This is a genomic window from Marinilabilia salmonicolor, assembly GCF_003003035.1.
Taxonomy (GTDB): domain Bacteria; phylum Bacteroidota; class Bacteroidia; order Bacteroidales; family Marinilabiliaceae; genus Marinilabilia; species Marinilabilia salmonicolor_A.
Map to the genome: position 1 here is coordinate 57,672 of NZ_PVTS01000004.1, position 57,671 is coordinate 115,342.

The 57,671-nt window shown below is 43.0% G+C and carries 48 protein-coding genes (2 of these 48 cut by a window edge); 26 read left to right on the forward strand and 22 right to left on the reverse strand.

Going from position 1 to position 57,671, the window contains the following annotated elements; genetic code table 11:
* Positions 1-253 carry the 3' portion of an IS200/IS605 family transposase gene (gene tnpA / locus BY457_RS05100; protein ID WP_106152249.1) on the forward strand. Its footprint begins 203 nt before the window's first position, so only the last 253 of its 456 coding nucleotides appear in the window; the start codon falls outside the window, past its left edge; the stop codon is at positions 251-253.
* Positions 254-804: 551 nt separating this feature from the next.
* Here tnpA and BY457_RS05110 read toward each other — a convergent pair.
* The gene (locus BY457_RS05110) at positions 805-2,037 is read right to left on the reverse strand and encodes a pyridoxal phosphate-dependent decarboxylase family protein (protein ID WP_106152251.1); all 1,233 of its coding nucleotides are present in this window, start codon (positions 2,035-2,037) and stop codon (positions 805-807) included.
* A 276-nt stretch (positions 2,038-2,313) separates the two neighbouring features.
* Between BY457_RS05110 and BY457_RS05115 the strand changes: the two genes are divergently transcribed.
* Positions 2,314-3,798 carry a Gfo/Idh/MocA family protein gene (locus BY457_RS05115; RefSeq protein WP_106152252.1) on the forward strand — a complete coding sequence of 495 codons (1,485 nt, stop codon included), beginning with the start codon at positions 2,314-2,316 and terminating at the stop codon, positions 3,796-3,798.
* Between the two features lie 363 nt (positions 3,799-4,161).
* Entirely contained in the window at positions 4,162-4,974 is an 813-nt protein-coding gene (locus tag BY457_RS05120) for a 3-keto-disaccharide hydrolase (RefSeq protein WP_106152253.1), read from the forward strand.
* Positions 4,975-5,417: 443 nt separating this feature from the next.
* Here the strand turns inward: BY457_RS05120 and BY457_RS05125 are convergent, their stop codons facing one another.
* The 3 genes from BY457_RS05125 to BY457_RS05135 all read right to left on the reverse strand — a co-directional run bounded on the left by BY457_RS05125 (position 5,418) and on the right by BY457_RS05135 (position 9,555).
* Positions 5,418-6,905 (reverse strand): UxaA family hydrolase, encoded by a 1,488-nt coding sequence (locus tag BY457_RS05125; protein ID WP_106152254.1) that lies wholly within the window; start codon positions 6,903-6,905, stop codon positions 5,418-5,420.
* Positions 6,898-8,364 (reverse strand): tagaturonate reductase, encoded by a 1,467-nt coding sequence (locus BY457_RS05130; protein ID WP_106152255.1) that lies wholly within the window; start codon positions 8,362-8,364, stop codon positions 6,898-6,900. Before BY457_RS05130 ends, BY457_RS05125 begins: the two co-directional genes overlap by 8 nt.
* A gap of 165 nt (positions 8,365-8,529) precedes the next feature.
* Positions 8,530-9,555, reverse strand: a complete 1,026-nt coding sequence (locus tag BY457_RS05135; RefSeq protein ID WP_106152256.1) for a LacI family DNA-binding transcriptional regulator — start codon at positions 9,553-9,555, stop codon at positions 8,530-8,532.
* A 461-nt stretch (positions 9,556-10,016) separates the two neighbouring features.
* Here BY457_RS05135 and BY457_RS05140 point away from each other — a divergent pair, with 461 nt between their 5' ends.
* Together BY457_RS05140 and BY457_RS05145 are read left to right on the forward strand one after the other, a co-directional pair.
* Positions 10,017-10,913 carry an oligosaccharide flippase family protein gene (locus BY457_RS05140; RefSeq protein WP_258176636.1) on the forward strand — a complete coding sequence of 299 codons (897 nt, stop codon included), beginning with the start codon at positions 10,017-10,019 and terminating at the stop codon, positions 10,911-10,913.
* Positions 10,906-11,517, forward strand: coding sequence for an acyltransferase (locus tag BY457_RS05145; RefSeq protein ID WP_258176622.1), 612 nt, complete (start codon positions 10,906-10,908; stop codon positions 11,515-11,517). The genes BY457_RS05140 and BY457_RS05145 overlap by 8 nt, the downstream gene beginning before the upstream one ends.
* Before the next feature lie 60 nt (positions 11,518-11,577).
* Here BY457_RS05145 and BY457_RS05150 read toward each other — a convergent pair whose 3' ends face one another.
* Entirely contained in the window at positions 11,578-12,981 is a 1,404-nt protein-coding gene (locus tag BY457_RS05150) for a hypothetical protein (protein ID WP_106152258.1), read from the reverse strand.
* A gap of 167 nt (positions 12,982-13,148) precedes the next feature.
* Between BY457_RS05150 and BY457_RS05155 the strand changes: the two genes are divergently transcribed.
* Positions 13,149-14,345 (forward strand): C1 family peptidase, encoded by a 1,197-nt coding sequence (locus BY457_RS05155; protein WP_106152259.1) that lies wholly within the window; start codon positions 13,149-13,151, stop codon positions 14,343-14,345.
* Between the two features lie 559 nt (positions 14,346-14,904).
* On the opposite strand, the gene pheT is transcribed toward BY457_RS05155, so the two are convergent.
* Positions 14,905-17,358 carry a phenylalanine--tRNA ligase subunit beta gene (gene pheT, locus BY457_RS05165; protein WP_106152261.1) on the reverse strand — a complete coding sequence of 818 codons (2,454 nt, stop codon included), beginning with the start codon at positions 17,356-17,358 and terminating at the stop codon, positions 14,905-14,907.
* Between the two features lie 654 nt (positions 17,359-18,012).
* Between pheT and surE the strand changes: the two genes are divergently transcribed.
* From surE to dnaN, 6 genes are all read left to right on the forward strand, one after another.
* The gene (gene surE, locus BY457_RS05170) at positions 18,013-18,816 is read left to right on the forward strand and encodes a 5'/3'-nucleotidase SurE (RefSeq protein ID WP_106152262.1); all 804 of its coding nucleotides are present in this window, start codon (positions 18,013-18,015) and stop codon (positions 18,814-18,816) included.
* Between the two features lie 148 nt (positions 18,817-18,964).
* Positions 18,965-19,132: a hypothetical protein gene (locus BY457_RS19220; RefSeq protein WP_258176623.1), complete on the forward strand. Its 168-nt coding sequence runs from the start codon at positions 18,965-18,967 to the stop codon at positions 19,130-19,132.
* Positions 19,133-19,225: 93 nt separating this feature from the next.
* Positions 19,226-20,359 carry a lipid-A-disaccharide synthase gene (gene lpxB / locus BY457_RS05180; protein WP_106152264.1) on the forward strand — a complete coding sequence of 378 codons (1,134 nt, stop codon included), beginning with the start codon at positions 19,226-19,228 and terminating at the stop codon, positions 20,357-20,359.
* Positions 20,360-20,419: 60 nt separating this feature from the next.
* A complete protein-coding gene (gene gldF, locus BY457_RS05185) occupies positions 20,420-21,151 on the forward strand; it encodes a gliding motility-associated ABC transporter permease subunit GldF (protein ID WP_106152265.1) in 732 nt (243 codons plus the stop codon).
* Positions 21,152-21,835: 684 nt separating this feature from the next.
* Positions 21,836-23,539: a gliding motility-associated ABC transporter substrate-binding protein GldG gene (gene gldG / locus BY457_RS05190; RefSeq protein ID WP_106152266.1), complete on the forward strand. Its 1,704-nt coding sequence runs from the start codon at positions 21,836-21,838 to the stop codon at positions 23,537-23,539.
* 225 nt (positions 23,540-23,764) lie between these two features.
* Positions 23,765-24,892 carry a DNA polymerase III subunit beta gene (dnaN, locus tag BY457_RS05195; protein WP_106152267.1) on the forward strand — a complete coding sequence of 376 codons (1,128 nt, stop codon included), beginning with the start codon at positions 23,765-23,767 and terminating at the stop codon, positions 24,890-24,892.
* 298 nt (positions 24,893-25,190) lie between these two features.
* Here the strand turns inward: dnaN and BY457_RS05200 are convergent, their stop codons facing one another.
* The 3 genes from BY457_RS05200 to BY457_RS05210 form a co-directional block, all read right to left on the reverse strand.
* Positions 25,191-26,426, reverse strand: coding sequence for an ammonium transporter (locus BY457_RS05200; RefSeq protein WP_106152268.1), 1,236 nt, complete (start codon positions 26,424-26,426; stop codon positions 25,191-25,193).
* 41 nt (positions 26,427-26,467) lie between these two features.
* The gene (locus BY457_RS05205; protein WP_010663411.1) at positions 26,468-26,824 is read right to left on the reverse strand and encodes a P-II family nitrogen regulator; all 357 of its coding nucleotides are present in this window, start codon (positions 26,822-26,824) and stop codon (positions 26,468-26,470) included.
* 76 nt (positions 26,825-26,900) lie between these two features.
* The gene (locus BY457_RS05210; RefSeq protein WP_106152269.1) at positions 26,901-27,560 is read right to left on the reverse strand and encodes a TorF family putative porin; all 660 of its coding nucleotides are present in this window, start codon (positions 27,558-27,560) and stop codon (positions 26,901-26,903) included.
* A 631-nt stretch (positions 27,561-28,191) separates the two neighbouring features.
* Between BY457_RS05210 and BY457_RS05215 the strand changes: the two genes are divergently transcribed.
* Positions 28,192-28,674: a hypothetical protein gene (locus tag BY457_RS05215; RefSeq protein WP_106152270.1), complete on the forward strand. Its 483-nt coding sequence runs from the start codon at positions 28,192-28,194 to the stop codon at positions 28,672-28,674.
* Between the two features lie 78 nt (positions 28,675-28,752).
* Positions 28,753-28,986 (forward strand): hypothetical protein, encoded by a 234-nt coding sequence (locus tag BY457_RS05220; protein WP_106152271.1) that lies wholly within the window; start codon positions 28,753-28,755, stop codon positions 28,984-28,986.
* A gap of 311 nt (positions 28,987-29,297) precedes the next feature.
* On the opposite strand, the gene BY457_RS05225 is transcribed toward BY457_RS05220, so the two are convergent.
* The 8 genes from BY457_RS05225 to BY457_RS05260 form a co-directional block, all read right to left on the reverse strand.
* Positions 29,298-30,611, reverse strand: a complete 1,314-nt coding sequence (locus tag BY457_RS05225; protein ID WP_106152272.1) for a carboxypeptidase-like regulatory domain-containing protein — start codon at positions 30,609-30,611, stop codon at positions 29,298-29,300.
* Positions 30,612-30,769: 158 nt separating this feature from the next.
* Positions 30,770-31,006 (reverse strand): DUF3820 family protein, encoded by a 237-nt coding sequence (locus tag BY457_RS05230; protein ID WP_106152273.1) that lies wholly within the window; start codon positions 31,004-31,006, stop codon positions 30,770-30,772.
* A gap of 77 nt (positions 31,007-31,083) precedes the next feature.
* On the reverse strand, positions 31,084-31,908 hold the full coding sequence (locus tag BY457_RS05235) for an aldo/keto reductase (protein WP_106152274.1): 825 nt from the start codon (positions 31,906-31,908) through the stop codon (positions 31,084-31,086).
* 102 nt (positions 31,909-32,010) lie between these two features.
* Entirely contained in the window at positions 32,011-32,907 is an 897-nt protein-coding gene (locus tag BY457_RS05240; RefSeq protein WP_106152275.1) for a glycine betaine ABC transporter substrate-binding protein, read from the reverse strand.
* 90 nt (positions 32,908-32,997) lie between these two features.
* Positions 32,998-33,915 carry a universal stress protein gene (locus tag BY457_RS05245; protein ID WP_181256385.1) on the reverse strand — a complete coding sequence of 306 codons (918 nt, stop codon included), beginning with the start codon at positions 33,913-33,915 and terminating at the stop codon, positions 32,998-33,000.
* 25 nt (positions 33,916-33,940) lie between these two features.
* Entirely contained in the window at positions 33,941-35,629 is a 1,689-nt protein-coding gene (locus BY457_RS05250; protein WP_181256388.1) for a BCCT family transporter, read from the reverse strand.
* Positions 35,630-35,846: 217 nt separating this feature from the next.
* Complete coding sequence (locus BY457_RS05255; protein WP_106152277.1) at positions 35,847-37,343, reverse strand: glutamine synthetase family protein; 1,497 nt, start codon at positions 37,341-37,343, stop codon at positions 35,847-35,849.
* 122 nt (positions 37,344-37,465) lie between these two features.
* Positions 37,466-38,074, reverse strand: a complete 609-nt coding sequence (locus BY457_RS05260) for an HAD family hydrolase (RefSeq protein ID WP_106152278.1) — start codon at positions 38,072-38,074, stop codon at positions 37,466-37,468.
* 697 nt (positions 38,075-38,771) lie between these two features.
* Between BY457_RS05260 and BY457_RS05265 the strand changes: the two genes are divergently transcribed.
* Both BY457_RS05265 and BY457_RS05270 read left to right on the forward strand, forming a co-directional pair.
* Entirely contained in the window at positions 38,772-39,335 is a 564-nt protein-coding gene (locus tag BY457_RS05265) for a helix-turn-helix domain-containing protein (protein ID WP_106152279.1), read from the forward strand.
* Positions 39,336-39,373: 38 nt separating this feature from the next.
* A complete protein-coding gene (locus BY457_RS05270) occupies positions 39,374-41,011 on the forward strand; it encodes an AMP-binding protein (protein WP_106152280.1) in 1,638 nt (545 codons plus the stop codon).
* A 62-nt stretch (positions 41,012-41,073) separates the two neighbouring features.
* Here BY457_RS05270 and nspC read toward each other — a convergent pair whose 3' ends face one another.
* The 3 genes from nspC to BY457_RS05290 all read right to left on the reverse strand — a co-directional run bounded on the left by nspC (position 41,074) and on the right by BY457_RS05290 (position 45,174).
* Positions 41,074-42,216, reverse strand: coding sequence for a carboxynorspermidine decarboxylase (gene nspC / locus BY457_RS05275; protein WP_106152281.1), 1,143 nt, complete (start codon positions 42,214-42,216; stop codon positions 41,074-41,076).
* 1,003 nt (positions 42,217-43,219) lie between these two features.
* Positions 43,220-43,984, reverse strand: a complete 765-nt coding sequence (locus tag BY457_RS05285; protein WP_106152283.1) for a LytR/AlgR family response regulator transcription factor — start codon at positions 43,982-43,984, stop codon at positions 43,220-43,222.
* A gap of 164 nt (positions 43,985-44,148) precedes the next feature.
* On the reverse strand, positions 44,149-45,174 hold the full coding sequence (locus BY457_RS05290; protein ID WP_106152284.1) for a sensor histidine kinase: 1,026 nt from the start codon (positions 45,172-45,174) through the stop codon (positions 44,149-44,151).
* Positions 45,175-45,490: 316 nt separating this feature from the next.
* On the opposite strand from BY457_RS05290, the gene BY457_RS05300 reads away from it, so the two are divergent.
* The 10 genes from BY457_RS05300 to BY457_RS05340 all read left to right on the forward strand — a co-directional run bounded on the left by BY457_RS05300 (position 45,491) and on the right by BY457_RS05340 (position 54,840).
* Positions 45,491-46,780, forward strand: a complete 1,290-nt coding sequence (locus BY457_RS05300; RefSeq protein ID WP_258176624.1) for a TolC family protein — start codon at positions 45,491-45,493, stop codon at positions 46,778-46,780.
* 70 nt (positions 46,781-46,850) lie between these two features.
* Complete coding sequence (locus BY457_RS05305; RefSeq protein ID WP_258176625.1) at positions 46,851-47,876, forward strand: efflux RND transporter periplasmic adaptor subunit; 1,026 nt, start codon at positions 46,851-46,853, stop codon at positions 47,874-47,876.
* 87 nt (positions 47,877-47,963) lie between these two features.
* Positions 47,964-51,131: an efflux RND transporter permease subunit gene (locus BY457_RS05310; RefSeq protein WP_106152287.1), complete on the forward strand. Its 3,168-nt coding sequence runs from the start codon at positions 47,964-47,966 to the stop codon at positions 51,129-51,131.
* Positions 51,132-51,300: 169 nt separating this feature from the next.
* Positions 51,301-51,594, forward strand: coding sequence for a PG0541 family transporter-associated protein (locus BY457_RS05315; RefSeq protein WP_106152288.1), 294 nt, complete (start codon positions 51,301-51,303; stop codon positions 51,592-51,594).
* 10 nt (positions 51,595-51,604) lie between these two features.
* Positions 51,605-52,213, forward strand: a complete 609-nt coding sequence (locus tag BY457_RS05320) for a TetR/AcrR family transcriptional regulator (RefSeq protein ID WP_106152468.1) — start codon at positions 51,605-51,607, stop codon at positions 52,211-52,213.
* Positions 52,214-52,363: 150 nt separating this feature from the next.
* Positions 52,364-52,516: an NAD(P)H-dependent oxidoreductase gene (locus BY457_RS19335; RefSeq protein ID WP_374956693.1), complete on the forward strand. Its 153-nt coding sequence runs from the start codon at positions 52,364-52,366 to the stop codon at positions 52,514-52,516.
* Positions 52,517-52,537: 21 nt separating this feature from the next.
* Positions 52,538-52,942, forward strand: coding sequence for an NAD(P)H-dependent oxidoreductase (locus tag BY457_RS05325; protein ID WP_374956694.1), 405 nt, complete (start codon positions 52,538-52,540; stop codon positions 52,940-52,942).
* Positions 52,943-53,107: 165 nt separating this feature from the next.
* Complete coding sequence (locus BY457_RS05330; protein WP_106152289.1) at positions 53,108-53,548, forward strand: hypothetical protein; 441 nt, start codon at positions 53,108-53,110, stop codon at positions 53,546-53,548.
* 196 nt (positions 53,549-53,744) lie between these two features.
* Entirely contained in the window at positions 53,745-54,266 is a 522-nt protein-coding gene (locus BY457_RS05335; protein ID WP_106152290.1) for an RNA polymerase sigma factor, read from the forward strand.
* Entirely contained in the window at positions 54,253-54,840 is a 588-nt protein-coding gene (locus tag BY457_RS05340; protein WP_106152291.1) for a hypothetical protein, read from the forward strand. The genes BY457_RS05335 and BY457_RS05340 overlap by 14 nt, the downstream gene beginning before the upstream one ends.
* A gap of 235 nt (positions 54,841-55,075) precedes the next feature.
* Here the strand turns inward: BY457_RS05340 and BY457_RS05345 are convergent, their stop codons facing one another.
* Positions 55,076-56,230, reverse strand: a complete 1,155-nt coding sequence (locus BY457_RS05345) for a hypothetical protein (protein ID WP_106152292.1) — start codon at positions 56,228-56,230, stop codon at positions 55,076-55,078.
* Between the two features lie 28 nt (positions 56,231-56,258).
* Positions 56,259-57,671 carry the 3' portion of a glycoside hydrolase family 3 protein gene (locus BY457_RS05350; RefSeq protein WP_106152293.1) on the reverse strand. It continues 639 nt past the right edge of the window, so 1,413 of the gene's 2,052 nt are visible here — the last part of the coding sequence; its start codon lies off the right edge, out of view; it ends in the stop codon at positions 56,259-56,261.

Sequence of the window (57,671 nt, forward strand, 5' to 3'; positions counted from 1 at the left end):
AGCGAGACTGGTTGAGGAGATAAAACGTCATAGTAGCAGATGGATAAAAGGGAAAGATAATTATTATTCAAAATTTGCATGGCAAGGTGGATACGGAGGTTTTTCGGTTAGTCCGTCGCTTTATGAAAAAACAAAGAGATATATCCAAAACCAGGAGAATCATCATCGTAAAACGAGTTTTAAAGAAGAGTATTTATTGTTTCTAAAGGAGTATAGAGTTGATTTTGATGGTAATTATCTGTGGACTGATTAAAGGCAACTTAGTTGGGCTTTCAGCCCGTCTCTGATTGCATTGTGGTGATGCCCCAGGGCGTTGCCATTGGGTTAAAATCAATTGGGCTTTCAGCCCGTATTTTCTTATGTTCATGTTTTTTCCGGGGCGTTGTCAACATATTCCGGGCGTTTCCATTATACCCCAGGGCGTTGCCGATATACCCCAGGGTGTTGCCGCTGGGCTAAAATTAGTTGGGCTTTCAGCCCGATTCTGATTGCATTGTGGTGATGCCCCAGGGCGCTGCCATTGGGTTAAAATCAATTGGGCTTTCAGCCCGTATTTTCTTATGTTCATGTTTTTTCCGGGGCGTTGGCAACATATTCTGGGCGTTTCCATTATACCCCAGGGCGTTGCCGCTGGGCTAAAATTAGTTGGGCTTTCAGCCCGTTTCTGATTGCATTGTGTTCAGACCGATGGTGTGCAGGGTCCCCAGAAATCCGCCCTGAAAGGGCAAGTTACAATAGCCCGGGGTAATCACCCCGGGTAACTGGAACAGATGCAAAGGATCGCCCTGAAAGGGCAACTAAAAATTACAATTTTTCCCTCAATTCCTCCACAAAGGGCATCAGGTGATCCACATGCACGTGCTCCATCAGCACAATTTTATACCATTGGGGATGGTGGTTGTGAGAGTCGGGTACCAACCCGTATTTGTGGGCCAGCTCTTTGGAGATGTGACGGGCCCGGATGGCCACAATATTTGAGCTGGGATGTCGGTAGAAATCAACTTTTAGCTCCTTCAGTTGGTTGCACAGCCAGTTGGTTCGATAGTTCAATATGTGGATTTTTTCGAACCAGTCGTGTGGCCCGTAGGTTTGCAGAATCATCCAAACAGCAATGGCATTGGCCCCGGAGCGGCTGCCAATAAGAGTGGCATCCAATCCGCTGACATATTGAGCTTCATTGGTAAAAACATTGTCAATAAGGCCTTTTCGGGCAATAAAAATCCCTGTGCCAAAGGGGGCTTGCACCATTTTGTGGGCATCGAGGGTAACGGAACTGACATGTGGATTACGAAAGGTCATCTCCTCATTGTCTGTGCTGAAAGGATAAACAAAACCACCGTAGGCGCCATCCACATGAATCCGAAATTCCACACCGGCATCGGTAAGGGCACGCGTGTAGGTTTCTATGCAATCGACCGATCCAAACATGGTTGTCATCATATTGGCGACCACAATGAAGTATTTTTTTCCCTTCCTTTTTGCCGAATGAATGGCTTCTGCTACATTTTCAGGTGTTATCTCTCTGGCGTCATCGGTCACCGTGACATATTCCAAATCCAGATTGAGGAGGTTTCCGGCTTTGGGCATGGAGTAGTGAGAGTCTTCCGAGCATAGCAGGCAGATTTCGTCATAACGGGCATGGAACTTCTTTTTGAAAATATTTCTGTAAATCCAGATGGCCTGTATATTGGCCTCGGTACCTCCTGATGCAACGTAACCGTCGTATTGCTCCGGTTCACACAATAAAATATCTTCAGCTACGATGCCAATGAGTTCTTTCTCCAGCTTTTGGGTTCCCGCAAAAAAAGGCTCCGATTCACCCATGGTATGACAACCGATGTGATTGGGATTGTCCACCATGGTTTTCAGAAAGGGGGCATTGTTCAAATAGGCGGGATCCATATTGAATACATTTTCATCCAGATGGGAGGCCGGGATGCCCAGGATACTGCGCTCGTGATAATCCACGTTTTGTGCCAGAGCCTTGTTTACTTTCTCTTTTATTTCGCTGTTGGTGAGTTTTTTCCAGTATTGCATAACGGTGTTTTTTACAAATTTACATTTTTTGTGAGGGATAAACATTGACAAATCATAGGATGGTCAATTCTTAATTGGCAGTTTTTTCAAGAACGATATTAGCGGGATTAACCCTAGTCATTTTTTGCCCGAAAGAAGGTGTTCGAAAACAAATATTTTGTATTCTTACGTTAATTTTTTTAATTTTCAGAAGAATTTCGTTAAGCAATGGCGGGTTCTGACGCGTCATTCATTATCTGAAATATTCTTAATCACACAATTAATAAACTAAAAAACATGGAAAACAGTAACAATTCAGGCGGTTTGAGCAGACGTCGGTTTATCCGTAATTCGGCAGCCCTTGCAGCAGGGATGACAATCATCCCCAATGTAGCGATGGGGGGTGCTCTGGGACGAAAAGCTCCGAGTGACAAATTGAATATTGCCGGAGTCGGTGTGGGCGGCCGCGGTTTTGCAGTTCTCAAAGCTATGGAGAGTGAGAATATTGTCGCGCTCTGTGATGTGGACTGGAAATACTCGCAAAAAGCCTTTGATCATTTCCCAAAAGCAAAAAAATACTGGGACTGGCGTAAAATGTTTGACGAGTTGGGTGACTCCATCGATGCGGTGGTTGTGGCTACTGCCGATCATACGCATGCCATTATTGCTGCAACAGCTATTACCATGGGCAAACATGTCTATGTGGAGAAGCCTTTGACACATACGGTTTACGAATCACGCTTACTCACCAAACTGGCCGAGAAATATAAAGTAGCCACTCAAATGGGTAACCAGGGGGCTTCGGGAGAAGGCGTTGCACTTACTACCGAATGGCTCATGAATAATGAGATTGGTGAAGTGACCAAAGTGGAAGCCTTTACCGACCGTCCTATCTGGCCCCAGGGATTAAATGTTCCAAAACAGGGACAATGGGTGCCCGATACCCTTAACTGGGATCTTTTTATAGGTCCTGCAGAGATGCGTCCTTACAACGAGATTTACACCCCCTGGAATTTCCGTGGATGGTGGGATTTTGGTACGGGAGCGCTGGGAGATATGGCTTGTCACATCCTACATCCTGCCTTTAAAGGACTTGACCTGGGGTATCCCACCAAAGCACAGGGTAGTTCCACATTGTTGCTGACTGAGTCGGCTCCTACAGCGCAGCGGGTTCGTATGACATTCCCCGAAAGGGGTAAAAAAGGTAAACTGAATCTCCCCGAAGTGGATGTTCACTGGTATGATGGTGGCTTACAACCAATGAAGCCCGACGGTTGGCCAGCCGGGAAAAATATGAATGACGCCGGTGGAGGTTTGCTGTTTCATGGTACAAAAGATATGCTGGTAACCGGATGCTACGGAAAGGATCCCTGGTTGCTGTCAGGTCGCGTGCCTAACGTCCCAAAAACGGAGCGCAGAGTGGAGTTGAGCCACGAAATGGATTGGGTGCGTGCCTGTAAAGAGAGTGCTGCTAATCGTCAGGAGACCAATTCCCCCTTCAGTGAGGCGGGACCGTTCAACGAAATGGTGGTAATGGGCGTACTGGCTGTAAGATTGCAGGCCCTGAATAAAGAATTGGAATGGAATGGTGAGAAGATGGAATTCACCAACATCAATGATGATGAAACCATTCGTACCGTAATTGAGGATGGTTTTGAAATCCATGACGGTCATCCCACTTTTAATCAGACATGGACAGACCCGGTGAATGCCAAAGCGTTTGCTCAGGAGCTGATTAAGCATAATTACCGGAATGGATGGAGCTTGCCCCCCATGCCTTAATCGCAGGTAGTGGGCTCCTGAATGGAGTGTGAAATGAGTCCCGATAATTCGGGACGAGTTTCATCAGACCAATAACTTAGAATAATTTTATACTGATGAAACGAGCATGATATTTTTTAAACATAAATATCACAAGAGAATATGTTTAAAAGAATATTATGCGAGAGCGAAGCGGTTCCATTCGTTTTCAAATTTTTAATTAGTTTTTTATCACATAATTACAAAATTTTAAACGGATGAAACGAGTATGGCAATGATTGCCTCAAAAGAATATGTATAAGTTCTTGCATGTGAGTTCCATCCGACCTTGAGAAATAAATTTTATAGGATGAATGATAAATTTAAAACTTAAAAAATTATTATATGAAGACAAAGCAAATTGGTATGGCCATCATCGCAGGTGCCTTTATTTTCAGTGCCTGCGGAATGGGCGGACAAAAGAAATCGGAAGAACAAAGTGAAGAAACCAAATCGGCGAAAGTGGAAGAAGCAGCTCCTTTGAACGGATTGACAGAAGAAGAAAAAGCAGACGGTTGGATGCTGCTTTTTAACGGAGAGAATTTTGATGGCTGGCGAGGTTACAATAAGGAAACCGTTCCCGGGGCATGGACCATTGATGACAATGCTATTAAAATTAATGGTTCGGGTGAAGGAGAAGCCGGAGCTGAAGACGGCGGAGACATTATTTACGATCAGAAATTCAAAAATTTTGAGCTCAAATTTGATTGGAAAGTCTCTAAAGGCGGAAACAGCGGCGTTTTCTATATGGCTCGGGAATTCGAAGAGCTTCCCATATACCGTTCGGCACCCGAATACCAGATCCTGGATAATGAGAATCATCTGGATGCCCGTTTGGGTGTGGATGGCAACCGTCAGTCTGCTTCATTGTATGACCTGATTCCTGCTAAACCCCAAAACAGCAAAGGTTTTGGCGAATGGAATACAGGGACCATCATTGTTTACAAAGGAACAGTTATTCACATGCAGAATGGTGAAGTAGTACTCGAATATCACCTGTGGACGCCCGAATGGGAAGAGATGATCGAGAACAGCAAGTTTAAAGGCTGGACAGAAATGATCAATGCCGGCGGTGAGGAACGTATGGGCTATATCGGACTTCAGGATCACGGAGATGATGTGTGGTTCCGTAATGTTAAACTGAAAGTAATGGAATAGTGATTCTAAGCTAACCTCCTTATACATAAGACAGGTAGCATGAAAACAGGCTGAAAGCCTGAGAGCAATAGCCCAGGGCATAGCCCTGGGTTTGGAGATATCCTCCGCTCCCCCTTCTCATTATTGGTCGCGTCGCGACCAATAATGAGAGGGGGGAGTTGTTACAATTTCCCTGGGGTGTTGCCCCAGGCTGTTGCTTAAAGACCTTCGGCCTTTTAAAAATTTAACAACATAATGTAATGTGCCGTATCGGTAGCCTCCAGCCTGAAGACAGGAACAAATCTTATCTCTCTTTTAAACGCCATTTCCACTAAACTGTCCCTCGCTGAGGTGGGTTCACCCTCAAAATCATATTACCAATTTTAAAAACCTCTTCTTTTTGTTCTAACAGCCAAGAGCTAACAGCCCTCTCATCACTCCTTACCCTCACTCCTCAACTCTGTTTACAGCGTTACCCCCGTCTTAAAGATAGCAATTTCACGAAAGCCATATTTCTCATTATTGACCTGATTGCCGCTTGCTACGTCTATCAGATACGGAATGAATTCTTCCAGCACATCCTCAATTTGCTTGCCGTCGGCAATGGGGCCGGCATTGAAATCGATCCAGTGAGGCTTCTTCTCAAAGAGCGGTGTGTTGGTGGAGATTTTCATGGTAGGTACAAAACTTCCAAAAGGGGTTCCTCTGCCGGTTGTAAATAAAACCAGGTGACATCCTGCAGCTCCCAAAGCGGTGGCCGCCACCAGGTCGTTGCCCGGTGAACTCAAAAGGTTGAGCCCTTTGGTGGTGAGGCGCTCACCGTATTTCAGGACATCTCTGACTTTGTCGGTACCACATTTTTGTGTGCATCCCAGTGATTTTTCTTCCAGGGTGGATATTCCGCCCGCTTTATTTCCGGGGGAAGGATTCTCGTAAATGGGCTGCTTGTTTTCAATAAAGTAGTTTTTGAAATCGTTGATCAGGTGCACAGTTTTTTCAAAAACGTCGCGGTTTTCTGCGCGGTTCATCAGCAGGGTTTCAGCACCAAACATTTCCGGAACTTCTGTGAGTACAGTTGTTCCACCCTGAGCCACCAGAAAGTCGGAGAATGCCCCCAGCAGCGGGTTGGCACTGATGCCGGAGAATCCGTCAGACCCTCCGCATTTGAGTCCTACCTTTAATTCTGAAAGAGGTATTTCTTCCCGCACATCTTCAGCCATTTTTTCATACAGCTCTTTCAGGATTTTGAGTCCCTCTTCATGTTCGTTTTTCACATCCTGAGTGACCAGGAATTTGATCCGTTCTTCATCAAAATCGCCCAGAAACTCCCTGAAAACATCCGGTTGGTTGTTTTCACATCCAAGCCCCAAAACCAATACGCCACCGGCATTGGGATGTAGAACAATATCGCGCAGAATTTTTTTTGTGTTTTCATGATCGTCTCCCAGCTGAGAGCATCCGTAATTGTGTTTGAAAATTTCAATTCCGTCGATTCGGGAGATGTCCACTTCCCGTTTCAGCGCGTTCAGCATTTGTTCTCCAATTCCGTTGACGCAGCCTACTGTGGGCACGATCCATAGTTCGTTGCGGATGCCTACATCTCCGTTTTTTCGACGAAAACCTTTAAACGTAAGATCACGGTTTCGGTATTGGTTAGGGGTGAATTCAGGAGAATAATTGTATTCCAGTACGCCCTCCAGATTTGTTTTGATATTGGTCTCATCCACCTTTTCCCCTTTGGGGATGGGAGAGGTAGCATGGCCGATGGGTTGTCCGTATTTGATGATGTTTTCCCCTTTCGCAATATCGCTGAGTGCAACTTTTTGCGCCTGGGAAACATCTGTAAGGATTGTAACAGACAAATCTTCCTGGTCGATGGCGAAACCCGCGGACAAGTTGTCCAGTGCTACGGCAACATTGTCGCGAGCGTCTATTTTAAGTAATTTACGCATGACTTTCTTCCTTTACAATTTCTGACACTACATTGATCATTCCGTTCGAGAGGATTCCCTCCAGTAGTTCAGCCGTTTTCTCTGTCAGTTCCTGCACTTTGTTGAGGTTTTGCCCCCACAAGTCACAATTCGCCAGTGCATCGCCCGTTAGATCCAGTGTCGTATATTCTTCAGCTTCGTACTTCTCCCACAATTTTTCGAAAAAGCTGATGTTTGCTTCGTCGTCTTTCAGAGGAATTGTTTTGTTTTGGTACTTGCCCCGGTAAAAGGCAATCAGGGCTGCCAATGACAGGACCAACCCGTTGGGGAGTTTCCCCGTTTTTCTCTGATAATCGAAGATGGTGGGCAACACTCTTGCGCGGAACTTGGAGATACTGTTGAGACTGATGCTCACCAAAGCATGTTGCACAAATGGATTCAGGAAGCGATCCAGGATTCTGTCCATGTAGCGTTCCATCTCCTCCCGGTCAAGATCTATCGTTGGAAGGATCTCATTTTTCATAACGCTGCGCACAAATTCTCCCAGCACGGGATGTTCCAGTGTTTCCCGCACATACTCTTCTCCGGACAAAAAGGCAATGGGAGTCATCACGGTGTGGGGGCCGTTAAGCAGTCGTACTTTACGGGTGCGGTAGGGTTGAACATCATCCACGATTCGTACATTCAGCCCGGCTTTGGAGAAGGGGAGTTCCTCTTCCAGTTCTTTGGGCCCTTTGATAACCCACAGGTGATATTGTTCGCCTTCGACCACCAGATTGTCTTCATAACCTTTGGTCTCTTTCAGTTCCGCAATGTTGTCAGGGTTGAAACCGGGAACGATACGATCCACCAGTGTATTACAGAAGAGGTTGGCTTCGTTGACCCAACTGATGAACTCGGTTCCCATCTGCCATTTTTCGGCATATTTCAACACATATTTTTTCAGTTTGTCTCCGTTTAGTTCAATCAATTCGCAGGGAAGAAACACAAATCCTTTGTCTGTAGCTCCATTGAAAGTTTTAAAGCGGTGATGGAGCAATAATGTGACTTTTGCGGGAAAAGAAACCGGAGGTTGCATATCCGGAGTATCGTTTTCATTAAATGTAATTCCTGCCTCAGTGGTGTTGGAAACCACAAAACGGGTATCTTCGTTTTCGGCCAGTTTCAGGTAATCAGCAAAATCAGTGTACGGATTGATGCCTTTAGAAATGCTGTCGATTAGCGTCACATCTTTTACTCCTTTTTTGTCTTTGATGCCTTTAAGAACCAATGTGTAAAGTCCGTCCTGTTCATTTAGTTTGTCCACCATTCCAAATTCGATGGGCTGTACCACTGCAACATTCCCGTTAAACCCTGCTTTGTCGTTCATTTCCTGTACCATCCAGTCCACAAATGCACGTAAAAAGTTTCCTTCTCCAAACTGGATAATTTTCACCGGTCTTTCTGCCGGTTTCTTCATGTTGCTTCTGTTTAATTTCATTTTTTCTGATTTGATGTAATGCTATTTGATTTCATTAGTGTCCGGAAAAACAAACTCAATTTTTTAACCGGACACCAATTTATTTGATTCGTTAAATACTTTCTCGTATAAGCAGGGACTATCAATTCATTCATCTTTATTCTAAACCTTAGCCTCAACCTCTTCCTAAAGCTCTGATTTCACAGATGATGACCGGATAACAATTTTTGACTTCATTACGACCTGTCTGGGGACCTTGTAAATTCCGTTTTCAATTTGCTCAATGAGCATTTTTGCGGCTTCCCTGCCCATCTCTTCTGTAGGCTGAGCTACCGAGGTCAGGGGTGGTTCCACTACGGTGGCATGCATTTCATTGGTAAAGCCGGAGAGTGCGATGTCGTTAGGAATGGATAGTCCCGCATTGCGAATGGCACGCATAGCTCCAAAAGCTACTGTGTCATTGATGCAAAGCAAGGCATCGGGAGGTTCGGGCAGTTGCAGCAACTGGGTGGTCGCTTTTTCTGAGGAATCGGCATCCAGTCTGGTGTTGGCCATATAGGCATTATTGACTGTAAGTCCGCAATCAAGAAGGGCTGAAAGATAACCCGCGGTTCTTTCACGTGATATGCTGAGGTTTTTAGGACCGGCAAGGCAGGCTATTCTTCGGGCACCGTTTTCGTAAAAATGGCAGGTCAGCTCCCGGGCGATGTTGGTGTTGTCGATTCCCACTGAAGATATTTTGTCGGTTTCAGCTATCCGGTCAAAAAAGACCAATGGGATATTTTGTGTGGTCAACCGGCTGAAGTGACTGAATTTTTTTGTTTCTTGTGCTATAGAAGCGATTACTCCGCATGCACCAATTCCCAGTAGGTGATTGACGCATTTTTCTTCCTGGTCGGCCCGATCGTGTGAGTTGGTGATTACAACAAAGTATCCTTTCTCTTTGGCATAGTTTTCAATTCCACTGATGACGGCTGAAAAGAAATAGGTGACCATATCCGGAACGATGATTCCGATGGCTTTTGCGGAATTTGTTTTGTTTTTTGCGGGAATCTTCTTTTGGTTGTAACCCCGTTCAAAAGCCATCTCCTGAATCTGTTTTTTGAGGGCAGGGCTAATATCCGGATGGTCCTTTAGAGCTCTGGATACAGTAGATACGGATGTGTTTAGTGCTTCTGCAATATCTTTGAGAGATGTTCGTTTTTTAGTCATGGCAGATGGCCTTATGAATTAATTTACGACACAAATTTACCGCAAAAAATAATAATAGCATAGTTTTTTGCGGTAAATTTGCGAAAAATATCATTGTGAAAAGAGAAAAAGAAAATATATTAAGAACTTCTTTGCCGTTGTTTTCTGCATCTCTTGTGGGACAGGGGATTAATTTCTTTTTGGTTTTTTTACTGCCGATATTGTTTGATAAAGAGGAAATTGGGAGGTTTTTTGTGTTTTCCGCTATTGGTCTTCTTTTAGGTTCTTTGGTTTCCTGGAGTAGTTTTAATACGATTCTTTTAAGTTCTTCTCAGAAGTCAGCAAAAATGAATTTGGGTATTTCACTTTTGTTGGGTGGAGGAACTTCCTTTTTTCTTTATGTCTTCTTGTACACCTTATCGGTTTTAAATTTTGACGGTTTCTTTTTTGAAGGTATTTTTCTGTTACCATTTTTTGTATTCATGGAGAATGCATCAATATCTTTTGAATATTATTTAAACTTTCAGAAGGAGTACGCAAAAATTGGTCGGGTTAAGTTGGTGAAAGCGGTTTCTGTTTTTTTGTTGACAATTCTTTTCGGTTTTCTTTGGGACACTTATTATTCTCTTGTTCTTGCTTTTATGGGCGGACAGGTTATTGTTTTAGTTTATCAATATGTTGTTGCCGGTACTCCTCACCAGCTTTTTCGAATTCAGAGAAAGGAAATCGTATTTTTCTTTGTGCGGCATCGTGATATTTTGGTTTTTAATTCTTCATTGGCAATAGTTTCTAAGTCATTGATTCATTTACCAACTGTTTTGATTTCCTTGTTTTATGGGGAGGGGATTGTTGCATTGTTTGGCATGGCGCAGAGGCTTATTTCCACTCCGATGGGTTTGTTGGGAGGTAGTGTGTCGGTTGTTTTTGGGAAAGTTTGTGTTGAGAAGTTTATTGACAGAGAAAGGATTTTTAGTTATTTGATTGATTCCCTGCGAAAGATTTTATGGCTTTTTGTGCCTTTCGGTTTGTTGGTATTCTTTTTTGTGCCTTTGTTTTTTGTTCCTGTATTTGGTCAGGAGTGGGAGGCTGCTGGTACCATCGTTAGAGTTTTAATACCATTGAGTGTTATTCAAAATTCAATTATGCCATTTACCATACTGAATACAATTTTAAATTTTCAAAAAAGAATTTTTATCTTTTACAGTTTTAGTTTAGTTGTAAGAATGGGACTGTTGTTTATTATACCTTATAAGGTTTTTCAATTAGATTATATTAGTCTTTTAATGCTTCTTTCCTTTTCCGGTGTGTTGCACTATTTGTATTACTTTAAAGAGCTATTCAAACAAGTTAAAATTTATGATCATAGTATAGATGACTAAAGAAGAAAAGACAAAAAATGGGCTTTTTAGTTTCCTTAACTGGGTGGATTCGACTTTTTTTCGGTGGATAGTGAAAATTGTTTATCCTCAATACAAGCGACCCCGGGCAGGATATATGAAGCACTACAAGGTGTTGTACGATTACATCTTCATGCAAAAAATAATGGGTTTTAACCGAATGGTCCCATGGCCGGTCGATTTTCGCAGCAAAGTGCGGGGGTGGCGTTGTATTCAAAAAGGAATCATGTGTGATCCGGGCGACAGTCCCGGTGTTTATATCAATGCATTTGGCGGATTAAAGCTGGGGGATAATGTGGCGATTGCTCCGAATGTGACCATCGTAACAACCAATCACAACAAGTATGACCAGAGAAAAACCTCTCCGATAAAAGGTGTTGAAATAGGTAACAATGTGTGGATTGGGGCCAACAGTGTCATTCTTCCGGGTTCTAAAATAGGAGATGAGGTCACCATTGGTGCAGGATGTGTCATCTCCGGTGAAATACCTTCAAAGTCAACCGTTACACGAGGTGATGGAGTCATTAAAATCATTCCCAAGACGAAAAATTACGAGTGGGATATTTATCAGGAGAAGCTCACCTGATTTAAGGGCAGGGAAGATTTGGCGTCAACCCGTGTCTATGAATTTTAGCACTCTGAATAACTATCTCTCCGGGTTGTAACTAACGAGGTGATGTGCAATCTGACCCGATATCTCCGCCAGTCCTCTTTCTCTGAGTTCCCGTGAACTGGTGATTTTCTGGTGATTTTCAAAAAGTGAATGGAGCTCATTGACCGAATTCCGGTCGTCATAGATTTTATCCCTGTCGCTGTCGCGTGTTGCAGAATACCAGGTTCCCGGAATAAGGTTTTCGTAATTCCCGTCAAATTCTGCGAACAAAACCCGGTCTTCCAGATTTTTATGGATGACATCCGACAGGATTACCGTGTTGTTTGTCATACTTCGCAATGAATACGAAATACTCATTTTGAATACACTGGTGCGTAAATACTCATAGTAATATACCTTGTGGTATTCAGTAACCTTTTCTTTGGTGCCATCTTCTTTGGTAATGGTGGTGGTTTCCCGTAACCAGGCTTTTCTTCTTGTCTTTTGAAGGGGAGTGGTAAGGGAGGCGTATTCGTTAATCTTTCCGGAGAGAATGGCATCGATGTCGGAGGGAAGTTCAAGGATTTTATCCTGATTTTTCGTCAGGACACCCCGAATGATGGCTTCGGTAATATCGGTCTGGCTAAGAATCGGAGATTCCACTATTTCAAAGAAAGGAGAATTTTGCCTGCTGATATCAGAAGTCAGATAAGTACGAAGTTCCTGAGCAATTTCTCTTTTCGAAAGATCTAATCCGTTAAAAGGCAGGATGCCGATTTTCATTAATGCTTTTTCGCGTGCCTCATTGCGTAGAGAAGAGGCATTTCTGTAGGTTCCCTGACTCCGGAGAATTTCATCAAAGGCATAGTAGGCTGTTCGGTTTTTTCCTGATCTAAGAAGGTTTATTCCATCGCGATACACCGGTTCGTATCTGGCAGTTACCCAATGTTGGGAGGCATCACGGAAGTTTGGATCTATTTTCAGGACTTCATCCAACAGAGAAAAAGCATTGGTGAAATTTTCCGCATTAAGTGCATCAATCCCTTTATTGTATTGTTTGTCCAGATAGATCTCTTTTGCTTCGTTGTATCGGGAAAAAGTACTTTGTGGCACTCCCAGATTTATTCCATAGCGGCTGGCTTGTGAGCGGAAATTGTTGATGTCGAGAAAAGTATAAACAGCCTCTTTGTATTGATTGCTTCTGTAAAAGGACTGAAATTCGTCACTCTTTCTGTCTATTACCATCTGCCCTGTTCTTTTCAGCCCAAGTTTGGAGTCGATGTTGTCATCATTGGCCTGAAGCGAGCGGAGATATAAATCGGCAGCCTCAGTAACCAAACCTGCATTTTCCAGTTCCAATGCTTTGTTCATGAAACGTTTGGATGCACAGCCGGAAATAAGGAGTGCGAAAATTATCGAGAGGATCAGGGGGGATTTGATAGAATATTTGCCAGTCATTGAATTTTGTTTAAAACTGTGATACGTAAAAAAGTGAATTTGGTTTGTGCTTCTTTTTTGTTTCTTCCTTGAAAAAAATCATGGTTTAGCTGGCGGATTTTTTGCTTATTTGGAAATTAGGATGATATGTGCGTATGGGATAGCTAATAACACAGAAATTTAATTATATGAGAAAAGAAACATTGTTATTTTTATTGGTTTTTTCCTTCGGAATGTTTAATCATGCTGTAGCTCAGGATGATAAAAAGGAAGGTTACAAGTTTGAAACGATTGTGGATTTGGAAACCACTGCAGTGAAGGATCAAAACCGCTCAGGCACCTGCTGGAGCTTTTCAGGAGTTTCGTTTCTGGAGTCTGAAATGATGCGGATGGGTAAAGATCCTGTTGATTTTTCGGAAATGTTCATAGTTCGTCATTGTTATGCCGATAAGGCTGATAAATATGTCCGGCTTCACGGTCATTTGAATTTTGGGCCGGGAGGAGCATTTCATGATGTATTGTATGTGCTCAAGAATTATGGCGCTGTGCCCGAGGAGGTTTACAACGGACTTGAGTATGGCGAGGACAATCATGTACATGGTGAGATGGATGAGGTCCTGAAAAATTATGTGGATGGCGTTATTGAAAACCGCAATAAGCGTGTTAGTAATGCCTGGGATGAGGGCCTTGATGGAATTTTGGATGCCTATCTCGGTGATCTGCCGGAGGAGTTTGATTACAATGGTAAAAAATATACGCCTCGTGGATTTGCTGATGAAGTAATTGGACTGGATGCAGATGATTACATTCAGGTGAGCTCTTTTACGCATCACCCGTTTTATGAACCATTTATTATCGAAGTTCCGGATAATTGGCTGTGGGGCGAAGTTTACAATGTTAAGCTGGATGAGATGATAGATATTATAAATAACTCTTTGGAGCAGGGTTATACGGTTGGCTGGGCTACCGATGTGAGCGAAAAGGGGTTTTCTCATAGAAACGGGGTAGCTGTGGTGCCTGAGGAAGATATGAAAGAGTTGGATGACACCGAGCGTTCGCGTTGGGAGAAGTTAACTCCTGAGGAGCGTCAAAAGCAACTTTATTCTTTTGATGAGCCGGTGAAAGAAAAGAATATTACCCAGGAAGTTCGTCAGGATGGGTTCGATAATTACCAGACCACCGATGATCACGGAATGCACATTGTGGGTATGGTGAAAGATCAAAATGGAACGGTTTATTACAAAGTGAAAAACTCATGGAATACCGACAATAAATATGACGGTTATCTCTATGCCTCTGAGAACTTTGTAAAATTGAAAACCATCTCTATAATGATTAACAAAGAGGTGGTTGCGAAAGAATTAAGCAAAAAGATGGGATTGTAATAAGTCTTTACAAAACTAAATGCGTGCCAAAAAAAGTTAAAATGACTTTTTTTTCAACGAAACACTGAAACCTTTACACCAACGGCCCGTTATAAAGGGTGAAGTTTTCTTCATAAGTAAGGGTTTAGGTTAGGTAAATTGTAAAGAAAGAGATAAAAGTTTCTCTTCAGGGAGTTTTCAAAAAAATAAAAAATTTTTATCTCTTTCTTTAAACCATCAAAGGAATTACTTGTTTAAGAATATAGATTTTCATAATTTTGGGTTAGGGTTAAGGTTAGAAACGGGAGTTGCCAAACGAGGTAACGCCCGTTTCTGTTTTATAATATACTACAATAACCTGCCAACACTGCTATGCCTTTTAAGAAGGAGGCATCGCTACTGCGAGGAACGAAGTGGGAATCATTTTTTTTTTTCAAAAGAATAGTGCCCACCACACCAATGACTGACAATAGTAAAGACAAAAAAACCGGTTTCAGACGAAAACCGGTTCTTCTTTATGCTGAAAACAATAATTTTCTATCATCTACTGCCTATTCTCTACAAACTATTCTCTAATCCCCTATCTGAGTTTTGCCCCCAGTTCCTGCTCAAACACTCTGGTGAGGTTGCTCATGGTCTTATCAATCTGCTTGTCTTTGAGTGTTTTTGTGGTGTCCTGCAGAGTGAACGAAACAGCATAAGATTTCTTTCCGGCACCCAGTTTTTCTCCTTCGTACACATCAAAAAGTGAGACCTCTTTCAGGAGCTTTTTCTCTGTTTTCAGGGCCAGCTCTTTGATCTGACTGAACATCACATCTTTATTGATCAAAAGAGCCAGGTCGCGTTTCACTTCCGGAAATTTGGAGATCTCCTTAAACATTACCGATTTTTTGGCCGAGGCTTTTACCAGTGTTTGCCAGTTCAGTTCGGCAAAATATACCGGTTCATCAATGTCAAAGTCTTTAAGCAGTGTGGGATGGGCCATTCCCATGTAGAACAACTCCTTGCCGTCGGCGGCAGTAACTTTGAGCCCTTCTGAAATAAGGTCATTTTCGTTGGGTTGTTCTTTGCAACTCTGTGTGTCAATTCCGAGACGTTCCAGGATATTGTAACACCAGGTTTTCAGATCGAAGAATGAGATTTTGCGATCTTCACTGTTCCAAATGCCCGAAATCTTATTTCCTGTAACTACCAGAGCCAGTTTTTCTTCTTCCCTGTAGCCTTTTACTTCACTTGCCGGTTTTGCCGGATTGAGGCTGTAACAGTTGCCGAATTCAAACAGGCGTAAGTCTGCGTTTTGACGGTTCCGATTGTGACGAACGGCCTCCAATGCATTAAATATTAACGTCTGGCGCATACCATTCAGATCGGAACTCAACGGGTTGGCCAGTTTTACCACCTGTTTTTCGGGGAAAGTTTCCGATTTTTCGTAGTAGGCCGCTTTGGTCAGTGAGTTGCTCATGATTTCGTCAAACCCCGCACCAACAAGTTGAGAAGCTATGGTATTGCGAAGTTTTCCGATGTTTGGTTTATCGGCATATACAATGGTGGAGTTCAATTTGTGGGGAGCTTCCACATTATTGTATCCGTAAACCCTGAGAATTTCCTCTATTACATCGGCCTCACGTTGCACATCTACCCGGTAGGGAGGGACGGCAACACGCCATAGCTCTTCTGTCTCGGCCACGATGTCAATATCCAGCGCCTTTAATATTTTACGGATTTGCGATGACTCAATTTTTTTACCGATGAGTCGATCCACATGAGCCAGAGAAAGTTCCACATCGTGATGTTTCACGGGCTCGGGATAAATGTCCACTATTTCGGAAGAGATATTTCCTCCTGCCACTTCTTTGATCAGTAAGGCAGCTCTTTTAAGTGCATAAAGGGTGATGTTGGGATCGGTACCTCTCTCAAACCTGAAGGAAGCATCGGTATTGAGGGTGTGACGACGCGCCGTTTTTCTGACAAAAACAGGATTGAAGCATGCACTTTCCAAAAATATTTTGGTGGTTTTTTCTGTAACACCGCTGTCAATGCCACCAAAAACTCCGGCAATGCACATTCCCTCATCGGCATTGCAAATCATCAGGTCCTGATCGTCCAGCTCCCGCTCTTTCTCATCGAGGGTGGTAAATTTGGTTCCTTTGCTGAGTGTTTTAACCAGTACTTTATCTCCGGTAATTTTATCACCATCGAAAGCATGAAGGGGTTGTCCCATTTCATGCAGTATAAAATTGGTGATGTCCACCACATTGTTGATGGGGGTCATTCCAATGGCGAGCAGTTTGTTCTTCAACCAGTCGGGCGATTCTTTTACATTGATACCGCTGATGGTGAGTCCACTGTACCGGGTGCAGGCTTCAGGGTTTTCAACTTTTACCTGTACGGGCCAGTCGTGGTTGTCTATTTTGAAATCATCCACCGGGGGCCATTTCACTTCAATGGAACCATCCTTTTGTTTTAAATATGCTGCGAGGTCTCTGGCAACACCTATATGGGAAGCACCGTCAATACGGTTGGGCGTGAGGTCAACTTCAATGCGGATGTCCGATTCAATATTAAAATACTCAGCGGCAGGGGTTCCCGGCTTGGTGTCAGGCTCCAGCACCATTATACCATCGTGGGCAGTTCCAAGTCCTATCTCATCTTCGGCGCAAATCATACCTTCCGATTTCTCCCCTCTGATTTTTGCCTTTTTTATTTGGAAACCCTCTTCGTCGGGGTATAGTGTTGCCCCTACGGTTGCCACCACTACTTTTTGGCCTGCTGCCACATTTGGTGCGCCGCAAACAATAGGAAGGAGTTCTCCGGATCCCACATCTACGGTGGTCACACTGAGTTTATCGGCATTTGGGTGCTTTTCGCAGGTAAGCACTTCTCCAATTACCAAGCCCCGCAAGCCGCCTTTTACGGTGTCGATGGTTTCTACGGAACCAACTTCCAGTCCCAGGTCGGTAAGAATTTTGGCAATTTCAGTTGCCGGTAAATCGGTGTTGATGTAATCTTTCAGCCACTTGTATGAGATGTCCATGAGTATGTTGTATTTTTTAGTTTTTGAATCGAAAGGTCCGTTAGCAATTAGAAACTGAAACGAAACGACCAGCAAAAATAAGAAATATGTTTCAACGCGCTAAAAAATAGGCGATATCTTTTTGTTAGTTTCGAATGTTGGGTATAGAGTTTCGGGTTTTGTGCTGAGTTTTGAGTTCTGAGTTTCGCGTTGTGGGTTGAGGCGGTTTCCCTTTCAGGCGGTTAGGGGGGAGCGCGCAGAAAGGATGAGTCTTGAGTTTTGTGTTGAAGTACCTTTTTAAAACAGGCTAGTGTCGGAAGGGCAACGCCCTGGTTTTGGTGGTGTTTATTGCATTTTTTTATAGGGCCGTTGCCCCAAACTATTGTTAAAGACCTTTGGCTTTGTAAAAACACAACAATATCATGAATAGAAGATTGACGAAGTCCATAAAGCAGGCCACAACCATTTTTCTTTTCAAATCCCGATTGTTTTGCTCCCTTCAACTCAATTACCGCCTACTTGCTATTCACTATTCACTACTGACTACTGACTATCCACCACTGACTACTCACTAAAAATATTGTCATTTCCTCTTATTTCAATATCTTTGGGACATAATGGAAAAACCGGGGAATAACCAAATACCGGTAGAAGAGCAGAAAAATGAACAGAAATATGATAAAGTTTGAAGAAAACCATCGTCCCCTGATTTTGGTTACCAACGACGATGGTGTTGAGGCTGGTGGAATAAGGGCTTTGAGAGAAGTTGCCCGTGAGTTTGGAAATGTTGTGGTGGTTGCACCGGATTCGGCCCAATCGGGAATGTCCAATGCCATCACTGTTAAGGTTCCATTGTATTTGAAAAAGGTGCACAGCGAAAAAGGGTTGTACATTTTTAAAACCAATGGAACCCCCGTTGATTGTGTTAAATTATCGCTCAATTCATTATTGCCCCGAACACCTGATTTGGTATTGTCGGGAGTGAATCACGGGAGTAACAGTTCTTCAAGTGTGCATTACAGCGGAACGCTTGGGGGTGCCAGAGAGGGTGTGATGAACGAAATCCCTTCTGTTGGCTTTTCGTTACTGGATTATAGTCCCGATGCTGATTTTTCTACTGCCATTCCTTTTATTCGTCAGGTAATTCAGCAAGTGATACAGTTTGGTTTGCCGGCAGGCACTTTTTTGAATGTGAATATTCCCAAAGGCAATATCCTTAAAGGTATTAAAGTGGTGCGACAGGCCAGAGGCAAATGGGTGGAGGAATTTGTGGAAAGAGAAGATCCCCGCAAACAAAAGTATTATTGGCTCACAGGTTTCTTTCAGAACCTGGAACCCAACGCCACTGATACCGACGAGTATGTACTGGACCAGGGATTTGTTTCCGTGGTTCCCTGCACTTTGGATATTACCGATCACGGGGCAATAGAGCAGCTGAAGGCCCAGTCGTATGAGATGAGTATTAACGGGGTAGTTTAGCCCGCTTTTTTGAAGAGAGATGATTTGCAAATGTAATAAACAGATTGTTGGGTTTTTAATTGGACTTGTGGTACCGGTTATATTCAGTTTCTTGCTGTTTAAAGGGAGATATCATGGAGATCTTGGGTTTGATGATTTTGCAATTACAATGTTTAAATTGCAAAGCCTGGGGAAGTTGGTTAGTGTGAGTGTGCTGCCTAACTTATTGATTTTCTTTGTGGCCATATGGACTGAGCGTCTGTTGGCTGCCCGGGGTATCGTGATTGCCACGCTTCTTTACACCCTTGCCACGGTTGTTTTGTATTTTCTGAGATGATTTTTTAAAGGGGCCGGATATACATTTTTTTATTGAATACTGCCTTGATCGGGCAGAATCAATAATTTATTAATTGCCAGAAAACTTAGTTTGATGAGGTATTATATCATAGCAGGAGAGGCTTCGGGAGATTTACATGCTTCCAACCTGATGCGGGAACTGAAAAGACTGGATGCGGAGGCCGATTTTCGCTTCTGGGGCGGGGATCTCATGGCCCGACAGGGAGGAAAGTTGGTCAGACATTACCGGGATACAGCTTATATGGGTGTTTGGGAGGTAATTACTCATTTGCCTTCCATTTTTAAAAACCTGAACGAATGTAAAGAGGACATCCTGCGCTATCATCCTGATGTGTTGATTTTGGTAGATTATCCGGGTTTTAACCTTCGCATTGCCAATTTTGCCCACAGCAACGGGCTGAAGGTGTTTTATTACATCTCTCCTAAAATTTGGGCCTGGAATAAGGGACGGGTCAAACGGATTCAGAAATGGGTGGACAAAATGTTTACCATTCTTCCTTTTGAAACCGATTTTTATGCTGAGTATGGGGTTCCGGTGGCCTATTCGGGCAATCCATTGCTCGATGCCATTGATACACGGGAGTTTAAAAATGAATCGTGCGAAGCATTTCTGGAGCGCCATCAGCTTCCCGACAAGCCTATTGTGGCAGTCCTGGCAGGCAGCCGGCTTCAGGAAATCGATCGAATAATTCCTGATATGTTGAAGATGGTTCGGAAATTTCCTGATCACCAGTTTATTGTTGCCGGAGCTCCTTCTTTTACTGAAGCTGATTACCAGCAATATGTTCCGGGAGAGGGCAGTGTGAAAGTTATTTTCGGAGAGACTTATGCCTTGCTGCAACAGGCCAAAGCGGCTATGGTAACTTCCGGAACTGCCACGCTCGAGGCAGCTTTGCTCAAATGCCCGCAGGTAGTATGTTACAAAATGTGGGGTGGGGCATTTACCGATTTTATGGCCAAAAAAGTGATTATTCAGGTGCCCTACATCTCACTGGTCAACCTGATTATGAACCGGGAAGTGGTGACAGAGCTGTTTCAGAATGATATGACGGAAGAAAACCTGACTTCCGAACTGCGGAATTTACTTTGCGATGAGGGCATAAGAAATAAAATGTTTGCCGATTATGAAGAGTTGCAGAGAGTCATGGGAGGCCCCGGAAGCAGCGGGAAAACTGCCCGCCTGATGTGGGATTCCCTTAATGGTTAAAAGTACCGGTAGTCTCAATTTTTTTCTATTAACTAAAAACTAAATACTAATAACTACTTTATGCTGGCATTGTGGAAAAAAGAGCTTTTTACTTTTTTCAGTTCCTTGACAGGTTCACTGGTTATTGCTGTGTTTCTTGTGCTTAATGGCCTGTTTTTGTGGGTAATACCGGGCAATATGAATATTTTGTTTGGCGGATATGCCAATCTGGATGGCTTGTTTTATATGGCACCCTGGCTCTATCTGTTTCTGGTCCCGGCTGTTACGATGCGTCTGTTTGCTGATGAGAAAAAATCGGGAACCATAGAGCTGCTTTTAACACGGCCTTTGTCAGACTGGCAGATAGTTACCGGTAAATATATGGCCGGTTTATCGCTGGTTGTATTAAGTCTTCTTCCCACTTTGATTTATTTTTATTCCGTATCCCGGTTGGCACAACCGGCAGGTAATGTGGATGCCGGTGCAATTTGGGGCAGCTACATCGGTCTGCTGATGCTGGCAGGCGCATATGTGGCAATGGGCGTTTTTACCTCTGCCATTACCGATAACCAGATTGTGGCGTTTGTTTTGGCAGCCTTGCTGGCTTTTGTGTTTTATAGTGGGTTTGATGCCCTGGCTTCTGTTCCGTTTTTTGATTCTTTTGAAGGTGTCTTAATTAACCTGGGGATAGATGCTCATTACCAGTCTTTAAGCAGAGGTGTGATTGATGCCCGCGATGTGTTGTATTTTCTTGGATTGATTTTGGTGTTTCTTGGACTTTCGAGACTTGTGCTGAGCAGCAGGAGATGGTGAGGGGGGAAGTAGAGAATAGAGAATGGAGAGTAGAGAATGGAGAGTAGAGAATAGAAGTTAGAAGGCAGACTGAGGGCTGCGAGATGAGAAATGAGTGTTGAGTATGTCTTTTATACTGAAGCTGGATTTCTGGCATAGCCATGTATTTTTCAATTAATAGGTGGAGGTTATTATTATTTGATTATTTCTTCGCATGGTAAACCAGCCCCGGCGGGGCGACAGTTTGGTAGCAATGGGATTGCAATGAATGGAAAAGCCCCGGCAGGGGTGACACCTTGATTAAAAAGACAATGGAAGAATTATTATAAAAAGAAGTTTGTTAAGCAATGAAGAAGCTGAAAGAAACCCAGCAAAGCTCAGGTTCAGCATTGCTTATCGCAAAGATTAAATGGGTTATCAAATTATTAACCGTTATTCTATAGATAGAGTCCGTCTATAAACTAAGCATAGTTAGTTTTTAGTCATGTGTCTGGTCAGAAAGTGCCAATTGCAAGGCTTGCGACCGCGTGCCGTCTAAAGCTTTAGCGGTGGCGCAAGCCGCCAAAAGCGCAGTTTACTTGCGTAAATGAGCATTTTGGCGGCAAGTAAAACGCCGCAAGTGGTACTTTATGGACAGATACTAGATGAAATTTAGTATGGGTCAGGGGAGAAGGCAGAAGATTAACTAAAATTAGATTAAAAAATATGTTCGGTAAATCAAATAAGCAGAAAGATCTGATTCATTTTGGGCTTCTTTTAGCCTTGGTTGTATTGGTGAATTTACTTGCTTCCTCTGTCGTTTTACGATTGGATCTGACTGAAGAAAAGAGATTCACACTTGCAGATATTACCACTGATTTTTTATCAGAGATGGATCAACCTGTCTTCGCAAGTGTTTATTTGTCGGGTGATTTGAATGTGGGGTTCAGTCGTTTGTCGCAATCGGTGGAAGATAAACTGGATGAGTTTGGCGTTTATGCAGGCTCTAATCTGGATTATCGGTTTATTGATCCCAACGACTCCTCTGATGAGTCGAAGAGGGCCACAGAGCAATTGAAAGAACTGGGGCTTGAGCCGGTTCCTGTTTACGAGGCCAAAGAGGATGGATCACGCAGCAGATCTCTGGTTTATCCTTATCTGATTTTGCAGTCGGGCGATACCGAGATTGCAGTGAATCTACTGGAAAATATGCCTGGACAATCCGGAGCTGAGAACCTGAACGCTTCTGTGGAGGCGTTGGAATTTAAGCTTATAGATGCCGCTCGAAGGTTGTTGATTGACGAAATGCCCCGTATTGCCTTTTTGGAGGGACATGGAGAATATGATGAGATAGATGTGGTGGATATCACTGATGCCCTTTCCCGATATTATCAGGTGGACAGAGGAAATCCGGGTAACTCGCCTGAAATGCTTGCCCCTTATGAAGCTTTAATCATTGCCGGACCCAAAAAAGAATTTGCGGAGGATGAGAAGTATGCCATTGATCAGTACATCATGCATGGCGGCCGTGTGTTGTGGCTGATAGACGCCCTGGGAGTAACGATGGACAGCCTTCAGCACTCTATGCAAACCGTAGGCTTACCTATGGATATAAACCTGGATGATCAGTTGTTTCGATATGGTTTTCGTATTAATCCGGTGCTTGTTCAGGATGTGCAGTCGGGTATGATACCTGTCAATGTGGCTCCTGCCGGACAGTCTTCTCAGTTTGTTCCCATGCCCTGGACCTACAGCCCTTTGTTGAATACAAACAGTGGGCATCCGGTTACGCGCAATGTGAATGTCGTAAGGGGAGAATTTGTCAGTAGCATTGATACCGTGGGTGGTGATTTGAACACCACCAAGACACCGTTACTGCGCACCAGTCGATATTCCCGCGAGATGGAGGTTCCGGTTTATATTTCTCTGGCCCAGGTAGAGGAGCAGCCGGCCCGGGAGAATTTTCCCCAGTCCCATATTCCGGTTGCCTATTTGTCGGAGGGAGCATTTACTTCTGCTTTTCTGAACAGGCCGGTGCCCCCCGGAGTGAATGGTGCTGGCTTGGAGCGTCGTGACCGAAGTGTTCCCACACGTATGATTGTAGTTGCAGATGGTGAGATTATCAGGAACGAAGTACACCGAAGGGAATCCGCCAATCCCGGCATTGTTCCTCTGGGGTATGATGAGGTTACCCGACAGACCTTCGGGAATAAACAGTTTATTCTTAACGCCGTCAATTATCTCACCGATGAAGAGGGTTGGATGAATCTGCGGACAAGAAATTACCGACTGCGGTTGCTCGACAGAGATAAAGTAGCCAATGAAGCAGGATTCTGGAAAGCCATCAATATGGGAATACCGGTGCTGTTTGTACTGCTGGCCGGTCTTTTGGTGCCTTTGTGGAGAAAAAGGCGTTACGGAAAAGAATAATAGAAAATAGCCCCGCAGCACTTTTTTGTAGCCTCAAAATTTCTTATTTTCGGCACACTTTTTTGCTACATAATCTTTATATTTGAAGATGTTTGCAGAAAAGCTTATCTTGAGGTGCAATTTGTTGTTCCTGAATGAGTTTTGAATGTTGTCGCTGTCGTTTTTTGAACGGTGGTGAAAGTAATATTTTGTTTATCAGATAATAATTATAAAAAATAGAAAACAATGAAGTTTGTTGTCTCCAGTTCAGGGCTGTTGTCGCACTTGCAGGCCATCAGCCGGGCTATTGCTTCCAAAAGCCCTATGCCTATTCTTGATAATTTTTTGTTTAGCCTCGAAGGACAAAAATTAACAATTACTGCCTCCGATACCGAGGTTACGATGATTACTTCGATGGACCTGGAAACCACTGACGGTGAAGGTACGATTGCGATGCCTTCAAAAATCCTTTTGGAGACGCTGAAGAAGTTCCCCGAACAACCTCTGAACTTTGAGATCAATGAGGAAACTATGGCGGTGGATATTGTCACTGAGAAGGGTAAGTTTAGTGTGGTTGGTCAGAACGGAGACGATTTTCCGGCATTGCCTCAGATTGATGAGGAAAAAGCAAGTAAACTCCAGATTTCTGCTGATACCTTGTTGACAGGGATTGTGAAAACCTTGTTTGCTACAGCAGACGATGAACTCAGACCGGTAATGAATGGTATTTTGTTTGAGTTCACCCCTGATAACATGACTTTTGTGGCATCCGATTCACATAAATTGGTTCGTTATCAGCGTTTGGATGTGAAGACCGATTATGAGGCTTCCTTTATTTTGCCCAAAAAGCCTGCAGGTCTGTTGAAAAATGTTCTGCCCAAGGAAGACGGGGATGTAGAAGTGGCCTTTGATGATCAGAATGCTTACTTCACGATGCAAAATTATCGACTGGTTTGCCGTTTGGTGGAGGGAAATTACCCCAGCTACAATGCTGTTATTCCTCAGGACAATCCCAATAAAGTGGTGGTTGACCGGGTGGACTTGTTCAATACCCTTGGACGTGTCTCTTTGTTTGCCAGTCAGGCAAGTAATCTGGTTAAACTTCATTTGGGAGCCAACGAAATGGTTATCTCTGCTCAGGATCTTGACTTTTCTATTTCTGCTCATGAAAAACTGGGCTGCCAGTACGATGGTGATGAAATGGAGATTGGTTTTAAATCCGGATTTCTGGCCGATATTCTGGAGAATATCTCCTCCTCAGATATTGTGCTGGAGTTGTCTGATCCTGCCCGCGCCGGAATATTTGTCCCTTTTGACAAGTCCGAAAATGAGGATGAGTTGATGTTGCTTATGCCTATGATGATTAATGCCTGATAGTTCGGGCTAACCTCTATATTTAAACGTCTCGTTGAGTTTTCAGCGGGACGTTTTTTATAAAAAAAAGTCTGCCCGGGAAGGACAGACTTTAAAAACAGGACAATTAACAGAACCGGATTTAAAACCGGACCAGCCATCGTTATGGCATTTCTTTAATCTGATGCCGGCCGGCATCAGGTTTGCGTTTATCTCCTTTCGGGTTGTCTTGCTTTTACGGTTATTAAGGTAAATTGTAAGAGACGTTTTTGTTGGCAATCCTGTTTTCGGAAAAATTTCCGAAGACAGGGGTGGTTTATCAGGTCAGATTGTCGTAGGCAGTTTCTCCATGTTCGTAGATGTCGAGTCCTTCCTCTTCCACGCGTTTGGGTACCCGCAGACCTACGGTTGATTTAATGGTTCGGAAAAGGATGAATCCCATGGCCAATGCCCAGGCAGCGACAGAGATTACGCCCAATGCCTGAACTCCAAGCAGGCTTGCACCGCCACCATAGAAGAGTCCTCCTTCAGTTGCCAGAAGACCTACCATAATGGTTCCTACAGCTCCGCTGAATCCATGCACTGTAACGGCACCAACAGGATCGTCAATACGCAGCTTGTCCAGCATTTCCACTCCAAAGATTAGTACGAAGCCGGCAATAACTCCGATGATTACTGCTCCACCGGGAGTGACAATGTCGCAACCGGCGGTGATGGCGACCAATCCGGCCAGCGCTCCGTTGAGTGAAAGACCCAGTGATGGCCGTTTGTAACGCATCCATGAGATTATCATGGCTGTAACGGTTCCGGCTGCAGCCGAAAGGTTGGTGGTTACAAAAATGGAGGCTACCGCTGAGATGTTATCCAGTCCGCTTGCTGCCAGCTGTGATCCGGGGTTAAAACCAAACCATCCAAACCACAATATAAAGACTCCTAATGCACCAATGGTTAAACTGTGGCCGGGAATCGCTTTGCGTTTTCCGTTGTATTTTCCCAATCTCGGCCCAACTGTAGCAGCTCCAACCAATCCAAGCCATCCACCTACCGAGTGTACCACTGTGGATCCGGCAAAGTCGTGAAAGCCCAATTCGCTGAGCCATCCACCTCCCCACACCCAGTGTCCTGAGATGGGATAAATGACTGCCGTAATGAAGAAACTGGCAAGAATGTATGCTTTGAATTCGGTTCGTTCTGCAACAGCACCGGAAACAATTGTGGCGGCGGTTGCTGCAAATACGGTCTGGAATATCAGAATGGCATAATCCACATCATTGCCGTAACTTCCTGAGAAAAAGAGATCGGGCATGCCTATGAACCCTCCCAGATCGGTTCCAAACATGATGCTGAAGCCTATCAACCAGAACATTAGTGATCCTACGGAGAAGTCAAGGAAGTTCTTCATCAATATATTTGCAGTGTTTTTGGCACGTGAAAAACCGGCTTCAACCATTGCGAACCCCGGCTGCATAAACATTACCATGGCCGCTGCAATTAAAACCCATAACATGTCTAAAGAGACGGTTATCTCGGATACTTGTTTTGTAATTTCTTCCATAATCGTATGATTTTAATAGATTTAACCTGAGAGGATTTCTGTTATTCCTCTTCTCCTTTGATGTAGAGAGACTCATCACCTTTTTCGCCTGTGCGTATCCGGTAAGACTCTTCAATGTCCACAACGAAGATTTTTCCGTCTCCTATGGCTCCGGTTTTTCCCGATTCCAGAATGGCGTTAATGGTGTTTTTCAGGTTTTTATCGCGTACCACAATTGATAATTTGATGCGTTCAATGGCGCTGGTATCGTAAACAATTCCCCGAAAGGCGCGCTCTTCACGCGACCTTCCGATTCCACGAACTTCCCAGTATGAAAAGAAATCAATCCCTACTTTGCTGAGGGCCTCTTTTACATCATCGAACTTGGTTTTGCGTATGATGGCTTCAATCTTTTTCATGATATCATTTTTAGGTTTTTGACTACTTGGCAGTATGATCGGTTATTTCCGGCAGGAATTTTCCGGGCTGCGGAGCTCAGAATGAAACTCCTACCACCATAAATAAACTTTCACTTTCGGGGTTGAGAATCACTGAACCGGAAAGGGGAAGTGAGAAATACTCTGTTAGTTTAATCTCTTTGGATGCTCCGATGCCCACATTTACAATTCCAAAGTCACCATCTGTAGTGTAAACCTCATCGCCGGCTCCGATAAAGGCATTGACCAGTCCAAAGTCGTAACCTGCCTCAAGATAGAGTGATTTGTCGTCGGCTCCGGCAAAGAACTTCCCTGCAAGCAGGCTGAACTTATCCAACGAAAGGGTACCGCTTACTTCCATGGAATGATTGCTGTCGAAATCAAAATAATCATCCGACATGTCATCCATCGGGAAGTAGTAGTCGGTTACGGTTAGTGAAAAAACATCCCCGAATGAATATCCTGCATACAGGTCGGCTTCCTGGGCTCCCGGAAGATTCGTGGTATAGGCACCCCATGCACCCAGTACAAAATCACCGGCACTCATTTCCATATATGGCTGGATGCTTGGTGAACCACCAAAGTCGGTCCCCCGCCAAACATAGCGGCTCATAAGGTCGGCACCGACACTTACCTCAACTTGTGACCTGGCATTAAAGCCGGATGCAAAAAGACCAGTAATGGTCAGGACCAAAAAAAGTTTTCCAAAGTTTCTCATAGTGGTTAGTTTTTAAAAATGTGGTTAATAAAAGTGTACCCCGTAAAAAAGGGGGGTGTTTGGTTTATTTTTTGAGTTTTCAAGAGTTTTACCCCCTTTTTATATGGGTTGACAATGCAAATATATATACTTTTTATTTTTACCCCCTAATTTTTGAGGGGTAAATTTTGAAAATTTGCATTTTTTATGAAAAGACCCTTATTTTGGAGGGGGGCATCATTGTTTTTTGAAGAATATTAATTGTCCTCCCCCTTTATCCAGAGCTTGCCCGAAAACTTCAATTACAGGCCATCGGCCTGAGTGCAATAGCATGGGGCAACGACACAGGAAGATTGTAACAACTCTCTCCTCTCATTATTGGTTGCGTCGCGATTAATAATGAGAGGGGAGGTGAGAAATACCTCAGAACCCAGGACGTTGCACCGGGCTGTTGTTCTCAGGTTTTCAGCCTGTTTACATCTTACTCGTCTTATCTATATGGCAGGTAAAGTTGGGGGCTAATGCAGGTGGATAAATGTTTCCGGCTTTTGTGGGAAAAAAATATATCTAATGGAGTAGAATTATTGATAATGTATGAATAGTTCGGCTTTAATGATTAAATTTGATTTACACAATACAAAATCTTGAAAGGATGAAAAATATTGAATTAGGAAAAGGCGTTGATAATCTTCAATTTGGAATGACCCGTGAGGAGTTTAAAGCAATTATGGGAGAGCCTGATGAAATTGAGGTTATGGAAAATGAAGACATGGCCGAAGATACGTCTGAAGCGTGGCACTATGATGAAATAGAATTGTCCGCTTCTTTTGATCAGATGGAAGACTGGCGACTTACTTCGCTTGCGGTGAGCTCCAAAGAATACACCTTTGAGGGGGTGGATCTGATAGGTCTTAGTCAGCAGGAGGTGATGGATCAGATCGAAATGCTTGGTCTTGGAGATGTTTCTATTGAAGAGTTGTCAGACGATGAGGATAACAGTCAGCAGATTGCAACGCTGTTGGATGTAAGTCTTAATTTATGGTTTGATAACGGTATTTTATCGGAAATACAATGGGGACCTTACTGGGATGAAGAAGAGGAAGAGTTGATCTGGCCGGGAGAAGAAGAAGAGTAAAAAAAAATCTTCTGATCATTTGCAATATATTGAATTGAATGTATAAATTTATCCCGTAAATTTTATATTTGTAATTGCATGGAAAAGAGTATTTTAAAGGTTGATCCCGTAGCATTTCGTTACGATGATCCCGAGATTGATGATGATGATTTCGGTGAAGATGATGATTATGAATGGGGGGAGGAAGACCTGGATGATGAAAATTTCGACGAAGATATTGACGAAGACTTTGATGAGGATTACGACGAAGACTTTGACAATGATTTTGATGAGGACGATTTCGATGACGATTTTGATGATGATGATTTTTAATATCCGGCTTTAATCATCTAACCTGAATTAATCAGGCTAAAATAAAAAACAGGGGTTGTACAATTTTCTTCGTACAACCCCTGTTGTTTTTAGCTATGGTTCTGTAAAACGTTACTTACTTTCAATGGGCAACCTTCAAAACCCGGGTCTTTGCAAAAATCTTACACAATCTGTAAAGGAAGATTTTTCTTAAGGGTTACGCCTGTCAATGGTTTACTGCTCTTTTAAAATCTTTTTTTATTACAAAGAACCCAATCCCCCTCCCCGGGAGGGGTTAGGGGAGGTCGTCAATCCGCAGAAGACCGGTTTTATTAAATATCTTCCCGGACAAGCTTTTTCTGAATCTTTTTAATGACATTTTCAATGGGTTGTTCGGGTTCTATGACATTGTAATCGCCCCAGAAATCAGGATCAGAGAAACCACTAACTTCATCTTCCATGATGGCATTGATTTTCAGCCTGTCAGATCCCCGGAATGGATCCTCACTTGTGATTTCCCAGTCGGTAACTGCCATTTCCAGAGTGGTGTGGTAGTTGGTATTGAAAAGTTTTCTTCTCCATTTTACTTTGAAGGAGGCCTGTCCTCTGCTGTAACCAAAGTACCATTTTCCCTCTTCGTTCTGTCTGTAATTGACGATGTATGAGGCTTCGGTGGGGAAAACCCGGGCACCAAAAGGTTTTTTGCGAATAAACATTCTCGCCACTTCGTCTTTGTCTTCAGTATTCATATTAAATACTGCTCTTGTTACTGCCAGGTTTTCTGTATCCACATAAAGTCTTCCATAGAAAAGCGGAATCTTCACCGAAGGCTTTTGTTCAAAACTCAATACATATATTGTCCGATCCTCAATGCGTGTAATGTTGCTGATTTTGAAGTTGTAATAATCAATCATGTCATTGTCGAACAACAGATATGGATCTTTCATGATGTCCAGCATGGTGGCTGTGTAAGGCCCTCCCTGCAGTTTAAAGGCTACCGTGTCGAGCTTTTCGTAGTCTGTGCTTTTGCGACCAATATGCAATTTTACACGGTCTTCACGTGGATTGTCGTACGAAAACTTATAAACATCCACCACTGCCTCGGAAAGGGAAACATAAGACCATCCTTTTTTTATGGTCTCCCGATAAAAAGCGGTCATTTTTGTGGGGTCGGCCAGATAGTTCTCATCCCTGCGATTGAGTACAGCTCTGATCAGGAGATTGGGATCGGATGGAAAAACAGAGACTTCCACAAGCGGAACGGTAATCATTTTGAGCTCAATAGTGTTGCGACCATGGCGAAAAGATGAAACCGGCATATATTTTTTCTCATATCCGATAAAAGAGATGCGGATTTGTTCGTTTGATTTTTCCTTGGGAACCTTCAAAGAGAAATTACCACTTGAGTTGCTGACGGTGGCAATGTTTGTTCCTTCAATAGCTACTGTGGCAAAGGCCAGGGGGTCGCCGGAGTCTTCATCTTCCACACTTCCCCGGAGCAATAAAAATTTGGTGGTGTCGGGCAACTGTTCTTCTTCCTCAAAAACAGAAGAAGCATATGTTGCAGTGGCGGTCATCGAAATCATGGCTACTAAAGCCAATATGAAACGAAAACCTGTGCGGGTATTAAATCTGTTTGTTTTCATGGCATCAGTTTTTGGTGTTCACAATTATGCAGAATGCTATTTTGATCGTTGTTAACAGCGATGGATGTTGTTATTCATCCTTTTCAACATATAGACACCGGGATGCCGAAAAACCCTTAGTGAAGTCTGATTTTTTTTCGGGGAAGTAAAATCCGCGCCTACCGATACATCTGTTTCATTGGCTTGAGCAGGTACTCCAGTCCATTGAGTTTAATCTCGTAAATGGTACCCAGAAGCATTCCCAGCTTTCCGTTGGGCCATCCTTTCTGTGACATCCACACCAGGTATGGTTCGGGCAGATCACAAATGCGCAGCCCTTTATATTTGCCGTAGGGCATTCGGTTGGTGATGAGTTCTTTGAGTATTCCTGAATTGATTTGTGGCGCTGGTTCCATTAAAATATTTTTTGAAGTAATAAAAAGCCCGGACATTGGGTGTGCAAATGTCCGGGCAAATGTAGGAATATTTAATGTTAGATTTTATCCGGATGAGGTCCGATTCGTTCGTTGCAGTCCAAGGCATCAATTTTTTTCATGTCTTCCTCCGAAATTTCGAAATCAAAGATGGATGCATTTTCTTCGATGCGATTCTTCTTTACGCTTTTGGGGATGGTTACCACTCCTTTCTGAAGGTCCCATCTAAGAACAATCTGGGCGATGCTTTTACTGTATTTTTCTGAAAGATCTTTCAATAGATCGATCTCAAAAATTCCACCCTGCATCAACGGGCTCCATGCTTCGTACTGGATACTGTGTTTTTTACAGAAATCGATAAGATCCTGTTGGACCAGATGCGGATGAAATTCCATTTGATTGACCATGGGCACAATTTTCCCTGTGGCCATCACATCTTCCAAATGGTGCTGCAGGAAGTTGCTGACCCCGATGGCCCGTATGCGTCCTTCTTCGTATAAAGTTTCCAGGGCACGCCAGGTATCTGTGTATTTGCCTTTGATGGGCCAGTGAACCAGGTAAAGATCGAGGTAATCGGTTTGCAGTTTTTTCAATGACTCTCCGAAAGCCCTTATCGTTTCATCATATCCCTGATCGGTATTCCACACTTTGCTGGTAATAAATATTTCTTTCCGCGAAATGGAGTGTGATTTGATGGCTTCTCCAAGACCATCTTCATTTTCGTAAAATGCGGCAGTGTCAATGTGGCGATAGCCGAAGTCCAGTGCAGCATGAACTGCGTTTTTGATTTCATTGTTGGGGGTTTGGAATACACCTAATCCCAGATAGGGCATCCTGGTTCCGTTGGCCAATTCTACTGTACCTTTTAAGTCTGTTATTCGCATAATGGTATTGTGTTTTTGTATTTAAAACAAAAGAAAACCCGTTTTGTTGGTTTTGTTTGAAAACTGCAAAAAACGGGTTTTGATCATATGTTTTAAAAGGTATTACATCACCTTAAGCCGTTCGGGTTGCAGATCTTTAACCCATTTGTTGACGATAAATTTGTTTTTCTCCATCCACTGATGAATTCCGTTTGCCGGATCGGTGGCCATTTTTACCTGATCAATCAGGCTGTTGAATTGTTTATCAGTGAGTTTCATTCGCTTGAAGAATTCGGCTGCATGCGGATGCTCATCAATGCTTTTTTTGTTTCCAACCACATAAATATGCTCGTCGGTGGGGAAGATGTTGTCCGGGTCTTCCAAAAAGCGCACATCATGACGACTGAATATCCAGTGAGGTTCCCAGCCTGTTACTACGATCTCTCTACGCCGCTTTATTGAATCGGTCATTTGAAAGGTCATTTGGTCATCCGAACCGGTGAGCAATCGGTTGTTTAGTTTGTAGTGCTTGATGGCTCTGTCCGTGGATGTCATGATACCTGCTCCGGCATCAATACCCACAATGGGGATGGTGTCTCCGGTCAGGTCGGTAATGGAAACATACTTACTGTAATCGGGAACCACCAATCCTGTTTTGGGATTATGAAATACAATTCCGACGGTGTCGATTTCATTTTTGTACTTTTCGAAATATTGACGCTGGGTGTGAGGAAGCCAGGCATCCGGAAAAAAGTCTGCCTGCTGACCGGCAACTTCCCGGTAGGCCGATTCCACATCTGTTAGTTTCAATTCTACTTCGTATCCCATCTTCTCTTCCAGGACGGTGGCAGCCATCATGGTAATGGCTACACTTTCGGTCCAGTTGGTGTAATTAAGTTTTACCACACGTTTGTCCTCTTCCTCCTGCGAAGGTTTGGTGTAGTTACAGGAAACTATAATGCCCGAAAAGATTATGCCCGTAAGCATAAGGGAAATCATATTGAAGATTGTTCGTTTCATGCTTTTTTTCTTGGTTATAGAATTCGTTGGTTTTCACTCTGGTGATTATGAAGACCTGTTTGATGTTGATTGTCAGAGACAACAGGGCTTTTAATCAAAAATACGTTCCAGAATTCCGGTGGACAATTTTTTGTCCTTGACAATCAGCACCGGAAGGGTTTTGCCACCTCCGGCAAGCTTTTCAGAGGTATTGTCAAGAATGACATGCGTTAGACCTGATTTCATCTTTGATCCTGACAAAATCAGATCGGCCTGGTTTTGAACCGCTTTGTGATAAAGAATCTGGGCTTCTCCGCCCTCTTTATTCATGCTGAATTCACACGGAAATTCTTCCTCTTTAATGTTCAGTTTTTTGATGATTTTCTGATATTCTTTTTTTCCGTGTTTGGTCATCTGTTCCAGCAATCTTGTCTCCTGTTTCTCGGTCTGCTGAGGAAAATAGTTCAACGGCAGCTTAAAAACATTGTGGCAGGTAACCTTAGCTTCGGTTTGTTCTTTAATCGACTGAGCCATTTTGAGTGCTTCTATGGAGATTTTGGAAAAATCCATGCGTACCCAGAGGTGTTTGATGTTGTAGGGGGCTGTTTCGGTAACCAGCAGTACAGAGGAGGGAATCAGGCTTGTTACTTTGCGGGTAATTCCACCCTCTCCGGTATAGCCTATCTTTTTCCCCATAATGGTGAGGTCAATCTTATTGTTTTTTGCGTATCTCACAATGGTTTCGGTTGTGAGGCCCTGCTTAACCTGAATGGAGAAATCTACTTTGGCATTGAACAGCTCTTTTGCTTTCTCTTCCAACTCTTCGCGTACTAGTTGGTCCACCGGTTCGTTGAATCCGGGAAAGGATGATTTGATTTCATCAGGAATTTCCACCGGGTGCATCACATGCATAAATATTACCGATGAGGGTGCAAAGGTATCCACGATGAAGTTGGTATATCGAAACAGAAAATCATCCATTTCTGTGAGGTCCAGGCAGACCAGTATTTTATTAAATTTCTTGTTCATAATGACAGACTTTTTAGGATCGGTATTACTTTTCATTTTTGTTATCTGACGGGGGGACGTGGGCACCTGAGGGTTGTTTTGCATGACGGGATGCTTCCCGCTTACGAATTAATTCGCCAATAACTTTCTGATAATCTTCTCGTTCGCGTTTTTTGATGGCTGACTGCATGATTCCGTGTTCCTCCTGCAAACCTTTGAACAGACTAAACATCAGGATAATCAGGATAAGAGCAAATGGTAACCCAGTAATGATAGAAGCCGTTTGCAGGGCTCCAAGACCTCCTCCAATTAATAATACTGCTGCAACAGCGCCCTCAGTCAATGCCCAAAAAACCCGTTGTGGAACCGGAGCATCCAGCTTTCCGCCGGCAGTAAGGCTATCAACCACCAGGGATCCGGAGTCGGAAGAGGTTATGAAAAAGCTGGTTACCAACAGTACTCCCACCAACGAAGTAATGGAAGAAATGGGGTATTGTTCCAGTAGCACATAGAGTGAGGTCGCCACATTTTCTTTTACCGCCGTGGCGATGTCTGCCATGGAGTTAAGCTCCAGGAAAATGGCACTTCCTCCAAAGGCGGAGAGCCACAGGAATGTGAGGAGTGTGGGCACGATCAGAACTCCCAGAACAAACTCCCGCAGTGTTCGACCTCTTGAAATTCGTGCGATAAACATTCCTACAAAAGGGGACCAGCTGATCCACCAAGCCCAGTAAAATACGGTCCAGCCGTTTTGCCAGTCAGATTGCTGATAGGTCTCTGTCCAGAAGCTGATTTCAAAGAAACTCTGGATGTAATACCCTGCATTTTGAGTGAACGAGTCCAGAATAAAGAGGGTAGGGCCAACAATAATTATAAAAATCAAAAAGATGGCTGCAAGCACAATGTTTATTTCACTCAGGCGCTTTACCCCGGCATCAAGACCGGCAACTACGGAGGCTGTGGCCCCTAATGTAATAACGATAATCAGGATTACCTGAACGGTGATGGTGTCGGGCAGATTTACAAGGTGAGCCAGACCGGCACTTACCTGCTGAACTCCGAGCCCCAGAGAAGTGGCTAGTCCGAAAAGGGTGGCAACCACCGCCAGTACATTGATGCCTTTTCCCAGGGGACCATTAACTTTCTCACCCAACAGCGGGTAAAAAATGGAACTGATGGTCAGCGGCAGCTTTTTATTGAAGGTGAAGAATGCCAGCGCCATACCCACAAGCGCGTAAATACCCCAGGCATGAAGGCCCCAGTGAAGAAACGTGGTTTGCATGGCATGCTTGGCTGCTTCTACAGTTCTGGGTTCTCCCATGGGTGGATTCACAAAATGACTGATGGGTTCGCCTACACTCCAGAACAAAATACCAATACCCATACCGGCACTGAAGAGCATGGCAAACCAGCCTCCTTTGGAGAATTCGGGTTTGGCTTCTGGTCCTCCAAGTCTTATTTTTCCATACTTGCTGAATGCAAGAAAAAGGATGAAGAACAAAAACAAATTGACCGATAGAATAAAAAACCAACCACCGTTGTCGGAAATACTGGTTTGGATAGAGGCAAAAATTTTATTCATGGGTGCCCCTATAGCGAGTGTAACGACTATAAAGACTACAATCAGTATTGCAGAGGGCCAGAAAACCGGGCCATCCACATCAAAATACTTGTTTTTACTGATCAGATGCTCTTCGCCCTCGTGAGGGGAAGTGGGAGTGTTTTTATCGTCCATATTTTTCTCGTTTGAGTTTTAACCTGTTTTACAAATAAAATCAGGATGATTAAATTTTCCTCAAAGTTTTGAAGCTTTAAGATATGAACTTTTATAAACAAATCGGAAGGAATATTGTGTTTTTTTTAACAATATTCCTCCCGATAAATACTATTTGTGTGCTCACAAAACTAAAAATAAAAGAAAAAGAGTGGGGATTATTGGCTTGTGAAACAGTTTATTGGCAATGTATATAGCGAATTACCAGCTCTCGTTCTCTATCTTTGTCTTCAGATATCTCATTCCTGATGTTGATGTCGTTGAAGTTTTTTAGTTTATCGATGGTGTGGGTAATTATCATACGCGGAAATACGCCACTTCCTATAAATACATCTCTTTTCTCATCGAGGCGCTCAGCCGACTCATAACAGGACGCCGGCAACTGATTCAGGTTTTTAAAATCAGATGTGTGAAAGATGTTACCCTTGACATACAGGCTTTCTGCTTGTTCCAGTGCATTGTCCATGTTAAGTCCGTGTACGGCAGCTATTAACAGACCTGCCATAATCAGATGAATGTTAGCGCTACCGTCGGGTACTCTGAATTCAAAAGTCTGAGTCTGGTTCGTCGGACTTTTGGTATCTTTTGTCAAACCCGGATTCACGATTTCAGCCATATCGTTTCCGCCGGTCCATCCCAACGGAATCCTCACCAGGGCCGACCTGTTTCGTTCTCCCCAGCAGATATAGGTTGGTGCTTCCTGATTGGGCACCAGTCTCAAATAAGAGGTAGGCACTGTATTCCCGAAAGCGGTCAGTGCATCAGCAAGATCCAGAATGCCGGCAATAATCTTTTTGGTGGTTGCGCTAAGCTGCTCGTTTTCCATAACGATGTTTTGACCATCTTTCAGAATCATCATGTGAAAATGCAGCCCGTTTCCGGCTTTTCCTGTACTGATTTTGGGTGCAAAACTGATTTCTACATTCAGTTGGTCTGCCAGCATTCTCAGAATCCATTTGGCAATGAGAATCTGATCTGCCGCCATTTCCGGAGAGGTGGGAAGAAACTCTATTTCGTGCTGTTCAAAGGCTTCATCTTCTTTGGTAAAATTTCCCACTTCGGAGTGCCCGTATTTTATTCGGCCTCCGCACTCTGCAATCAGGCGCAGGGCTTCTTTGCGCATCCATTCAAATTTGGCAAATGGCTCCGATTCGTGATAACCTTTTTGGTCAGTGGCCTGAAAGAGACTATCTGTGGGACTGTTGACATAATACTCCAGCTCCCCGAGCATTTTCATCTCCAGACCAGTGGATTTAGTGAAATAACGGGATGCATTTCTGAGAATGTTTTCGGGAGCCAGTTCCAGCAGGTTACCCGTATGGTCAAAAAACGAACAAAGTATTTCCACGGAAGGAATCTCAGAAAAGGGATTCAGAAAAGCAGTTTGATATCTGGGTATTACATACAGATCACTGCTTCCGGTTTCCATAAACGAAAAGAGTGATGAGCCGTCCACCCGTTCGCCAAAAGTCAGCACTTTGTTGAGGTGATCAACGCTGTGAATGGCAAAATTGAGTGTTTTCAGCCGCCCGTCCTCGCCCGGATACCTGAAGTTGAGCAATCTGATGTCATTCTCAGTCATATAACTGATGATGTCTTCCCGGGTAAATTGCTCAGGGTGTTTCTTCAGAAACTTGACCAGTGGATTGGGGCTGAAATTAAATTGTTGTTCCATGAGTTTATCCTTAAAAGTGATTCCATTTGTTTGTTTCAATATGTGGAATCTAACTTAAGGATATTGCGTCATGAAAAAACTGAGAAACATCAGAAATAAAAGAGGTTAGAACTTGATTTTTGTCAGGCTTCCTGGCCTATGGTTACCTCATAGTATTTGGTCACATCGGTAACTTTCATGCCTGCCTCACGAGCTGCATTCATGCCCAGCACTCCATCTTCAAAAACCTGACACTCATGGGGGGCAATGCCCATTTGCTCAGCACATCTGAGAAACGTTTCCGGATGTGGCTTGGGATGGGTAATATCATCCGAAGTAACAAGGATATCGAAATAGCTGTCCATGCCAACGACTTTCAGAGTTTGTTCGGCAATGGATCTTTGTCCACCTGTACCCACCGACATGGGTAGTTTACCGTGATATTTTCTGATGATGTCAGCCACCGGTTCGATAACTTTGGTTTTGTGAATGGTTGCTCTGAAGATATCTTCTTTCTCTTCACCCATCTGCACCGGATCTATACTTTTATTAAACATTCCGTTGAGTTTCTCCACAGTGCCATAAAGGGGGATTCCGGCCAGTTCCATAAACAGGTCAATGGTAAAATCAATTCCGTGTTTTTTTAAAGTGTCACGCCATGCAATGAAATGTGCTGGCATGGTGTCTGCAATGGTCCCGTCAAGGTCGAAAATAAGTCCTTTTATTCCGGGATGTATTTCAATCTTCTGCATAGTTTTTCGCTTTGAAGATGCAAAGATAATGAAACCTTTTGGGGGAGAGGAGTGGTGCTGGTTTAAGAGATGTTAAAGGGAACTGTTCCTTATGGAATGGGCAGTAGGCCCGGAGTTGCAATGACGCATTCGCCTACAAAAAAAACAGCAGGTTTTGCTGCTGTGCAATTAATCTGACCGCTTGATTTGACGTGTTTACTGCCTTCTGCCTGAATGTAATAATTATTATAATCCTGAAACAGACGCAATCTTCAATTTTACATTTTGCAACCAGAGAGGTTTAGGTTAGTTTGGAATGAAAACAAAAAAGACTGAAATCTTGTATTTTTTTTCAAAAATCCTTTCTTTTGGAGTCAATTTGTCAATTTTAATTTGAACATAGATAGTTTTGAATGAAACGAGTCCTGATTCCCTCAGACTAATGACTTAGTTTTTATCAGATAATTACAAATTTTTATACCAATGAAACGAGCATGGTGAGGGATGTCACAAAAGACAATGTATAAATTCCCTACATGCGAGTTCCATCAGACCAATAACTTAAATAAATTATTTACTGATGAAACGAGCATGATATTTTTTAAATATAAATCACAAGAGAACATGTTTAAAAAATATTATGCGAGAGCGAAGCGGTTCCATTCGTTCTCAAATTTTTAATTAGTTTTTTATCAGATAATTACAAAATTTTAAACGAATGAAACCCGGAGAGAAAATCAAATTACAAAGAGAGGATAAGAAATTAGAGCTCAAAGAGGTGGCACAAAGAGCCCAGCTTGATGAACAACAGCTGGCCAGAATAGAGGCCGGTGAAGTTGCCCCTGCACTTGGAACACTAATTAAACTGGCTCGTGTGTTTGGGGTACGACTTGGGACTTTTCTGGACGATCAGGAAGAAACCGGTGCTGTGGTTACCCGAAAGGGAGAGAATGGCCCTGCTGATAACATGAATGCAGCGGGTTCCCAGCCACACGAGAATCTTGCTTTTTCTTCACTGGCCAGACAAAAAAGTGACCGGCATATGGATCCTTTTCTGATTGAAGTTGAGCCCGGTGATGAGTTCAACTCCGGAAGTTCTTCACACGAAGGCGAGGAGTTTCTTTATGTTTTGAAAGGAACCCTGGAGGTTGTTTACGGAAAAGAGAAGTATGAGTTGAAAGAGGGGGATACCATTTATTATGATTCCATTGTCGATCACAAAGTATCAGCAACCGGTACTGAGAAGGCATTGGTTTTGGCAGTTGTCTATCTGCCAGTTTGATGCAATAATTGTTTTCAACTCATCCGAAAAATTTACTTATGTCTTATCAATTAACCGAAGATACACTGGGTGGACTGCTTGAGAAGTGGGCCGGTGAGATGCCTGATCATGATTTCATGGTTTACCCTGATCGTGGTCTGCGTTTCTCTTACAGCGAATTTAATGAGCGAGTGGATAAGATGGCCAAAGGATTGATGGCCATTGGCGTCCAAAAAGGTGATAAAGTGGGGATTTGGGCCAATAATGTACCCGACTGGACCACCCTGATGTTTGCTACGGCCAAAATTGGTGCAATTCTGGTTACCATTAATACCAACTATAAGCTGGCAGAACTTGAATATCTGATAAAGAATGCAGATTTGAATACGCTATGCCTGATTGACGGGTACCGTGACAGTGACTATGTGGATATGGTTTTTCAGTTGGTGCCCGAATTGAAAAGTTCACAGCGGGGCCATCTGAAAAGTGAGAAGTTTCCTGAACTGCGTAATGTGATGTTTCTGGGGCCTCAGAAACACCGTGGAATGTATAACACTCCGGAAATTCTGACATTGGGCAACCATGTGGACGATGCCACCTTGCTGGAACGTAAGCAGCAGGTGACCTGCCACGATGTGGTGAATATGCAATATACTTCCGGGACAACAGGGTTCCCCAAAGGGGTTATGTTGACGCATCACAATATTGTGAACAACGGAGTAGGGGTAGGGGACAATATGAAATATACCCCAAAAGACAGATTGTTGTTGCCGGTTCCTCTTTTTCACTGCTTTGGTTGTGTGCTTGGTGTTTGTGCTGTCATTACCCATGGGGTGAGTATGGTTATCACAGAAGATTTTGATCCGTTGAAAGTTCTTGCAGCTGTACAAAAGGAGAAATGTACCTCCATTTATGGAGTGCCAACCATGTTTATTGCCGAACTTAACCACCCCATGTTCGATATGTTTGACCTTTCTTCATTGAGAACAGGAATCATGGCAGGTTCATTGTGCCCTATTGATACGATGAAAGAGGTGATGACCAAGATGCATTGCGATGATATTATTATTGTTTACGGTCTGACAGAAACCTCACCCGGGATGACCACCACGCGAACCTTTGATGAACCCGAAATCCGGGCGACTACCGTTGGGAAGGAGCTTCCCGGGGTGGAGGTAAAAATTGTGGATCCTGAAACCGGTGAAGAACTGGGAGCCAATCAGCAGGGAGAAATATGCTGCCGAGGTTACAATGTGATGAAAGGATATTACAACAATCCGGAAGCCACACAAAAAGCGATCGACAAGGATGGCTGGTTACATTCGGGCGATCTGGCTGTGAGAACGCAGGATGGATTTTACAAAATTACCGGACGCATTAAAGATATGATTATCCGGGGAGGGGAGAACATCTATCCGCGTGAGATTGAAAACTATATTTACAATATGCCTGAAGTGGAGATGGTGGAAGTTGTTGGTATTCCTGATGAGAAATATGGTGAGATCGTTGGGGCATTTATTAAGCTGAAAAGCGGAAAATCTCTTACCGAAGAGGTGGTGCAGGATTTCTGTCGGGGAAAAATATCACGGTACAAGATTCCAAAGCATGTGTTTTTTGTGGATGATTTTCCGAAAACTGCCAGTGGGAAGATTCAGAAATATAAGCTCCGGGATATGGGAGCGGAAATGGCGAAGTAGATTTGTGTTTTACAGGTGTATTTTGACTTTGCCAAAATACACCTGTAAAACACTTTTTCAACTTACCCCATTCTCGACTTGTAATCCTCATAACCAAACTCCCGGACGATTTTCAGTCCTTCTTTGTCGTTCCAGAATGCAATGGATGGATGTGGCACTCCATTGAACATGGTTGTTTTTACGATGGTGTAATGAATCATATCTTCAAATACGATTTTATCACCCGGTTTTAGCGGTTCATCGAACGACCAGTAGCCGATAAAATCGCCTGCCAGACAACTGTTGCCACCCATGCGGTAAGTCGGTAAGCCTTTTACCGGCTCGTGGTGAGCGCCCCTAATGCGCGGTTTGTAAGGCATCTCCAGACAATCAGGCATGTGGGCTGTGAAGCTGACATTCAGAATAGCCGTTTGAATGCCGTGGTTTTCTACTATGTCCACTATTTCCGAAACCAACACCCCTGTTTCCCATGCAAATGCACTGCCGGGTTCAAGAATGATATGCAGATTCCATTTTTCTTTAAAGGTTTTCAGGGTATGAATTAAATGTTCTACATCATAGTCTTTGCGGGTCATCAGGTGACCTCCGCCCATGTTGATCCATTTAATTTGTTGCAGTTGGTTGCCAAATTTATCTTCTACGTTTTTGAGGATTTTCTCAAGTTCATTGCTTGATGATTCGCACAAAGCATGAAAATGCAAGCCTTCGATTCCATCAGGAAGCTGATCAGGCATCTGGTCGGCAATAATTCCCAGTCGTGATCCGGGAGCACATGGGTTGTACAAATCGGTGGAGACTTCCGAATATTCCGGGTTGATACGTAATCCCGGGGAGATGTGCTTATCGTTCTTTTGAAGCATCTCCCTGAACCGTTCGTACTGATTGATGGAATTGAAAGTGATGTGGCTGCTGTATTGCATGATGCCCGGAAAATCATCTTCTGTATAGGCCGGGCTGTAGGTGTGTGCCGGGCTGCCCATTTCCTCAAAAGCCAGGCGGGCCTCGTGAATGGAGCTGGCCGTGGCGCCGGGAATGTACTCCCGCACTATAGGGAATGCCGGCCACAACGAAAAGGCCTTGAATGCAAGTATTATTTCTATTCCGGCCCTGTCACGGACACTTTTTATAAGTTCAAGGTTTTTGCGCAATAATGCCTCATCCATGACATAGGCTGGCGAGGGAACCTGATTGATATTGATGCTCATTTTTGTGTTTTTTATTAACGACAAATATAGTTGAGAATTGTTTGCTGACAAATGGGGGAGGTGTTCTATAAACTATTTCATCAGTATATAATTTATCTAAGTTATTTGTCTGATGGAACTCGCATGTAAGGGACTTATACATTGTCTTTTGCGACATCCCTTGGCATGCTCGTTTCATTATTTCAAAGAATCATTCCTTTAAAAACCGGGGCTTTTTTCCTTTTAAGGGAATACATATTGTTGTTGCGTATTTAAAAGGCCGAAGGTCTTTAAGCAATAGCCTGGGGTGTTGCCCTGGGCTATTGCTTGTGCCCCTTCAGGGCGGATACGATGAACCGTTATAAAACTATTTTTCATCGCGTGTTGAGATTCATGAAGTCAAAAAATTGCATTTCCCTAGTGTTTGTTGAACCATTTTAGAAATCAAAATAGGTTCATACTGAAACCATGTTCCAACAGGCCAACGGCCTTAGAACAATAGGATAGGGAGAGGCTGTTACGTTTGCCGCCAAAATCCTCATTTATGATTAGTTTTTGGCGGCCTCGCAAGCCCCCGAAGAAAAATCGGGGCACAGGCTTAGCAATTGGCACTTTCTGACCAGAAACAGGCCTGAAAACAAATTTCCCCGATTTTATTGACATACTCTAAGGAACATTACTTTTTTTTAGATTCTCAAATCAGACCTCGTATTTTCAAATCCCTTGCAGTAATTTTCATGTGTTTGAGATAGAAAGTTCAAATTCAAGGCGTGTAAAAAATATAAACCGCACAATACTAGCGTTTTTTGGGTTTTTGATTTTGAGCAACAACCCAGAAGTTGGACTTTATAGATAAACAATTGGTCGGCAAACTACAATTTTTTACAAGATAAAAGGGGATGTTGTTTTTCTTGCTTATCTTCATTTGAATAGGAGGGATATGGGATATATTAAATAAAACGAGCATAAACCTTCGGTGTCTTTTTTGTATTGCAGATTTGTTAACAAAAAAACAGGTTGATTTCTACTTCTTCCCTGCAAAATAATTCAGCAGTTTGGGTTTCATCATTTTACTTACAGATATTGTGTGTTCTCCTACTTTCACCAGATTGCCATTGATTTCCCGAACTTTATCCAGTGCTACGATATAGGATTTATGGATGCGCATAAAACGTTCTGCAGGGAGTTCCTGTTCCAGTTTTCGGAGCGAAAACAGGCCCATGTATTTGGAGGTATGGGTGTGAAAGGTTACATATTCAAGCGCTCCTTCAATGTAGAGAATGTCATCGTAGAGGAGTTTGACCATCCGGCGATCTGATTTTACGATAATGAAATTTTTCGCCTCTTCTGCAGGAGTATCCTGAACGGTTGGTTTTTCGGCCGGTGACTCCAACTCTTTGTATTTTTGCCTGTAATTGAGAATGGTAATAATCTTGTTGACTGCTTTAACAAACCGTGGAAAAGAAACCGGTTTTAGCAGATACTCCACCGCATTCACTTCAAATCCCTGAACGGCATATTGAGGATAAGCCGTTACAAAAACAATCAGCGGACCGTGAGGAACCATCAGATTTTTTATAAAATCCATCCCCGACATATCAGGCATCTCAATATCGGTAAAAATCACATCAATTTCGCCGTTGGAAATGGTGTCGATGGCTGCCATCGGGGAGTCAAACGAATCGATCAGATTGAATTGAGGAATTTTTGAAATATAATCGGCCATCAGTTTACGTGCCAGAAATTCATCGTCAATAACAATGCAGTTATATTTTCCCTGAGCTGCCATGTGATTAATTTTTTAGTGCCTGTCTATAAACTAAGCGTTTTTCACGTGTTTGAGTTATAAAGTTCAAATTCAAGGCGTGTAAAAATCTAAACCGCAGCATACTAGTGTATTTAAGGGTTTAGATTTTGAGCAACAACGTGGAAGTCGGACTTTATAGACAAACACTATTTATACAATTTCAAGGTTACTTTGTATTTGTCCTCATCGTGAACGATGATTAGTTTATGCTTTTTAGGATAAAGCAATTCAAGCCGGTTTCGTGCATTTTCTATGCCAATGCCGTGTGCATTTCCGGTTTTTTGTCCGGATGCTTGTGCCTGAATACTGTTTTCCACACTAAAATGAAATTCTTCTGCGTTTAGTTCCAGTTCAATGTTAACAAAACCCGATTTGTCTTTTTCTATCTTGCTGTGCTTAAAGGCATTTTCTACAAAAGTAACCAAAAGCATGGGTGCTATCTGATAATTTTCGTCATGCATGCCGGTGTTGAAACTGATGTTTTGTCGTTTTTCGGTTTTTAACTGCTGGAACTCCAGGAAGCTGTTGATGTAATCGATCTCTTTGTAGAGTGATATATAGTCCGATTCGCAATCGTAAAGCACATAACGCAGCATATCCGAAAGCATGGTGATTTTCTCGGGTGTGGATTCATCACCGGTATAGGCCATGGAATAGATGTTGTTGAGGGCATTGAACAGAAAATGGGGGTTGACCTGTGTTTTAAGAAATTTCAGTTCACTTTCAGCCTTTTCTCGCTTCAGGGTTTCAATTTCCACTGTGTTCTTTTCCTGTTTGTCTTCCAGATATTTGGTCATGCTGATCCAGAATGCAATGAGACACAATACGGAATGAAAAATAAAGGCTGCAATGATGCTGTGATTGTCTGGCCGCATTGATGGGAATAGTTGGTTGAAAAACATTTCCGTAGCTACCCCGAACAGAGCCATAGATACAATCAGAATAGTATTGTAGGCTCTGAATTTGTTTTTTTGTTTGGCGTGATACCTGGGCATCAATCTTTTGATGTTTACTCTGAACACGACATATTGGATGGAGGTAAGAACAATGGCATGTAAAAGTCCTTTGCGCCAACTAACCTGAGAACCTATGGTAAAGTAAAACAGGGCAAGCAAAATCCATATCGCAATGGATGGAAGCGCCTTGTACCATTTAGTAAATTTTGAGAACATGGTTTCCTTTCGAATTTAATTTTTGGCGTCCGACCCAGGCGCAAAATTATTATTTAAAGCTTGTTTTACCATTTATACGTTTCACTTTTCAATGAAAAGCCTGGATTTTCAATAATCGGACTGTTTTTTCAATGAACGGACTTTCAAGCTGATTTTGTCTGATTATTGAAAACTCTCTGCGTTTCCTTGATTTCATTTTAAATACTTGTCGGCAGAGGTGATATTTGCCGATGGAATTCAAAAATAAGCTTTGTCCGGCCTTTTTGATTTCCTGAAAGTAATTGAAACCATGTTGAAAATCAAATTTTAGTACAATATGCAAAACAGGATTTTAATGTTTTTGATGGCGGTGATGCTGGCGGGTACTGTCGGTGCTCAGGAAAGTCTCCGTTTGACGTTGGAAGAAGCGCAGAACCATGCATTGGAGCACAACCGTACACTGAAAAATGCTTCTATGGATGTGCAAATAGCCGAAGCCAGCCGTTGGCAGACCATCGCTACGATGCTGCCACAGGTGAATGCCACAGTTGATTATAGTAATATGTTTGGGTATTCGATGGATCTTGGAAACTTTCAGATCTCTATGCCCAACTCGGTAACTTATGGAGGTACCGCTTCGGTTGCTCTCAGTGGTACACAGGTTGTTGGGGTGCAGCTGGAAAATATTGCCAAAAATATGGCTGATATCACTCTAAAGCAAAGTGAAAAGGAAGTTACCGATCAGGTAAAAACATTGTATTACTCTGCGTTGGTGATGGAGGAGACCACATCATTGTTGGAAAAGAACCTGGAAAACCTGGAAAAGCTTTTCAATTATACGCAGCAATCGGTGGAAGTGGGTATTTCGGAACAGACCGATGCCGACCTTATCTCTGTGCAGATTGCCACCATGAATACCAATATCAATTCCACCCGCCGGTCGTTGGAGATGATTTACAACTCTTTGCGATTGCAACTGGGACTGGACGTTAATTCAGAAATTGAGTTATCCCAGACCATTGATGAATTGATGCAACCTCAAAAAGCCATGGCCTTGCTCGATATGGATTTTATGCTCGACAATAATTACAACTACCAGTTGCTGGAACAGAATGTAGAACTGGCCAAAAAGCAGGTGACAATGAAGAAGTGGGAGTATGCTCCCTCCCTTCAGGCTTTTTATCAATATACAAAAAAGGAGTATATGAGTGACGAGGCTACCATGAACAGTACACCGCCCAATATGTTTGGTGTTTCGCTGAATATTCCCATTTTCTCCAGTGGTAGCAGATATAAAGCTGTGCAGGAAGCCAAATTGGGTTACAAACAGCAGCTGAATACTTTTGATGATACACGGGAATCCTTGATTATTCAGCATCGTCAGCTTTCCTACAATCTAACCTCTTCCTACGAAAGCCTGGAAACCCAGGAAAAGAACATGGTGGTAGTACAGCGGGTATTTGATAATGTTTCGCGGAAGTATGAGCAGGGAATTGCCTCCAGTCTGGATGTGACCAACTCCGGAACTGAACTTATTTCTGCCCAGAACAGCTATGTGCAGGCACTTCTAGATGTGGTGACGGCCCAGATTGAACTGGAACAACTGCTGAATGTGGAAGCGCCGTAAGGAGAGTGAGGCTGAGGTTAAGTGATAATAGAATAAAGTATAGTAATCAGATAATAATAAAACACAAATAATGATGAATCGTTTTTTAATACTTGTAATTGCAACAGGGCTTTCTTGGGCTATGGTGAGTTGTGGAGCTGCCACTGAAAATGCAGAAGCCAAAAATGATGCTGAACGGGTGGAGAATGTAAAAATAACCGAACTGAATAGAAGTACGGTAACCCGTAAAATTGATATTTCAACTACCCTGGAAGGTTATGAAACTGTGAATATTGCACCTTCTTTGACCGGGATTATTGAGGAGATTTATGTAGAAGTGGGATCGCGTGTGAAAAAAGGAGACAGGTTGGTTCGATTGGATCAGAGTCAGTACAAAACAGCAAAACTTACCTATTCCAATGCAAAAATAGAGTTTGAGCGACTGGAAGTGTTGAAAGAATCGGGAACCGTTTCTCAACAGGCTTATGATCAGGCTAAGCTGGCTCTTGACCAGGCCCGGGAAAACCTTGAGTTTCTTGAACCTAACACTTATGTTAAAGCACCAATCCGGGGTGTGATTTCTGAAAAGAATTATGAAGAGGGTGAGTTGTTTAACGGCAGTCCTATTCTTACGTTGACCCAGACTCATCAGCTGAAAGCTCTGATCAGCATTTCCGAATCGTATGTGCCTTTTGTAAAGGAGGGAATGGAACTGACCGTAAAGCCTGATGTGTACAAGAATCAGGAGTTTCCGGCAGTTATTGAAATTGTTTATCCAACCATTGATCCTGCAACTCATACTTTTCAGGCAAAAGTGCGTATTCCCAATTCTGACAATCTGTTGAGACCGGGGATGTACGTTCAGACTTCAATTGACCTTCAGGAAGTTGAGGCATTGATGGTTCCTTATCGTTCGGTTATGAAATTAACCGGTTCCGATGAACGCTATGTTTTTGTGAATGAGAATGGAAGAGCCAAGCGGGTCAGAGTGGAAATGGGACAACGATTTAATGATTTGATTGAGGTCTCCTCTGATGAATTAGAACCTGGAGACCAGTTGGTAACAGTAGGTCAGGCAAAACTAATTGAGGGTGTTAAACTCAATGTGGTAAAATAATCCTGATTGTTGTTGGAGGTTGTTAATGCCGGTGACTTTTTTGTTATCGTACGGTAATCCTCTGTCCTTAATAAAACTATATTTAATATGAGTATTTTCAAATCATCTATCAATAAACCGGTTACAACCGCCCTTGTTTTTGTAGCCGTAATGGTGATAGGACTGTTCTCCTTGCAACAGTTGCCTATCGACCAGTATCCTGAGATTGACCCGCCTTACATTTCGGTAATGACCTCTTACCCGGGAGCCAATGCCAGTGAAGTGGAAACCAATGTAACGCGTCTGCTTGAGAATAGTCTGAACTCGGTGGACGGACTGAAAGAGTTGACTTCCAGGTCGCAGGACAATATGTCTCTGGTTACTCTGGAGCTTGAGTGGGGAATGAATCTGGATGAGGTCATTAATGATGTGCGATCGTACATTGATATGGCCAAAGACAACCTGCCATCGGGGGCGGGAACGCCTTTTATCTTTAAGTTCAGTACCAGTTCAATGCCTATTATTATGTATTCGGTAACGGCTGAAGACAGTTATGCCGGACTGGATAAGACCCTGAACGATGTGGTGATTCCACAGCTGAACAGGGTTGATGGAATCGGAAATATTTCCCTTTCCGGAACGCCTGAGCGGTATGTATATGTGGACATCGAACAGGAGAAACTGGATGCTTTTAATATTCCGCTCGAAACAGTGGGAAGTGCCATCAGCAGTAACAACCTGAATATGTCTTCAGGGACTGTGAAAATGAATAAGGAACAGTACCAACTTCAGGTGCGTAGTGAGTATGTGGAGAGTTCGGAAATTCGGGATATTGCTGTAACGACCACCAGCGATGGTCGTCAGGTATTTGTTCGTGACCTGGCCACCGTTCGTGATACCATCAAAGACCTTGCTTTGGATGAAAAAATCAACGGACGTGAAGGTGTTCGGGTGATTATTGCCAAGCAGTCGGGTGCCAATACCGTTGAAATTTGTAAAGAGGTCAATAAGGAAATGGCAAAAATTCAAAAACTTTTGCCTGCCGATGTGGAAGTGGACATCATTTACGACTCCTCCGACAATATTAAAGATTCCATCAGCAGTCTCGAGGAATCTATCTTATATGCCCTTTTATTTGTTGTATTGGTGGTATTGCTTTTTCTGGGACGCTGGCGGGCTACTTTGATCATCGGTATTACGATTCCAATAGCATTGATTGTGTCGTTTATCTACCTTGCTTTTGTGGGTAGTTCGTTGAATATCATCTCTTTGTCGTCGCTCACCATCGCTATTGGTATGGTGGTGGATGATGCCATTGTGGTACTCGAAAATATTACCAAGCACATCGAACGAGGCTCCAGTCCACGTGAGGCTGCAATTTATGCCACTAATGAGGTGTGGGTGTCAGTAATCGCAACAACCATGGTAATTGCTGCTGTGTTCGTCCCCCTTACGATGCTGGGAGGATTGGCAGGAATCATGTTTAAGGAGCTGGGATGGATTGTAACAATTGTTGTGGTAACATCAACATTGGTAGCTATTTCGTTGACGCCGATGTTGACTTCCAAATTGCTGAAAGCCAGAGATTTTAAAGTGGATGCCAAAGGACACATTATCCCCGAGGAACCTAAACGCAACTGGTATCAGAAGTATGTGGTGGGTGCACTTGACCGGCTGGATGGCTGGTACTCCAGAGTTCTTCGTTATTCTCTGAACCATAAGAAACTGACTTTGCTGGTTGTGGTTGTGTTGTTTTTTCTGTCCTTGTTGCCTATGTTTATGGGAGCCATCGGTACCGACTTCATGCAGCAGAGTGACCAGGGAAGGATTTCTGTTTCAGTGGAACTAAATCGTGGAACACGAGTAGAGGAAACCATTAAAACAGCCCGCAGGCTGGAAACACGGTTTTCCGAACTGGCTCCTGAAATTGAAATGGTGGCTACCACAACTGGTTCCAATGATGAAGCGAGTGTTTCAGCACTTTTTGCATCGTCAAGTAACAACAAAATTGCTATGACAGTGGTGCTGAGAGATAAAGATGAACGTGAGCGCACCTCTTTTGAGGTTGCGGAAGTGTTCCGGCAGGAAATGGCTGAATATCCTGAGATTATTGATTATCAGGCCAGTGTGTCTAGCGGGATGGGTGGTTCTGCTTCTACTGTGGATGTAGAAATCTATGGTCATGATTTTGATAAGACCAATATCTTGGCCGAAAAGGTTCAGCAAATTATTAAAGCCAATGTGCCAGGCGCCCGCGATATTACCATCAGCAGAGACGAAGATCGTGCAGAATTGAAAATTGATGTGGATAAGGAAAAACTTTCCCGTCACGGACTGGATGCTGCTACTGTTGCAAGTATGGCCTACAATCGAGTGAAAGGAATGTCGGCCAGTTTTCTCAAAGAAGATGGAGAGGAATATCCCATTGTGGTGCGCATGGAGGAAGAAGATCGTAATTCCATTTCGGATATAGAATCACTGACTATTCCAACCGCGAGTGGAAATGTTAAGTTGAGCGAAATTGCAGATGTAGATGAATACTGGTCACCACCAACCATTGAGCGTAAACGTCGTCAGCGAATTGTGACAGTGGCCGTAACTCCCTACAAAGTTTCGTTGGGTGAACTGGCCATTGAAATGGAGAAAGCCCTCGAGGAGGTGGATGTGCCCCAGGGAGTGACATTGCGTCTGGCTGGTGACTACGAAGAACAACAGGAGACATTTGCCGATATGGGACTGCTGCTGGCATTGATTGTGATGTTGGTTTACATCGTGATGGCTTCTCAGTTTGAGTCCCTGTCAAAGCCCTTTATTATTATGATGTCCGTTCCTTTTGCGTTCTCCGGAGTGGTGCTTGCACTATTTGTGACCGGTGTTTCGCTCGATATGATTGGAGCACTTGGAGTGGTGATGCTCGTTGGTATTGTTGTGAAAAACGGTATTGTGCTGGTGGATTACATTAATCTGATGCGTGACCGTGGTTATGAGCTGAACGAAGCGATTGCTTTATCCGGTGCTTCCCGACTGCGTCCGGTATTGATGACGGCCTTCACAACCATTCTGGGTATGTTGCCTATGGCCATGAGTACCGGTACCGGTTCAGAAACCTGGCGCCCAATGGGTATTGTAGTGATTGGGGGGTTGCTTGTTTCTACCGTTGTTACCCTGATTGTGGTTCCCTTGTTATATGGTATTATGTCCAAACACGGAGAACGCGATAAAGAGGAGAAAACCCGTAAAGAGTTTAAATTCCTGCAGATTGCAGATGATGAATGATTTTTGAATGATAAAAAGCAGTATCTCCTACCCCTCGATTCCGATCGAGGGGAACACTGCCTCTCGTTTCTCACGAGTAGGTGAATGTTAAAGATTACGGGTTGTTTGCTTCGATCAGGCTAATTAAAAAGGGGATATTTTTGTCAGATAATTAAAAAATTCTATAGAAATGAAAGCAGTATTCATAATATTTAATCAGGCCAACACCGAACGTGTTGAATATATGCTTGATCAGTTGGAAATAAGAGGTTTTACCTTTTGGGAGCAGGTGCAGGGACAAGGATCCCTGACCGGAGAGCCTCGACGCGGAACCCATACCTGGCCCGAAATGAATTCGGCCATCATTACCATGGTTGAGGATGATAAGGTCGATGTGTTGCTCAAAACAGTCCACAAGCTGGATTTACGTAATAAGGCCATCGGTGTACGTGCATTTGTCTGGGATATTACGCAGTCGTATTAGGAGGATGAGTATGAAAAATAAAGTTTTAGATTTCGAACGTATTATGGGACTTTATTTTCGTTATGGTGTAAAAAACCTGACGATGGATGAGGTTGCGCATGAACTGGGAATTTCAAAAAGGACGCTTTATCAGCAGGTTTCTACAAAAAACGAGCTGGTTGATCTGGTGTTGAATGAACAGTTTTCAAAGTTCAGAAAGGCAGTGTCTTCCATCGTAGATAAAGAGGATGGCAGCATACGTAAACTCTATAGCGTTTACAGGTTGATTGCTGATTTTTTTAAGCCATTGACCCCTGTTTTTGTTTATTCATTAAATAAAATGAGTTCAAAACTGGCTGAAGAATTGCATCGAAAATACAACGATTTTATAGTTGAAGTATTTGGTCGGATTGTGGATGAGGGGGAAGAAGAGGGAATCTTCCTGATGCGATTAAAAGATGATTTTGCCCGTTTAGTGGCCGGTTATCTTTTTCAGGCCAATGAGAAAGGAACGGTATTACAGATGGCTGAAGTTGACTTGAACAATGCTTTTTATTTGCAGACCAGTGGTGTATGCACCGATCACGGACGAAAAGTGTTGAACCAGTTGATGGATAATCCGAAACTATTGACGGCGTAGATTAAGGTTACATTTATCCTTGTTTTGAGCGGGGGTTCTGTTTTTGCAGAATCCTCGCTTTTTTGTTAGCAGAATAGATTACTCAAAGAGTGAGAAGAGTTTTTATATTTGAGTAATATTTTAAATTAACGAAAAAATAATCAGGATAAAATGAAGAACATTCTCATCATCAACGGTAATCCCGATAAAAACAGTTTGTGCCAAAGCCTGGCAGAGAGCTACAAAGAAGGATGCGAATCCCGGGATGTGGATTGTAATTTGGTAAATCTTGCCGATCTCCATTTCGATCCGGTTTTACATTAGGGTTACAAGAAAAGGACCGAACTGGAGCCTGATTTGCTCAAAATGCAGGATGAGATATTGAAGGCTGACCATGTGGTTTTTGTCTATCCTACCTGGTGGGGGACTTATCCTGCCTTGCTAAAAGGATTTATAGATCGTGTTTTCCTTCCCGGTTTTGCTTTCAGATACCGTGAGGGTTCTCTCTTCTGGGATAAATATCTCACCGGAAAATCGGCCCGGCTCATTGTGACGATGGATACTCCCAAATGGTATTATTCTTTGGTTTACAAAAGTCCCGGACATAACTCTTTGCGCAAAGGAATTCTCGATTTTTGCGGCATCAGGCCGGTTCGGATTTCAGCCTTCGGGCCAATAAAAACATCGGATGATGAAAAACGAAAGAAATGGCTGAACCAGGTTCGAAAGCTTGGTGCTGAGTTGAAATAAAAATACTTTTTGAAGGTCTATGACTCTTTAGGCTGCAATAATTTTGTTTTTTGAAAAAGTTGTATCTTGTAAAATCAAGCTGAGAGGGGGGAATAATTAAAGTTCCCTTTTATGTTGTTGGGGGGATTGAATTTAAGGTAATTATCAACAAATATTATTTATGGGATGATAAAGCCTATATTAAAATATGAAATTATTGAAGAACCTGGATTGATTGTTCGATATTTAAAGGGCCAAATTGATTTAACCTCTTTGTTCTCGCTAATGCTGAAAAGTGTAGAAGACAAGAGATATAGCAAGAATTTTGGCGTTCTTTACGATATCCGTGATGCCGAATTTGTAGTCCGAAAAGAATCAATTAAAGATTTCCTTGGCAAAGTTCGGGGTAATTCGGATATGGTTGCGCGGAAAAGAGTCGCATTTCTAACAATGAATCCCAATCAGGTTGTTTTTAGTTCTCTGCTTAATCGTTTGGCTGTTACCGGACTCTTTTCTTTGCATACTTTTTCCACACTGCCTTCTGCATTGAGTTTTCTAAATGTTGATTCATCCTTTTTTCAGGAAGTTGAGAATACTTTACAAGCCCTGAAGGGAACAGATGACTGAATCGTAAATAAATTGCTGATACAGATTTTGGAGTATAATTGAACCCGCTTTTTTTTAATAGCGGGTTTTTTAATAGAACTTTTTTTTAAATCTGTGACTTTTTAGTATCCAATGTTACTAATAAGATAAACCGTGTACGCAAAGATTAAAGGATCCTTGTTTTTTGATTTATTAATTGAAGTCACCCAACGAAAAAATGACTGATGAAACCCAAAAAGAGCAATTTCTGACAGTTCTGGAAGAGAATATCAGAATTGTCCAGAAAATTGCAGGAGTTTATACCAGGAATGCCCGTGACAGGGAAGACCTTTTAAACGACATTACTCTTGAACTTTGGAAATCGTTTAGAAAATTCAAGGGAAATTCAAGAGTATCTACCTGGATGTATCGTGTTGCGCTGAATACTGCTTTGAATTTTCAACGCAAAGTTACCAGGGACAAGGTGTTTTCCTCTCTGGATGATTTAAAAGTTGAACCTGTGGGATGGCTTAATGAAGATGATAATTCGGATAAATCGGCGGTGCTAAACCGATGTATTGAAGAATTGGACGATCTGAATAAGGCCATCATATTACTCTATCTCGACGGTAATTCGCACAAAGAGATTTCCATGATTACCGGAATCTCAACAACCAATGTGGGAACCAGAATTGGCCGTATTAAAGAACAATTGAAAGAACTGGTAATTAAAAAATCTGACTATTATGGACTTAAATGAATTGCAAACCATCTGGCAACAATATGATAATGACCTGAAAGAAAACACCAGGATGAATAAGGAAGTCCTGAGGCACATACTTGTTTCCAAACCACAGAAAAGATTAACCGTGGAGCGAACAAAAGCCGTCGTGAATCTCATTTTGCCTCTTGTCCTTGTGGGTTTGGTAATGCTCCCCAATGTTGAATTTCGTGCCTCATTCGACTTTTTCGGCGGAGCCCTGATGTTTGTAACCGCATTTTCCGTGATTTACTACTGGTCGGTGAGGTACTATTTACTAATTGGTAAAGTTGACTTTTCCGAACCTTTGACTGCAATAAAAAAGAATGCAAAAAGTCTTGAAAAATACAAGATTAAGTTGAAAAGAATCGGCTATATTCTGATGGCTCCGGGAATAACCGGGATTTTTCTGATGGGCAGATTTCCTCTTTTCTCCAAGGAGTCAATTGTGCCGGTTTCTTTGTTTTTTTTGGTGATGACTGCATCCATCTATCTGACCTTCAGATATTCAATTTTGGAGCAGTTCCGAAAACTCAACAGTGAGATTGCGGCTTTGGAGCAGTTGGAAAAATGATAGTTAATCACTAGTTTCCGGAGAAACTCTTGTTTTGAAAAGAGATTGCTTCTCGCTTTTTGCCTTACGGTTGCAATGACTACCTTTTACTGGTTTTATGTTCGTTAGAGGGGGTTGATTTTCGGCTTTGCCGAAAATCAACCCCCTCTAACCTTCTTAACCCTGCAATTCGCTGTCATTACGAATCCCGATCATTCGGGAAAGAAATCTCAATTTTTTAACCGGACACCAATGCTTAAAAATATTCCGTAAGCGCAAAGTAAACAGAGTTTTCTCCTTTTTTACCCACGGCATAATCGAAACGAAAAGCCACAGGTTTTGATTTCATAAGTCTGAGGCGAATGCCTGCTCCTCCGGAAGGGATAAAGCCCGATGAAGAGAAGGTGTCATCGATGCTGTTGCCTACAAAACCGGCGGTTCCAAACACGGCAAATCCTAATCGATTGGTTACATACTTTCTCCATTCCATATCCAGAAAGTGGAGTTGTTTTCCCGCATATTTTCCTTCTTTATAACCTCTGACCCAATTATTGGCATTTTCCCACATGGAAACGGGCACTTCTCCCAGTCCTACTCTCATCCCGTAGCGAGTGGCCAGTACCGATTTCCATGTCCCGTCAAGCGAGGCATAATAGGTGGCACGCATAATGTTTTTTGCAAAAAAGTAATCCCTATTTTCAATGGGTTGCAGTTCGGGACCCAGTCTCTCTATTGTTGATCCAAAAGTATCGGATATAAAATTTGTTTGGTTGGTAATATAGAAGCCACTGGTAGGATAGACCACATTGTCACGGCTGTCGTATTCGAATGTAACGATGGGTTGCAACATCTTATATGTGAGGGTTGTGTTTTCCAGATTTTGATCGGTTATCTCTGAAAAATTCATACAGTAGTCTCCCATAAAAGACCATTCCAGTCCCAGGCCGCCATAGAATCGATGAGATAACTGCCGCTTTGCAAAGGCTTGTACATACCCCATCTTCATTTCTGTTCCGAACAAGTCATCGCTGGCTATACCCAAACTTCGCGAAGGCATACGGTTGACCTGCTTCATTAACGTGGCGTTTAAGGCAAACCTCCAGCCATTAAAATAGAATTCATTTTTCAACTGTCCCATGTAGGAGGGATTATTGAAAGATTTTGATATTAAGATATCTGAAATAAACTGCTGTTCTTTGTCCAGGGTAACAATGGCTTTTCCAAAAACAGCGATGGAATGTTCCAGAACGGGGCGGTAATCGTACATGGGAAGGGCAATGAAGTTAACTTTTTTTTGTTCTGTTTGTACGGTGTCTTTGGGCTGACTACCGGCAGTATTCATAAATACCATCCACAACAGGATGATGAGGGCTGACTTTCTTATGGTATAGATGGTTTGTAGATTTTTCATGACTTCATTGTTATTTGGTTTTTATTTATCAATAACTCATTCCTTCATCGAAATTAAACAGGGCATAATCGTCTCCTTCCATATAGCCCGGAACATCGGCCTGCTGATTTTGAGCTTTTTCTTCCGAAACTGGTGTGGAAAAGGGCATTTTTCCGGTGGGATTAAACGCTCCGGACACAACATCAAGTAACGCTTCGGAGGTGGTTCCAAAAGTTGCTAAAACACCTTTAATGTTTTCGCTGTCAGGCTGATAAACCTCGTCAATCACCCAGGGATTGGAGAAATTGATGCTAAGAATCGTAGGTTTGGTGTTGACCAATTGACGAATGTGTTCAACATCAACATTGTTTTGGCTTAAACTCAGGTAGAGAGGAGAGCCGTCTGAATCGAAAAGTGCTTTGGATTTAGGAACAATCCAGAGGAGTATGATATCGGCTTTTTCAGGGGTTTCAACGAATTCCAGGTTCCATTTATTTTGGTCTGGAAGGATAACCTGTCCGGGAGCATTGTCTTTGCTTTTCATGCAATTTTCAAAATAAACTTTTGTTCCCGGTTCAAGGGGCAGGGTTTTTTCATTTTGATGCATCTCATTTCGAAGCAAAACAATGGATTTACGCATGGCCAGGTCTGCTTTCTTTTGAAATTCTTTATTCCCGACAATGGTTTCGGCTTTTTCGGGCGAGACGTAAGGGTTTTCAAAAAGCCCCAGATCAAATTTTTCTTTCAGTAATCGCTCTACGGATTTATCCACCAGGGGCATGAGTTCCGGATAGGTTTCCAGTGTTTCTATTAAAACGGTGGGATCAGCGGACCCTGAAAAAATATTGACCCCGGCTTCAATGGATTTTTTGTATCTCTCCATCATTGAGAGGTCTTCCACACCCCATGGCATCATATCGATGGGTCCTGTATCGGAGTTGATAATTCCGTCAAATCCCATTTCTCCGCGAAGTAAGCCCTGTAAAACAGGCTTATTGAAGGCATAGGCAACTTCCGGATATTTGGTGTTTATCGGAATTGAATAGTAAGGCATAATGGAGGATGTGCCTGCTTCGATGGCGGCTTTAAAGGGGATGAGATTGTTTTGGAGCATACCTCCTTCAAATATTTCTCTTTTTCCCCATGCGAAATGCGGATCTTGTCCTCCTTCTGTGGCACCTCCACCTGGGAAATGCTTGGTAGTAAGAGCAACTGAAGTAGAATTGAGCGAATCCCCTTGGAAACCGAGTATAACTTCACGAATCATATTGGCTGTAAGTCGGGCATCTTCTCCAAAGGTGCCTTCAGTGCGCTGCCAGCGAGGCTCGGTGCATAGATCTGCCATATACATATATCCTTTTCTTAATCCTGCGGCCACCCATTCTTGTCGGGCAATATCAGCAAAATCACGGGTCAGCTCAAAATCACGCATGGCTGCCAGTCCCAGTTCTCCGGGCCAGAT

Bases quoted from the DNA above. Each gene is read 5' to 3' on its own strand.
- BY457_RS05110 (WP_106152251.1), bottom strand. From the start codon at position 2,037: ATGCAATACTGGAAAAAACTCACCAACAGCGAAATAAAAGAGAAAGTA.
- BY457_RS05115 (WP_106152252.1), top strand. From the start codon at position 2,314: ATGGAAAACAGTAACAATTCAGGCGGTTTGAGCAGACGTCGGTTTATC.
- BY457_RS05120 (WP_106152253.1), top strand. From the start codon at position 4,162: ATGAAGACAAAGCAAATTGGTATGGCCATCATCGCAGGTGCCTTTATT.
- BY457_RS05125 (WP_106152254.1), bottom strand. From the start codon at position 6,905: ATGCGTAAATTACTTAAAATAGACGCTCGCGACAATGTTGCCGTAGCA.
- BY457_RS05130 (WP_106152255.1), bottom strand. From the start codon at position 8,364: ATGAAATTAAACAGAAGCAACATGAAGAAACCGGCAGAAAGACCGGTG.
- BY457_RS05135 (WP_106152256.1), bottom strand. From the start codon at position 9,555: ATGACTAAAAAACGAACATCTCTCAAAGATATTGCAGAAGCACTAAAC.
- BY457_RS05140 (WP_258176636.1), top strand. From the start codon at position 10,017: ATGGAGAATGCATCAATATCTTTTGAATATTATTTAAACTTTCAGAAG.
- BY457_RS05145 (WP_258176622.1), top strand. From the start codon at position 10,906: ATGACTAAAGAAGAAAAGACAAAAAATGGGCTTTTTAGTTTCCTTAAC.
- BY457_RS05150 (WP_106152258.1), bottom strand. From the start codon at position 12,981: ATGACTGGCAAATATTCTATCAAATCCCCCCTGATCCTCTCGATAATT.
- BY457_RS05155 (WP_106152259.1), top strand. From the start codon at position 13,149: ATGAGAAAAGAAACATTGTTATTTTTATTGGTTTTTTCCTTCGGAATG.
- pheT (WP_106152261.1), bottom strand. From the start codon at position 17,358: ATGGACATCTCATACAAGTGGCTGAAAGATTACATCAACACCGATTTA.
- surE (WP_106152262.1), top strand. From the start codon at position 18,013: ATGATAAAGTTTGAAGAAAACCATCGTCCCCTGATTTTGGTTACCAAC.
- BY457_RS19220 (WP_258176623.1), top strand. From the start codon at position 18,965: ATGTTTAAATTGCAAAGCCTGGGGAAGTTGGTTAGTGTGAGTGTGCTG.
- lpxB (WP_106152264.1), top strand. From the start codon at position 19,226: ATGAGGTATTATATCATAGCAGGAGAGGCTTCGGGAGATTTACATGCT.
- gldF (WP_106152265.1), top strand. From the start codon at position 20,420: ATGCTGGCATTGTGGAAAAAAGAGCTTTTTACTTTTTTCAGTTCCTTG.
- gldG (WP_106152266.1), top strand. From the start codon at position 21,836: ATGTTCGGTAAATCAAATAAGCAGAAAGATCTGATTCATTTTGGGCTT.
- dnaN (WP_106152267.1), top strand. From the start codon at position 23,765: ATGAAGTTTGTTGTCTCCAGTTCAGGGCTGTTGTCGCACTTGCAGGCC.
- BY457_RS05200 (WP_106152268.1), bottom strand. From the start codon at position 26,426: ATGGAAGAAATTACAAAACAAGTATCCGAGATAACCGTCTCTTTAGAC.
- BY457_RS05205 (WP_010663411.1), bottom strand. From the start codon at position 26,824: ATGAAAAAGATTGAAGCCATCATACGCAAAACCAAGTTCGATGATGTA.
- BY457_RS05210 (WP_106152269.1), bottom strand. From the start codon at position 27,560: ATGAGAAACTTTGGAAAACTTTTTTTGGTCCTGACCATTACTGGTCTT.
- BY457_RS05215 (WP_106152270.1), top strand. From the start codon at position 28,192: ATGAAAAATATTGAATTAGGAAAAGGCGTTGATAATCTTCAATTTGGA.
- BY457_RS05220 (WP_106152271.1), top strand. From the start codon at position 28,753: ATGGAAAAGAGTATTTTAAAGGTTGATCCCGTAGCATTTCGTTACGAT.
- BY457_RS05225 (WP_106152272.1), bottom strand. From the start codon at position 30,611: ATGAAAACAAACAGATTTAATACCCGCACAGGTTTTCGTTTCATATTG.
- BY457_RS05230 (WP_106152273.1), bottom strand. From the start codon at position 31,006: ATGGAACCAGCGCCACAAATCAATTCAGGAATACTCAAAGAACTCATC.
- BY457_RS05235 (WP_106152274.1), bottom strand. From the start codon at position 31,908: ATGCGAATAACAGACTTAAAAGGTACAGTAGAATTGGCCAACGGAACC.
- BY457_RS05240 (WP_106152275.1), bottom strand. From the start codon at position 32,907: ATGAAACGAACAATCTTCAATATGATTTCCCTTATGCTTACGGGCATA.
- BY457_RS05245 (WP_181256385.1), bottom strand. From the start codon at position 33,915: ATGAACAAGAAATTTAATAAAATACTGGTCTGCCTGGACCTCACAGAA.
- BY457_RS05250 (WP_181256388.1), bottom strand. From the start codon at position 35,629: ATGGACGATAAAAACACTCCCACTTCCCCTCACGAGGGCGAAGAGCAT.
- BY457_RS05255 (WP_106152277.1), bottom strand. From the start codon at position 37,343: ATGGAACAACAATTTAATTTCAGCCCCAATCCACTGGTCAAGTTTCTG.
- BY457_RS05260 (WP_106152278.1), bottom strand. From the start codon at position 38,074: ATGCAGAAGATTGAAATACATCCCGGAATAAAAGGACTTATTTTCGAC.
- BY457_RS05265 (WP_106152279.1), top strand. From the start codon at position 38,772: ATGAAACCCGGAGAGAAAATCAAATTACAAAGAGAGGATAAGAAATTA.
- BY457_RS05270 (WP_106152280.1), top strand. From the start codon at position 39,374: ATGTCTTATCAATTAACCGAAGATACACTGGGTGGACTGCTTGAGAAG.
- nspC (WP_106152281.1), bottom strand. From the start codon at position 42,216: ATGAGCATCAATATCAATCAGGTTCCCTCGCCAGCCTATGTCATGGAT.
- BY457_RS05285 (WP_106152283.1), bottom strand. From the start codon at position 43,984: ATGGCAGCTCAGGGAAAATATAACTGCATTGTTATTGACGATGAATTT.
- BY457_RS05290 (WP_106152284.1), bottom strand. From the start codon at position 45,174: ATGTTCTCAAAATTTACTAAATGGTACAAGGCGCTTCCATCCATTGCG.
- BY457_RS05300 (WP_258176624.1), top strand. From the start codon at position 45,491: ATGCAAAACAGGATTTTAATGTTTTTGATGGCGGTGATGCTGGCGGGT.
- BY457_RS05305 (WP_258176625.1), top strand. From the start codon at position 46,851: ATGATGAATCGTTTTTTAATACTTGTAATTGCAACAGGGCTTTCTTGG.
- BY457_RS05310 (WP_106152287.1), top strand. From the start codon at position 47,964: ATGAGTATTTTCAAATCATCTATCAATAAACCGGTTACAACCGCCCTT.
- BY457_RS05315 (WP_106152288.1), top strand. From the start codon at position 51,301: ATGAAAGCAGTATTCATAATATTTAATCAGGCCAACACCGAACGTGTT.
- BY457_RS05320 (WP_106152468.1), top strand. From the start codon at position 51,605: ATGAAAAATAAAGTTTTAGATTTCGAACGTATTATGGGACTTTATTTT.
- BY457_RS19335 (WP_374956693.1), top strand. From the start codon at position 52,364: ATGAAGAACATTCTCATCATCAACGGTAATCCCGATAAAAACAGTTTG.
- BY457_RS05330 (WP_106152289.1), top strand. From the start codon at position 53,108: ATGATAAAGCCTATATTAAAATATGAAATTATTGAAGAACCTGGATTG.
- BY457_RS05335 (WP_106152290.1), top strand. From the start codon at position 53,745: ATGACTGATGAAACCCAAAAAGAGCAATTTCTGACAGTTCTGGAAGAG.
- BY457_RS05340 (WP_106152291.1), top strand. From the start codon at position 54,253: ATGGACTTAAATGAATTGCAAACCATCTGGCAACAATATGATAATGAC.
- BY457_RS05345 (WP_106152292.1), bottom strand. From the start codon at position 56,230: ATGAAAAATCTACAAACCATCTATACCATAAGAAAGTCAGCCCTCATC.